64 protein-coding genes, 1 tRNA gene and 1 pseudogene are annotated in these 52,551 nt (G+C 65.2%); 17 read left to right on the top strand and 49 right to left on the bottom strand.

All coding sequences use genetic code 11. The annotated features are described in order from the left end of the window. Nucleotides 1–190: 190 nt before the first annotated feature. Nucleotides 191–1,240, bottom strand: a complete 1,050-nt coding sequence (locus tag ACK4SV_RS12545; RefSeq protein ID WP_409918177.1) for a patatin-like phospholipase family protein — start codon at nucleotides 1,238–1,240, stop codon at nucleotides 191–193. A gap of 47 nt (nucleotides 1,241–1,287) precedes the next feature. Here ACK4SV_RS12545 and ACK4SV_RS12540 point away from each other — a divergent pair, with 47 nt between their 5' ends. Both ACK4SV_RS12540 and ACK4SV_RS12535 read left to right on the top strand, forming a co-directional pair. After that, nucleotides 1,288–2,580, top strand: a complete 1,293-nt coding sequence (locus ACK4SV_RS12540; protein WP_409918176.1) for a class I SAM-dependent RNA methyltransferase — start codon at nucleotides 1,288–1,290, stop codon at nucleotides 2,578–2,580. After that, a complete protein-coding gene (locus ACK4SV_RS12535; RefSeq protein ID WP_409918175.1) occupies nucleotides 2,577–3,056 on the top strand; it encodes an NUDIX hydrolase in 480 nt (159 codons plus the stop codon). Before ACK4SV_RS12540 ends, ACK4SV_RS12535 begins: the two co-directional genes overlap by 4 nt. Nucleotides 3,057–3,169: 113 nt before the next feature. Here the strand turns inward: ACK4SV_RS12535 and gor are convergent, their stop codons facing one another. From gor to glmU, 3 genes are read right to left on the bottom strand one after another with little or no spacing between them, the layout of a single operon-like run. Continuing rightward, nucleotides 3,170–4,555 (bottom strand): glutathione-disulfide reductase, encoded by a 1,386-nt coding sequence (gor, locus tag ACK4SV_RS12530; protein WP_409918174.1) that lies wholly within the window; start codon nucleotides 4,553–4,555, stop codon nucleotides 3,170–3,172. 50 nt (nucleotides 4,556–4,605) lie between these two features. Continuing rightward, nucleotides 4,606–5,307, bottom strand: a complete 702-nt coding sequence (gene rpiA, locus ACK4SV_RS12525) for a ribose-5-phosphate isomerase RpiA (RefSeq protein WP_409918173.1) — start codon at nucleotides 5,305–5,307, stop codon at nucleotides 4,606–4,608. Between the two features lie 8 nt (nucleotides 5,308–5,315). Further along, the gene (gene glmU, locus ACK4SV_RS12520) at nucleotides 5,316–6,692 is read right to left on the bottom strand and encodes a bifunctional UDP-N-acetylglucosamine diphosphorylase/glucosamine-1-phosphate N-acetyltransferase GlmU (RefSeq protein ID WP_409918172.1); all 1,377 of its coding nucleotides are present in this window, start codon (nucleotides 6,690–6,692) and stop codon (nucleotides 5,316–5,318) included. 74 nt (nucleotides 6,693–6,766) lie between these two features. Between glmU and gph the strand changes: the two genes are divergently transcribed. Continuing rightward, complete coding sequence (gph, locus tag ACK4SV_RS12515; RefSeq protein WP_409918171.1) at nucleotides 6,767–7,492, top strand: phosphoglycolate phosphatase; 726 nt, start codon at nucleotides 6,767–6,769, stop codon at nucleotides 7,490–7,492. Here the strand turns inward: gph and ACK4SV_RS12510 are convergent. Further along, nucleotides 7,459–7,704 carry a hypothetical protein gene (locus tag ACK4SV_RS12510; RefSeq protein WP_409918170.1) on the bottom strand — a complete coding sequence of 82 codons (246 nt, stop codon included), beginning with the start codon at nucleotides 7,702–7,704 and terminating at the stop codon, nucleotides 7,459–7,461. The genes gph and ACK4SV_RS12510 overlap by 34 nt on opposite strands. 501 nt (nucleotides 7,705–8,205) lie before the next feature. Between ACK4SV_RS12510 and ACK4SV_RS12505 the strand changes: the two genes are divergently transcribed. From ACK4SV_RS12505 to ACK4SV_RS12485, 5 genes are all read left to right on the top strand, one after another. Next, nucleotides 8,206–8,280: transfer RNA gene (locus ACK4SV_RS12505), tRNA-Val, on the top strand. A 53-nt stretch (nucleotides 8,281–8,333) separates the two neighbouring features. Next, the gene (locus ACK4SV_RS12500) at nucleotides 8,334–9,068 is read left to right on the top strand and encodes a lysophospholipid acyltransferase family protein (RefSeq protein ID WP_409918169.1); all 735 of its coding nucleotides are present in this window, start codon (nucleotides 8,334–8,336) and stop codon (nucleotides 9,066–9,068) included. Nucleotides 9,069–9,077: 9 nt separating this feature from the next. Further along, entirely contained in the window at nucleotides 9,078–10,385 is a 1,308-nt protein-coding gene (locus tag ACK4SV_RS12495; protein ID WP_409918168.1) for a 3-deoxy-D-manno-octulosonic acid transferase, read from the top strand. Then, entirely contained in the window at nucleotides 10,382–11,380 is a 999-nt protein-coding gene (gene lpxK, locus ACK4SV_RS12490) for a tetraacyldisaccharide 4'-kinase (protein WP_409918167.1), read from the top strand. Before ACK4SV_RS12495 ends, lpxK begins: the two co-directional genes overlap by 4 nt. Further along, complete coding sequence (locus ACK4SV_RS12485; RefSeq protein WP_409918166.1) at nucleotides 11,377–12,339, top strand: lysophospholipid acyltransferase family protein; 963 nt, start codon at nucleotides 11,377–11,379, stop codon at nucleotides 12,337–12,339. The genes lpxK and ACK4SV_RS12485 overlap by 4 nt, the downstream gene beginning before the upstream one ends. 17 nt (nucleotides 12,340–12,356) lie before the next feature. Here ACK4SV_RS12485 and ACK4SV_RS12480 read toward each other — a convergent pair whose 3' ends face one another. Beyond that, complete coding sequence (locus ACK4SV_RS12480) at nucleotides 12,357–13,007, bottom strand: squalene/phytoene synthase family protein (RefSeq protein ID WP_409918165.1); 651 nt, start codon at nucleotides 13,005–13,007, stop codon at nucleotides 12,357–12,359. A gap of 69 nt (nucleotides 13,008–13,076) precedes the next feature. Here ACK4SV_RS12480 and ACK4SV_RS12475 point away from each other — a divergent pair, with 69 nt between their 5' ends. The 3 genes from ACK4SV_RS12475 to ACK4SV_RS12465 all read left to right on the top strand — a co-directional run bounded on the left by ACK4SV_RS12475 (nucleotide 13,077) and on the right by ACK4SV_RS12465 (nucleotide 16,318). Further along, nucleotides 13,077–13,685 (top strand): superoxide dismutase, encoded by a 609-nt coding sequence (locus tag ACK4SV_RS12475; protein ID WP_409918164.1) that lies wholly within the window; start codon nucleotides 13,077–13,079, stop codon nucleotides 13,683–13,685. Between the two features lie 198 nt (nucleotides 13,686–13,883). Further along, nucleotides 13,884–15,491 (top strand): DEAD/DEAH box helicase, encoded by a 1,608-nt coding sequence (locus ACK4SV_RS12470; RefSeq protein WP_409918163.1) that lies wholly within the window; start codon nucleotides 13,884–13,886, stop codon nucleotides 15,489–15,491. Nucleotides 15,492–15,529: 38 nt separating this feature from the next. After that, nucleotides 15,530–16,318, top strand: coding sequence for a sterol desaturase family protein (locus ACK4SV_RS12465; protein ID WP_409918162.1), 789 nt, complete (start codon nucleotides 15,530–15,532; stop codon nucleotides 16,316–16,318). Between the two features lie 50 nt (nucleotides 16,319–16,368). Here ACK4SV_RS12465 and ACK4SV_RS12460 read toward each other — a convergent pair whose 3' ends face one another. Beyond that, nucleotides 16,369–17,805: a coniferyl aldehyde dehydrogenase gene (locus tag ACK4SV_RS12460; protein ID WP_409918161.1), complete on the bottom strand. Its 1,437-nt coding sequence runs from the start codon at nucleotides 17,803–17,805 to the stop codon at nucleotides 16,369–16,371. A 168-nt stretch (nucleotides 17,806–17,973) separates the two neighbouring features. On the opposite strand from ACK4SV_RS12460, the gene ACK4SV_RS12455 reads away from it, so the two are divergent. Both ACK4SV_RS12455 and ACK4SV_RS12450 read left to right on the top strand, forming a co-directional pair. Next, entirely contained in the window at nucleotides 17,974–18,774 is an 801-nt protein-coding gene (locus ACK4SV_RS12455) for an enoyl-CoA hydratase/isomerase (RefSeq protein ID WP_409918160.1), read from the top strand. 99 nt (nucleotides 18,775–18,873) lie between these two features. Then, complete coding sequence (locus tag ACK4SV_RS12450; protein WP_409918159.1) at nucleotides 18,874–19,362, top strand: DUF3291 domain-containing protein; 489 nt, start codon at nucleotides 18,874–18,876, stop codon at nucleotides 19,360–19,362. A 6-nt stretch (nucleotides 19,363–19,368) separates the two neighbouring features. Here the strand turns inward: ACK4SV_RS12450 and ACK4SV_RS12445 are convergent, their stop codons facing one another. The 5 genes from ACK4SV_RS12445 to ACK4SV_RS12425 are packed head-to-tail and all read right to left on the bottom strand — an operon-like array spanning nucleotide 19,369 to nucleotide 22,869. Further along, entirely contained in the window at nucleotides 19,369–19,746 is a 378-nt protein-coding gene (locus tag ACK4SV_RS12445) for a TfoX/Sxy family protein (protein ID WP_409918158.1), read from the bottom strand. Beyond that, nucleotides 19,730–20,197, bottom strand: a complete 468-nt coding sequence (locus tag ACK4SV_RS12440; protein ID WP_409918157.1) for an NUDIX domain-containing protein — start codon at nucleotides 20,195–20,197, stop codon at nucleotides 19,730–19,732. Before ACK4SV_RS12440 ends, ACK4SV_RS12445 begins: the two co-directional genes overlap by 17 nt. After that, nucleotides 20,187–20,477: a DUF3253 domain-containing protein gene (locus tag ACK4SV_RS12435; protein WP_409918156.1), complete on the bottom strand. Its 291-nt coding sequence runs from the start codon at nucleotides 20,475–20,477 to the stop codon at nucleotides 20,187–20,189. Before ACK4SV_RS12435 ends, ACK4SV_RS12440 begins: the two co-directional genes overlap by 11 nt. Beyond that, on the bottom strand, nucleotides 20,474–21,709 hold the full coding sequence (locus ACK4SV_RS12430; RefSeq protein ID WP_409918155.1) for a serine hydrolase domain-containing protein: 1,236 nt from the start codon (nucleotides 21,707–21,709) through the stop codon (nucleotides 20,474–20,476). Before ACK4SV_RS12430 ends, ACK4SV_RS12435 begins: the two co-directional genes overlap by 4 nt. Then, the gene (locus tag ACK4SV_RS12425; RefSeq protein ID WP_409918154.1) at nucleotides 21,709–22,869 is read right to left on the bottom strand and encodes an acyl-CoA dehydrogenase family protein; all 1,161 of its coding nucleotides are present in this window, start codon (nucleotides 22,867–22,869) and stop codon (nucleotides 21,709–21,711) included. The genes ACK4SV_RS12430 and ACK4SV_RS12425 overlap by 1 nt, the downstream gene beginning before the upstream one ends. A 119-nt stretch (nucleotides 22,870–22,988) precedes the next feature. Between ACK4SV_RS12425 and ACK4SV_RS12420 the strand changes: the two genes are divergently transcribed. Both ACK4SV_RS12420 and ACK4SV_RS12415 read left to right on the top strand, forming a co-directional pair. Further along, nucleotides 22,989–23,420, top strand: coding sequence for a PaaI family thioesterase (locus ACK4SV_RS12420; RefSeq protein ID WP_409918153.1), 432 nt, complete (start codon nucleotides 22,989–22,991; stop codon nucleotides 23,418–23,420). Beyond that, nucleotides 23,417–24,205 carry an SDR family NAD(P)-dependent oxidoreductase gene (locus ACK4SV_RS12415; protein ID WP_409918152.1) on the top strand — a complete coding sequence of 263 codons (789 nt, stop codon included), beginning with the start codon at nucleotides 23,417–23,419 and terminating at the stop codon, nucleotides 24,203–24,205. Before ACK4SV_RS12420 ends, ACK4SV_RS12415 begins: the two co-directional genes overlap by 4 nt. Here ACK4SV_RS12415 and ACK4SV_RS12410 read toward each other — a convergent pair whose 3' ends face one another. The 4 genes from ACK4SV_RS12410 to ACK4SV_RS12395 form a co-directional block, all read right to left on the bottom strand. Continuing rightward, complete coding sequence (locus tag ACK4SV_RS12410; RefSeq protein WP_409918151.1) at nucleotides 24,206–26,857, bottom strand: M1 family metallopeptidase; 2,652 nt, start codon at nucleotides 26,855–26,857, stop codon at nucleotides 24,206–24,208. 74 nt (nucleotides 26,858–26,931) lie between these two features. Further along, nucleotides 26,932–27,546: a glutathione S-transferase family protein gene (locus ACK4SV_RS12405; RefSeq protein WP_409918150.1), complete on the bottom strand. Its 615-nt coding sequence runs from the start codon at nucleotides 27,544–27,546 to the stop codon at nucleotides 26,932–26,934. Between the two features lie 10 nt (nucleotides 27,547–27,556). Then, on the bottom strand, nucleotides 27,557–29,683 hold the full coding sequence (locus tag ACK4SV_RS12400) for a TonB-dependent receptor (RefSeq protein WP_409918149.1): 2,127 nt from the start codon (nucleotides 29,681–29,683) through the stop codon (nucleotides 27,557–27,559). A gap of 79 nt (nucleotides 29,684–29,762) precedes the next feature. Next, nucleotides 29,763–31,055 carry a NupC/NupG family nucleoside CNT transporter gene (locus ACK4SV_RS12395; RefSeq protein ID WP_409918148.1) on the bottom strand — a complete coding sequence of 431 codons (1,293 nt, stop codon included), beginning with the start codon at nucleotides 31,053–31,055 and terminating at the stop codon, nucleotides 29,763–29,765. A 223-nt stretch (nucleotides 31,056–31,278) separates the two neighbouring features. Between ACK4SV_RS12395 and ACK4SV_RS12390 the strand changes: the two genes are divergently transcribed. Beyond that, complete coding sequence (locus ACK4SV_RS12390; RefSeq protein ID WP_409918147.1) at nucleotides 31,279–32,442, top strand: hypothetical protein; 1,164 nt, start codon at nucleotides 31,279–31,281, stop codon at nucleotides 32,440–32,442. 15 nt (nucleotides 32,443–32,457) lie between these two features. Here ACK4SV_RS12390 and ACK4SV_RS12385 read toward each other — a convergent pair whose 3' ends face one another. Next, nucleotides 32,458–32,826 carry a VOC family protein gene (locus tag ACK4SV_RS12385; protein ID WP_409918146.1) on the bottom strand — a complete coding sequence of 123 codons (369 nt, stop codon included), beginning with the start codon at nucleotides 32,824–32,826 and terminating at the stop codon, nucleotides 32,458–32,460. Nucleotides 32,827–33,021: 195 nt separating this feature from the next. Here ACK4SV_RS12385 and ACK4SV_RS12380 point away from each other — a divergent pair, with 195 nt between their 5' ends. Further along, entirely contained in the window at nucleotides 33,022–33,945 is a 924-nt protein-coding gene (locus tag ACK4SV_RS12380) for an SDR family NAD(P)-dependent oxidoreductase (protein WP_409918145.1), read from the top strand. 28 nt (nucleotides 33,946–33,973) lie between these two features. On the opposite strand, the gene ACK4SV_RS12375 is transcribed toward ACK4SV_RS12380, so the two are convergent. The 32 genes and pseudogenes from ACK4SV_RS12375 to tuf all read right to left on the bottom strand — a co-directional run. Continuing rightward, on the bottom strand, nucleotides 33,974–34,222 hold the full coding sequence (locus tag ACK4SV_RS12375; RefSeq protein ID WP_409918144.1) for a hypothetical protein: 249 nt from the start codon (nucleotides 34,220–34,222) through the stop codon (nucleotides 33,974–33,976). Nucleotides 34,223–34,237: 15 nt separating this feature from the next. Beyond that, complete coding sequence (locus ACK4SV_RS12370) at nucleotides 34,238–34,834, bottom strand: HD domain-containing protein (protein WP_409918143.1); 597 nt, start codon at nucleotides 34,832–34,834, stop codon at nucleotides 34,238–34,240. 95 nt (nucleotides 34,835–34,929) lie between these two features. Then, nucleotides 34,930–35,994 (bottom strand): hypothetical protein, encoded by a 1,065-nt coding sequence (locus ACK4SV_RS12365; protein ID WP_409918142.1) that lies wholly within the window; start codon nucleotides 35,992–35,994, stop codon nucleotides 34,930–34,932. Between the two features lie 295 nt (nucleotides 35,995–36,289). After that, the gene (locus ACK4SV_RS12360) at nucleotides 36,290–37,501 is read right to left on the bottom strand and encodes an RtcB family protein (RefSeq protein WP_409918141.1); all 1,212 of its coding nucleotides are present in this window, start codon (nucleotides 37,499–37,501) and stop codon (nucleotides 36,290–36,292) included. A 424-nt stretch (nucleotides 37,502–37,925) separates the two neighbouring features. After that, entirely contained in the window at nucleotides 37,926–38,345 is a 420-nt protein-coding gene (gene rplQ, locus ACK4SV_RS12355) for a 50S ribosomal protein L17 (protein ID WP_409918140.1), read from the bottom strand. Between the two features lie 47 nt (nucleotides 38,346–38,392). Next, nucleotides 38,393–39,421 (bottom strand): DNA-directed RNA polymerase subunit alpha, encoded by a 1,029-nt coding sequence (locus ACK4SV_RS12350; RefSeq protein ID WP_409918139.1) that lies wholly within the window; start codon nucleotides 39,419–39,421, stop codon nucleotides 38,393–38,395. Between the two features lie 63 nt (nucleotides 39,422–39,484). Beyond that, a complete protein-coding gene (gene rpsK / locus ACK4SV_RS12345) occupies nucleotides 39,485–39,874 on the bottom strand; it encodes a 30S ribosomal protein S11 (RefSeq protein ID WP_409918138.1) in 390 nt (129 codons plus the stop codon). Nucleotides 39,875–39,887: 13 nt separating this feature from the next. After that, nucleotides 39,888–40,256: a 30S ribosomal protein S13 gene (gene rpsM / locus ACK4SV_RS12340; RefSeq protein ID WP_409918137.1), complete on the bottom strand. Its 369-nt coding sequence runs from the start codon at nucleotides 40,254–40,256 to the stop codon at nucleotides 39,888–39,890. 150 nt (nucleotides 40,257–40,406) lie between these two features. Continuing rightward, the gene (locus ACK4SV_RS12335; RefSeq protein WP_409918136.1) at nucleotides 40,407–40,976 is read right to left on the bottom strand and encodes an adenylate kinase; all 570 of its coding nucleotides are present in this window, start codon (nucleotides 40,974–40,976) and stop codon (nucleotides 40,407–40,409) included. Beyond that, nucleotides 40,973–42,331 carry a preprotein translocase subunit SecY gene (gene secY, locus ACK4SV_RS12330; protein ID WP_409918135.1) on the bottom strand — a complete coding sequence of 453 codons (1,359 nt, stop codon included), beginning with the start codon at nucleotides 42,329–42,331 and terminating at the stop codon, nucleotides 40,973–40,975. The genes ACK4SV_RS12335 and secY overlap by 4 nt, the downstream gene beginning before the upstream one ends. 89 nt (nucleotides 42,332–42,420) lie before the next feature. Beyond that, nucleotides 42,421–42,900, bottom strand: a complete 480-nt coding sequence (gene rplO, locus ACK4SV_RS12325) for a 50S ribosomal protein L15 (RefSeq protein WP_409918134.1) — start codon at nucleotides 42,898–42,900, stop codon at nucleotides 42,421–42,423. 52 nt (nucleotides 42,901–42,952) lie between these two features. Next, nucleotides 42,953–43,138, bottom strand: coding sequence for a 50S ribosomal protein L30 (gene rpmD / locus ACK4SV_RS12320; RefSeq protein WP_409918133.1), 186 nt, complete (start codon nucleotides 43,136–43,138; stop codon nucleotides 42,953–42,955). A gap of 13 nt (nucleotides 43,139–43,151) precedes the next feature. Continuing rightward, nucleotides 43,152–43,754 (bottom strand): 30S ribosomal protein S5, encoded by a 603-nt coding sequence (gene rpsE / locus ACK4SV_RS12315; protein ID WP_409918132.1) that lies wholly within the window; start codon nucleotides 43,752–43,754, stop codon nucleotides 43,152–43,154. 13 nt (nucleotides 43,755–43,767) lie between these two features. After that, nucleotides 43,768–44,130: a 50S ribosomal protein L18 gene (rplR, locus tag ACK4SV_RS12310; RefSeq protein WP_409918131.1), complete on the bottom strand. Its 363-nt coding sequence runs from the start codon at nucleotides 44,128–44,130 to the stop codon at nucleotides 43,768–43,770. Between the two features lie 4 nt (nucleotides 44,131–44,134). Beyond that, complete coding sequence (gene rplF, locus ACK4SV_RS12305) at nucleotides 44,135–44,746, bottom strand: 50S ribosomal protein L6 (protein ID WP_409918130.1); 612 nt, start codon at nucleotides 44,744–44,746, stop codon at nucleotides 44,135–44,137. A gap of 12 nt (nucleotides 44,747–44,758) precedes the next feature. Next, nucleotides 44,759–45,154 carry a 30S ribosomal protein S8 gene (gene rpsH / locus ACK4SV_RS12300; protein WP_409918129.1) on the bottom strand — a complete coding sequence of 132 codons (396 nt, stop codon included), beginning with the start codon at nucleotides 45,152–45,154 and terminating at the stop codon, nucleotides 44,759–44,761. Between the two features lie 16 nt (nucleotides 45,155–45,170). Beyond that, nucleotides 45,171–45,476, bottom strand: a complete 306-nt coding sequence (rpsN, locus tag ACK4SV_RS12295) for a 30S ribosomal protein S14 (protein WP_409918128.1) — start codon at nucleotides 45,474–45,476, stop codon at nucleotides 45,171–45,173. Between the two features lie 20 nt (nucleotides 45,477–45,496). After that, the gene (gene rplE / locus ACK4SV_RS12290; protein WP_409918127.1) at nucleotides 45,497–46,051 is read right to left on the bottom strand and encodes a 50S ribosomal protein L5; all 555 of its coding nucleotides are present in this window, start codon (nucleotides 46,049–46,051) and stop codon (nucleotides 45,497–45,499) included. Next, nucleotides 46,044–46,361: a 50S ribosomal protein L24 gene (rplX, locus tag ACK4SV_RS12285; RefSeq protein ID WP_409918126.1), complete on the bottom strand. Its 318-nt coding sequence runs from the start codon at nucleotides 46,359–46,361 to the stop codon at nucleotides 46,044–46,046. The genes rplE and rplX overlap by 8 nt, the downstream gene beginning before the upstream one ends. Nucleotides 46,362–46,363: 2 nt before the next feature. Then, nucleotides 46,364–46,732, bottom strand: a complete 369-nt coding sequence (rplN, locus tag ACK4SV_RS12280; RefSeq protein ID WP_409918125.1) for a 50S ribosomal protein L14 — start codon at nucleotides 46,730–46,732, stop codon at nucleotides 46,364–46,366. Next, the gene (gene rpsQ / locus ACK4SV_RS12275; protein ID WP_409918124.1) at nucleotides 46,729–46,974 is read right to left on the bottom strand and encodes a 30S ribosomal protein S17; all 246 of its coding nucleotides are present in this window, start codon (nucleotides 46,972–46,974) and stop codon (nucleotides 46,729–46,731) included. Before rpsQ ends, rplN begins: the two co-directional genes overlap by 4 nt. A gap of 11 nt (nucleotides 46,975–46,985) precedes the next feature. Beyond that, nucleotides 46,986–47,186, bottom strand: a complete 201-nt coding sequence (gene rpmC, locus ACK4SV_RS12270) for a 50S ribosomal protein L29 (RefSeq protein WP_409918123.1) — start codon at nucleotides 47,184–47,186, stop codon at nucleotides 46,986–46,988. Between the two features lie 2 nt (nucleotides 47,187–47,188). Continuing rightward, a complete protein-coding gene (rplP, locus tag ACK4SV_RS12265) occupies nucleotides 47,189–47,605 on the bottom strand; it encodes a 50S ribosomal protein L16 (protein ID WP_409918122.1) in 417 nt (138 codons plus the stop codon). 6 nt (nucleotides 47,606–47,611) lie between these two features. Continuing rightward, entirely contained in the window at nucleotides 47,612–48,349 is a 738-nt protein-coding gene (rpsC, locus tag ACK4SV_RS12260; RefSeq protein WP_409918121.1) for a 30S ribosomal protein S3, read from the bottom strand. After that, a complete protein-coding gene (gene rplV / locus ACK4SV_RS12255) occupies nucleotides 48,349–48,738 on the bottom strand; it encodes a 50S ribosomal protein L22 (protein WP_291068642.1) in 390 nt (129 codons plus the stop codon). The genes rpsC and rplV overlap by 1 nt, the downstream gene beginning before the upstream one ends. A 2-nt stretch (nucleotides 48,739–48,740) precedes the next feature. Further along, nucleotides 48,741–49,019 carry a 30S ribosomal protein S19 gene (gene rpsS / locus ACK4SV_RS12250; RefSeq protein ID WP_409918120.1) on the bottom strand — a complete coding sequence of 93 codons (279 nt, stop codon included), beginning with the start codon at nucleotides 49,017–49,019 and terminating at the stop codon, nucleotides 48,741–48,743. 15 nt (nucleotides 49,020–49,034) lie between these two features. Then, nucleotides 49,035–49,865, bottom strand: coding sequence for a 50S ribosomal protein L2 (rplB, locus tag ACK4SV_RS12245; RefSeq protein WP_409918119.1), 831 nt, complete (start codon nucleotides 49,863–49,865; stop codon nucleotides 49,035–49,037). 18 nt (nucleotides 49,866–49,883) lie between these two features. Then, a complete protein-coding gene (locus ACK4SV_RS12240; protein ID WP_409918118.1) occupies nucleotides 49,884–50,183 on the bottom strand; it encodes a 50S ribosomal protein L23 in 300 nt (99 codons plus the stop codon). Continuing rightward, on the bottom strand, nucleotides 50,183–50,827 hold the full coding sequence (rplD, locus tag ACK4SV_RS12235; RefSeq protein WP_409918117.1) for a 50S ribosomal protein L4: 645 nt from the start codon (nucleotides 50,825–50,827) through the stop codon (nucleotides 50,183–50,185). Before rplD ends, ACK4SV_RS12240 begins: the two co-directional genes overlap by 1 nt. Then, a complete protein-coding gene (rplC, locus tag ACK4SV_RS12230) occupies nucleotides 50,827–51,585 on the bottom strand; it encodes a 50S ribosomal protein L3 (protein ID WP_409918116.1) in 759 nt (252 codons plus the stop codon). The genes rplD and rplC overlap by 1 nt, the downstream gene beginning before the upstream one ends. Continuing rightward, nucleotides 51,585–51,905, bottom strand: a complete 321-nt coding sequence (gene rpsJ, locus ACK4SV_RS12225) for a 30S ribosomal protein S10 (RefSeq protein WP_409918115.1) — start codon at nucleotides 51,903–51,905, stop codon at nucleotides 51,585–51,587. Before rpsJ ends, rplC begins: the two co-directional genes overlap by 1 nt. Nucleotides 51,906–52,378: 473 nt before the next feature. Beyond that, a pseudogene (tuf, locus tag ACK4SV_RS12220) lies at nucleotides 52,379–52,551 on the bottom strand (elongation factor Tu); the annotation flags it as partial.

Here is a 52,551-nt window from a genome sequence, read left to right as displayed (position 1 = left end):
TTTTTTTCTTTGGGGGTGCAGGAAGGCCCTGTTTCCTGTCTTCCTGGCGAATGCCGGGATCCAGATCTTACGGGGTGCGTTACCGCTTCTGGGTTCCGGCGTTCGCCGGAAAAACAGGGGGCGGGCCTGGGGGGCGACGCGGCGTAGCGGACTGGATTTCGGGCACGAGATGGGTGCCCGGCCGCGCGCTTCAGCTCTCCAGGAACTCCGCGCGGATGTCGAAGCTGGAGGTCTTGCCGCCGACATGCGAGGCGCAGGTGTCGAGCCATCGGTCTGCCGCGGCGCGGCCAAGGTCGCGCAGCTCTGTCAGGAACCGCCAGCGCGTGTCGTATTTGGTGGAGAGGCCATAGCCGAGCAGGTCCTGCCCGCCCTTGATGGCGTGGATATTGAGGCGGCGGTACTTCTTCAGCATCGCCTCTTTCAGCATGCCGTCATCAATCAGGCGCTGGACGAAGGCGATGGCGCGCAGCTCTCCGATCAGCGAGGCGTTGAAGCTGATCTCGTTGAGGCGTTCCTGGATCTCGCTGGCGCGCCGGGGCACGCCTTCACGGGCGAGCGGGTTCAGCATCACGAGCAGCACATCGCGCGGGGCGCCGGAATAGATCAGCGGGAACAGGCTAGGATTGCCCATGAAGCCGCCATCCCAATAGGGCACCCCGTCGATCTCGACCGCCTGGAAGGTCTGCGGCAGGCAGGCGGAGGCGAGCACGGCGTCCAGCGTGATTTCCTCGCGCGCGAAGACGCGGACCTTGCCGGATTCGACATTGGTGGCGGAGACAAAGAGCTGGATGCCGGCCTCGTGCACACGGGCGAAATCAATCTCGCGCTCCACAATGCGGCGCAGGGGATTGAGATTGAAGGGGTTGAAATCATAGGGGCTGGCAACCGACTGGACCGCCGCCGCGAAGGCAAGGCCCGCCGCCCCGAAGACGCCGAGCCCCGCGCCGGCATCGGCAACGGATTTCCAGAGCGATTCCAGCGCGGCGCGGGCGCCTTCGGGGCCATTCTGGGCAAGGCCGGCGGCATAGGCGGCGGCGTTCACCGCGCCCGCCGAAGTGGCCGAGATCGCCGCGATGGAGAGGGAGGCCTCCTCGCTCAGCCGGTCGAGCACGCCCCATGTGTAGGCGCCGTGGGCGCCGCCGCCCTGCAGGGCGAGGCTGATCGGGCGGGGCTTGCCATTGCGGCGCGCGCCATTGCGCGGAGAATTTGGGGCGCTGGAGGTTTCAGGCGTGTCGGACATCGGATGGCTCCTTCCGGCGGCTTCCCGCCCCTGCTAACGAAGGACCGATGCCTGCGCCACCCCCCGATCCGCCGCATGAGACGCACGTCCCCCGGAAGCCGGGCGCGGCGCGCCGGCTGGTGATCGACCATCTGGGCGCGCAGGGCGACGGGCGGGCGCGGGAAGATGGCGGCTGGCTGTCGGTGGCCTATACGCTGCCGGGGGAGGTTGTGGAGGCGGTGGGCGCGGGCGAGCGGGCGGCGCTGGTGCGCATTCTCGAGCCCTCGCCGGAGCGGGCGGAACCTCTGTGCCGGCATTTTTGGCGCTGTGGAGGCTGCCAGCTGCAGCACCTTTCGCCAACGCCGTATGCGGCGTTCAAGCGGGAGCTGGTCGTCTGGGCGCTGGCGGCGCGGGGGCTCGCAGCGGAGGTAGCGGAGACCTGGGTGACGCCGGCCGGATCGCGGCGGCGGGCGGCGTTGGCGGCGAGGCGGGTGGGGCGCGAGGTGCGCCTTGGCTTTCATGCGGCGCGCAGTCATGAGCTGGTCGCGCTGGAAGAATGCCCCGTGATGCGGCCCGCGATGGCCGCCGCCCTGCCCCGGCTGAAAGCGATTGCGGCAGGGCTGATTACTGGCCCCGAGACAATCAGCCTGCTGATGACCGAGACCGATTCGGGGCTCGACCTGTCTGTCAGCGGGCTGTCTAAAACGCTGAAGCCGCTGGCGCGGGCGGAAGGGGTGGCCGCGGCGCTGCAGGCCGGGTTTGCCCGGGTCTCCATTGAGGGCGGGGACATGCTGACAGCCCGGCGGCCGCAGATACGCCTCGGCAAGGCGGCGCTGTTGCCGCCGCCGGGCGGCTTCCTGCAGGCGAGCGCGGAGGCAGAGGCGGAGATGGCGCGACTTGTAGGCGGGCACCTCGCCGGGGCGGGCGAAGTGGCGGACCTGTTTGCGGGGGCAGGAACATTTGCGCTCCGGCTGGCGGAGGTTTCGTCCGTACACGCCTATGAGGGGGATGCAGGCGCGGTGGAGGCGCTGAAGGAGGCGGCGCGGGGCGCGGGCGGACTGAAGCCTGTGTCGGCGGCGCGGCGCGACCTGTTCCGCAATCCGCTGGCAGCCTTGGAGCTCTCGCGTATTGACGGCGTCGTTCTTGACCCGCCGCGCGCGGGGGCGGCTGCGCAGGCGGCGGAGCTTGCGCGGTCGCGCGTGCCGAAGGCGGCGTATGTGTCCTGCGATCCGGCGACGCTGGCGCGGGATTTGCGCACGCTGGTGGATGGCGGTTACAGGATCGCCTCTATACACCCCATTGACCAGTTCCTCTGGTCGCAGCATGTCGAGGCGGTAGCGCTTCTGGAGAAAGACCGATGACGGAGGAAGTGACCCCTGCCCTGCCGCCCTTGCCAGACCGGCCTGTGCCGGCAGTCGGCGTGATCTGCTTCCGGGGCGAGGATGTGCTGATGATCCGCAGGGGGACGAAACCTCTGGCGGGCGACTGGTCGATTCCCGGCGGGCGGATCGAGTTTGGCGAGACGGCTGAAACCGCCGCGCTGCGCGAACTGGCCGAGGAGACCGGCGTGACCGCGCGTCTTGTCGGGCTTGCCGATGTGGTCGATGCGATCTTTACCTCGCGCCGGAATGGCCGCGTGACGCGGCATTATCTTCTGGTGGATTATGCGGCGGTGTGGGTGTCTGGCGGGGCGCGCGCGGGCGATGACGCCGACCATGCCGAATGGATCTCGCCGGACGCGCTGGCAGGGTTGCCGCTGTGGGACGAAACGCGGCGGGTGATCGAGCGGGCCCGGGGTATGGTGGTGGCGGCCGGGGATACAGCGCCCGCCAGATAGTCCGTACTCATCCTCAATCCGTACTCATCCTGAGCGAAGTCGAAGGATGGGCCTTCGACTTCGCTCAGGGTGGGCCTGCTGTTGCGTTCGGGTTCGGCCTTCGGAGCGGAGCGCTAAATCGCCTCCGGCTGCCATTTCGTCCGCATCGTGACGAGTTCTTCGGCGGAGGATGGGTGGAGCGCGCAGGTCTGGTCGAAGTCCTGTTTGGTGGCGCCCATCTTGACCGCAATGGCGGCGGTCTGGATCATTTCGGCGGCGTCCTCGCCCACGACATGCACGCCGAGCATGCGCTGGTCGGACGCGCGCACGACGAGTTTCATGAAGGTGCGCGATGTGTCACCATTCAGCGCATTCTTCATGGGACGGAAGTTTGTCTTGTAGATGTCGATCTCGCCATGCTGGCGGCGGGCTTCGGCTTCGGAGAGGCCAACCGTGCCAACTTCGGGGCGGGAGAAGACGGCGGTGGGGACGTAGGAATGGTCCATCTTCCAGGGCTTGCCGCCGAATTCGGTGTCGGCGAAGGCATGGCCCTCGCGGATGGCGACGGGGGTTAGGCCCATGCGGCCTGTGACATCGCCGACGGCCCAGATGTTCTCGATATTGGTGCGCGAGAAATCATCGACGATGACATTGCCGTTTTCATTCAGGGCGACGCCGGCCTTTTCGCAGCCGAGACCCTCGGTGTTGGCCTGGCGGCCGACGGCCATGAGGATGGTGTCGGTCTCGATTTCATGGCCGCTGCTGAGCGTGATCGTCAGGCCGCCTTCGCCCTTCTCGATCCGCTCGAAGGTGCATGTCGTGACGACACGCACGCCCGCTTCCTTGAGGCCTTCATGCACGGCGAGGCGGACATCATCGTCGAAGCCGCGCAGGACCGTCTCGCCGCGATAGACGAGCGTGACCTCGGCCCCGAGGCCAGCGAAGACGTGGGCGAATTCGACCGCGATATAGCCTCCGCCGGCGACGACGAGGCGCTTCGGCACGGCTTCCATTTCAAAAACTTCGTTGGAGGTGATGACGTGTTGCACGCCCGGCAATTCCTCCGGGGACGGAAGCCAGGGGCGCCCGCCGGTGGCAATCAGGATCTTTTCTGCGGTGACGGTCCTGCCGGAGGTTTTCAGGCGCAGCGTGTGGGCGTCCACGAATTCGGCGCGCTCGCTGATGATCTCGACACCGGCATTGCGCAGGTTTCGGTCATAGATCGCCGAGAGACGGTCGATTTCGGCATGCATCCTGGTCATGAACTTCCCGTGATCATAGGATGCACCGTCCACGGACCATCCATAGCCTTCGGACTTGGCGATATGCTTGCCATAGTCGGAGGCGTAGACCATGAATTTCTTCGGCACGCAGCCGCGGATGACGCAGGTGCCGCCCATGCGGTATTCCTCGGCGAGGGCGACCTTAGCCCCCGTCAGCGCCGCGATGCGGCCGGCGCGCACGCCGCCCGATCCGCCGCCGATCACGAAGAGGTCATAGTCATAGGCGCGCGCGCTCATATCGGGATCCTTGGTGCAGTGTCAGTTGGGAGGAGATGAGGCGGCAGGGATCAGTATTCAATGATCCGTACGCTGCCGGCTTCGCCGATGATGACGGTGCGGGCGAGGCCGATGAACAGGCCATGCTCCACGACGCCCGGCACGCCGGAGAGGAAGGCGGCGGCCTTTGCAGGGTTCGGGATGCGCCCGCAATGGCAGTCGAGGATATGGTTGCCGCCATCGGTGACAAGCAGGTCGAGGCTCTGGGGCGCCTTGCGCAGCTCGATGCGTGGCCGCTCGACACCGGCTTCCAAAAGGGCGTCGTGCACTTTCTTGGCCGTGATCGTATAGCCGAAGGGCGTGACTTCAACCGGCAGCGGGAAGGCGCCGAGCATCTCGACCTCTTTCGTATCGTCGGCGATCACCACCATGTGATCGGAGGCATTGGCGATGATCTTCTCGCGCAGCAGCGCGGCGCCGCCGCCCTTGATGAGCACGCCGCCGGGGCCGATCTCGTCGGCGCCGTCGACGGTGAGGTGGATGCGGTCAACCTGCTGGAAGGGCACGAGCGGCACGCCGAGGCTGAGCGCGAGGGCGCGCGTTTGCTCGCTCGTCTCGATACAGCGCACGATAAGGCCGTCGGCGATCTCGTCGGCCAGCATCTCGACAAAGAATTTCGCCGTCGAGCCTGTGCCGAGACCGATGGTCATGCCGTCCTCGACATAATCCATGGCGGCGGCGGCGGCGTTCTGTTTCCCGGTATCATTGGCCATGGCGGGGGTCAGGTGTCCTTCTTTTCGCTGGCGGCTTTTGCGGCGGCTTGTCTGGCGCGGTAGTCTTTTGCCCAGCCCGCCTTGCCGGTCTGGCGGGCGCGGCCGAGGGCGAGGGCGTCTTCAGGCACGTCCTCAGTAATAACGCTGCCGGAGCCGACATAAGCTCCTGCCCCGATATTGACCGGGGCGACGAGGGCGGAGTTCGACCCGACGAAGGCGCCGGGGCCGACATCGGTGATGTTCTTGGACACACCATCATAATTGCAGAAGATTGTGCCTGCGCCGATATTTGCGCCCGCGCCGATGCGGCCATCGCCGAGATAGGCGAGGTGGTTGGCTTTCGCGCCCTCGCCCATGACTGTGTTCTTGGTCTCGACGAAATTGCCGATATGGACGTTCGGGCCGAGCACCGTGCCTGGGCGCAGGCGGGCATAGGGGCCGATGATGCAGCCCGCGCCGACCTCTGCGCCTTCCAGATGGCTGAAGGCACGGACCTGCACACCGCCGGCCACGCGCACGCCGGGGCCGAAGACGACATGCGGCTCGATGACGGCGTCTGGGCCAATCTCAGTGTCATGGGCGAAGAAGACGGTTTCAGGCGCGACGAGCGTGACACCGGCCTCCATCAGCTCGCGGCGGCGATGGGCCTGGAAGATCGCTTCGGCGCGGGCGAGGCCGGCCTTTGAATCACAGCCGATGAGATCGTCTTCCGGCGCGGTCGCCACGGCGCAGCGGCCTCCGTCTGAGCGGGCGAGGCCGACAAGGTCTGTCAGGTAATATTCGCCCTTGGCGTTGTTGTTGGTGACGCGGGACAGGAGCCGGAACATGAGCCCCGCATCGCCTGCCATAACGCCGGAATTACAAAGCCTTATGGCGAGTATCTCAGGCGATGCCTCACGTGCTTCGACGATCCGGTCGAGGCTGCCATCGAGGGCGGTGACAAGGCGGCCATAGAGGGCGGGGTCGGCCGCCTCGAATCCGAGGACACCGAGGGCGGCGCCGTCTTCGAGCGCAGTGAACAGGGCCTCGATGGCAGAAACAGGCACGAGCGGGCTGTCGCCATAGAGAACGGCGAGCGGGCCGCTGAACCCGGCGAGGGCAGCTTCGGCGCAGCGAACGGCATGGCCGGTGCCTTCGGGCGGGTCCTGATAGGCAATGGCGATATCGGGATGGGATTTCGCAAGGTGGGCGATCAGCACATCCTGCGAGGGGTGGACGACGGCAACGATGCGAGAGGCGCCGGCCTTGCGGGCGAGCGCGATGGACCAGTCCACCATCGGCCGGCCGCCGACAGCGTGCATCACCTTGGGCAGGGGCGACTTCATCCGCGTGCCCTTGCCGGCGGCGAGGATGACAGCGGCGCGCGGCTGGCGGGCGTCAGTCAAATGCGGGCTCCCTCTCGCTTTCCCCTGCCCCATCGCCTAGACGAAAGCCTGCGGTTTGGCGAGGGCGATCAGGGATGGATGTGGCGATCCGAAGCGGCAGTTTCGAGGGCTGGACGGTGGTGTTCGATCTCGACGGGACGCTGGTGGACACCGCGCCGGACCTGCTCAGCGCGCTGAACCATGTGCTGGAGGATGCGGGACTTGCGCCTGTGGACCTGCCAGTGGTGGCGACACTGATCGGGAACGGCGCGCGGGCAATGATGGAGCGCGGCTTCGGGGTGCGGGGCATGAGCCTCTCGCCAGAGGCGATGGAGGCGGCGTTCGAGCGGTTCATTGCCTATTATGTGGAGAATATTGCGGTAAGCTCGCAGCCCTTTCCGGGCGCGGTGGCGGCGATGGATGCGCTGAACGCGGCCGGGGCGAAGCTGGCCGTGTGCACGAACAAGCGCCAGGACCTCAGCGAGCGGCTGCTCGGCGAGCTTGGCCTGATGGAGCGGTTCGATGCGGTGCTGGGCGCGGACCGGGCGAGCCAGCGCAAGCCGAGCGGGGCGCATGTGTTTGAAACAGTGGCCGCTGCCGGCGGGGCGCCGGAGCGGGCCCTGTTTGTGGGCGACAGCCGCACAGACGAAAAGGCAGCCCGGAATGCCGGGCTGCCCTTCATATTCGTGACCTTCGGCTATGAGGCCGAGACAGCCGAGTCCATGGCGGCCGATGCCTGCATCAGCCATTATGACCAGCTTGTCGGGGCCCTGTCAGCGCTCAGGGATCAGGCGGTAGCGGCCTCACCGCGGGGGCGGTAAGTCGGGCGGGACGAGCCCACCTCGCCTGCCGCACGGCGGCGCGGCATACCGTTCACCATGTTGGACCGCACATCGGTGCGTGCACTCCGCATGGCAGGGACAAACCCGGCGTCAACGAGGTCGACATCGACTTCGTAGCCGCGCTCGGCCCAATAGGAATTGATCTTTTCACGCAGGCGCTTCGCGCCTTCTTCGTCACACCAGTCTTTCACTCTGCTCTCTCCAGGCGGATTTTTTGTTTTACGATTTAGGCCGTCAGAGACGACCTGTGCCTGTCCTTCTTAAGGTACATCACGCAGGCCTCGAATGGCCCGTCTCGTGTATGTCGGGGAAATGACAATGTTTTCGGCCTTTCTCAAGGCCTAATGGAGATAACTTTATCTTAATAATACGAAGATGAACAACTGTTCATTCTGAACAGATGTTCATGTATGTTGGCGCTCCCGCGAGGCATATCCCGGCCTGTGGGAAATCGTGAACTGTTTCAGCCGGGCGCACGATGTCACCGGTGGCATTTTTTGTCACATCTTTTGTGACTATATGACAGAGTTTCGGATGCACCCCATGCATTTCCGCATATTAGCCTCTCGCAGCCATGCACATCAAAGCGGCAAAACTAGCCCCCGGCAAGCCTTCGGCAACAGCCGGTACTGCCAATTGCGATATCCGCTTGACCTGATCAAAGCCGGAGATTACCCAGCCCGCTCGCGGCCGGGCGATTAGCTCAGTGGTAGAGCACTGCCTTCACACGGCAGGGGTCGCAAGTTCGAACCTTGCATCGCCCACCATCCCGCTGCCGCATCAGATGGCGCTTGCCGCGAAGCGCAGTATAAGCCGCGAAATGAAAGCTTTTTTCCGTTCTGCGCCTGTCGTGACCGTGCTGGGATGGCTGATCTGGGCCTGGATGGCGCTGGTCGGGCGTACCGTGCGCTGGACCGTGGAGGGCGAGCGGGAAACGCGCTCAGAACTGGCGGAGCGCTATGCGCCGGGGGTCGTGGCGACGTCCTGGCATGAGACCATCATGCTTCTGCCTTCCGGCTGGCGGCATTATGCGCGCCACTGGCCGGAGCGCCGGGGCCGGGTGGCGATGATGATTTCGCTGTCGGCGGATGGCGAGCCGGTGGCGCGGGCGATCAGGCATCTGGATCTGGACGCGATCCGCGGCTCTGCCGGAAACCGCAAGAAGGCCGACAAGGACAAAGGCGGCCTGCGGGCGATTGCCGAGGCCGCCGGGCGGCTGCGCGAGGGCGGGTATGTGTGCATGACGCCGGACGGGCCGCGCGGGCCGCGCCGCATCGCGAGCGCAGGCGCCGTGACACTGGCCCAGCGCAGCGGGGCGGTACTGGTGCCCTATGCGATCACCTCCCGCCCGGCGATCCGGCTGAACAGTTGGGACCGGTTCATGATTCCCATGCCCTTCGGACGGGGCGCCATCGTGTTCGGCGGTGTCATTGACGCGCCGCGCGAGACCGACCCCAAGGCATTGCAAGCGGCGCTGCAAAGGGGCATGGAGTCGGCCATGGGGCGGGCCGAGGCGCTGATCGGGCTGGCGCCTGCGCCCCGCCCGCCGGAGTAAGCTGCGCCCATGACGCCTGCCCTCTTCGCTTACAGGGTGCTGACACGCCTGGCTGCGCCCTTCCTGGGGCTGGTGATGAGCCGCCGCGCGAAGGCCGGGAAGGAAGACTTCCTGCGGCTGCATGAGCGCCAGGCAAAGCGCCTTGCACCCCGCCAGACCGGGCCGCTGGTCTGGCTGCATGGGGCAAGCGTGGGCGAGAGCGCGCTGCTGCTGGAACTCGGCCGGCGCATCCTGGCCGAGCGCCCGCACACGCAGCTCCTGTTCACCAGCCAGACGCTGACATCTGCAAAGCTCGTCGGGCGCGACCTGCCGGACCGGGCGATCCATGCGATGGCGCCGATGGATACCCCGGCGATCGCGCGGCGCTTCATCCAGCACTGGAAACCGGACCTGTGCATCTTTGCCGAGGGCGAGATCTGGCCGAACCTGATCTGGGAAGCCCGCCGCCGGGGCGCGCGCACGGCGCTGGTGAATGCGCGCATGACGCAGAAATCTGCCGAAGGCTGGGCGCGGGTGCGCGGCCTGTTCCGCCAGCTGGTCGGCCGGTTCGATATCGTGCTGGCGGCAGACCTGGACACCGGCCAGCGGCTGGAAATGCTCCTGGGGCGGCCTGTGCGGGCGGCTGGGAACCTCAAATCCGCCCTGCCGCCGCCGGTAGCGAGCGAGGTGGAGGTGGCACGCATCCGCGAGGGTTTCGTGGCCGGGCGGCGGTGCCTTGTGGCGGCGTCCACCCATGCGAGCGAGGAAGCGCTGTTCCTCGATGCAGCGGCGAGCCTTGAAGGCGCCGCGCTGATCATTGCGCCGCGCCACCCCGACCGGGGCGCGGAGATCGAGGAGATGCTGAAAGCGCGCGGGCTTCGCTATGCGCGCCGTTCCAAAGGCACGGTGCCGGACAAGCGCGACCGGGTGCTGCTGGCTGATACGATGGGCGAGATGGGCGTGTGGCTGCGCCTCGCCGATGCGGTCTATCTCGGCGGCGGGCATATGCCGGGCGTCGGCGGGCACAACCCGCTGGAGCCGGTGCGCCTGGAACGTCCTGTCGCCACCGGGCCGGATGTATTCAACTTTGCCGGCATGATGGCGAGCCTTGAGGCGCAGGGGCTGGTGCATACGGTGGCCGATGCCGCAGCGCTCAGCGCTTTCCTGGCAAGCCCGCCGCCGGTGCCGGAGGCGGCGGTTGCGGCGCTGACCGAGGAAGCCGAGCAGCCGATGCAGGTGACGCTGGGTGCGATCCTGCCGCTTCTGCCCAAGCCGCTCCTGGAGAACGAGGCGCCGCAGGCATGGGACCTGCACCGCCTGGACACGCGGCGGCTGTGAGACCGCCGCATTTCTGGTCTGCCGGGCTGGATCCGCGATCGCGGGAGGCCGCGCCGCTGACGCGGGCGCTGCTGACGCCGCTGGCGGCGCTGTACCTGTGGGGGCTGGAGCGCAAGCTGGCGAAGGCGGAGCCCGTTGCAGCGCCTGTGCCCGTCATCTGTATCGGCAACCTTACAGCCGGCGGGGCGGGCAAGACGCCCGTGACCGAGGCTGTGCGCGCGCGCCTTGCCGCTGCGGGCCTGCGCGCAGCCAGCCTGTCACGCGGGCATGGCGGGACGGAGCCAGGGCCGCTGAGGGTGGACACAGCGCAGCACGGCTTCCGGCAGGTTGGCGATGAGCCGCTGCTGCTCGCCGCGAGCGGCGAAGCCTGGATCGGGCGGGACCGGGTTGCGGCGGCGCAGGCGATGGCGGCGGACGGGGTGGACGTGATCGTGATGGATGACGGGCACCAGAACCCGTCGCTGAAGAAGGATGTCTCGCTGGTGGTGATTGATGCCGGGGCGCCGTTTGGCAATGGGCATGTGCTGCCCAAGGGGCCGCTGCGGGAGACTGTCAGGGGCGGGCTCGCACGCGCCGATGCGGTGGTGCTGGTGGGTGCCGGGCCGGTGCCGGCAGAGGTGAGCGCGAGCGGCAAGCCGGCGATCCGCGCAGCGCTGGTGGCCGAGGCGCCGCCGCCGCCGGGCAGGCTGGTCGCATTTGCCGGGATCGGCCGGCCGGAGAAATTCTTCGACAGCCTGACGGCCGCTGGCGCCGACCTTGCCGATGCCATCCCCTTCCCCGACCATCATGCCTATTCGGGCGGCGACCTGACCTTCCTGACGCGGCAGGCCGAAGACCTTGGCGCGGCGCTGGTGACGACCACCAAGGATCATGTGCGCCTTCCGGCGGAGACGCGCGCGAAAGTGAGCGCCTGGCCCGTGCAGCTGCGGTTTGAGGAGATGGCAGCGCTTGACGCAGCGCTCGCCCCGATCTTGAACAGGACATCCCCGCGATGAACGATCAGAGCCCCACCGCCTATGTCCGCCCGAAGGACATCGACACCCGCGCGAGCCTCTCGCAGCGGATCGCCTGGCGGCTGGAGACGATTGCCTGGGATGTGATCTACTGGGCGCCGATGAAGGCGCTGGGGCCGGACCGGGCGTCTGATGTCTGCGGCTGGCTGCTGCGCCGGATCGGGCCGCTGTTTTCCCAGCACAAGACGATGACGCGCAATCTGCGCCTCGCCTTCCCGGACTGGAGTGCGGAGGAGGTGGCGCGCACCGCGCTGGACGCCTGGGAGAGCGCCGGGCGCACGGCGGGCGAACTACCCCACCTGCCGAAGATCGACACTGGCCCCAGCGGGCGGGTGGAGGTGGTCGGCGCTGAAGTGCTCGACCGCATCCGCGAGAGCGGCAAGGGCGCGGTGTTCTTCTCCGGCCACTTTGCCAACTGGGAGATCATGCCGGCGGTGATCACCCAGCGGATGCCGGAAGCGGTGATGACCTACCGTGCGCTGAATAATCCGCACATCGACCGGCGGGTCAGCGATGTGCGCCATGCCTATGGCACGCAGGTCAACGCGCCCAAGGGCATCGGCACGCGCGAGCTGATGCGGGCCTTGTCGCGCGGGGCACCGGTGGCGCTGATGAATGACCAGAAATTCAACAGCGGGATTCCCGCGAAATTCTTCGGCCATGATGCGATGACAGCGCCGGGGCCGACGCGGCTGGCGCTGAAATATGGCGTGCCGCTGGTGCCGGTCTCGACCGAGCGGACAGGGCCGGCGCGTTTCCGGGTCGTGTTCCATGAGCCCTTCATTCCGGAGGATACAGGTGATCCGGAGGCGGATGTTCAGCGCACGGTAGACCGCATCAATGCCTTCCTGGAGGCGCATGTGCGCGCTGTGCCGGGGCAATGGTTCTGGCAGCACCGCCGGTGGCCGAAGGAAGCCTGGCGCGAGGCCGGCGTGATGTGAGGGGCGGACCGGGCCCGCTAGACTTCGCCGGAATTGATGGCCTTCATCACCGAGAAGCGTTTCGAGACCGGGTTGGGGTCCCGGCCCGTGATGTAGAGCTTGCGCAGGCGGAAATGGGCGATGGCCGGGCGCAGCGGCTTTGGGGCGGGCGTCACGATGGGGCCGAACGCCTTTGAGGCATGGCGGCGCGCGGCGGCATAGGCGGCGGCGACCTCCTGAAGCTCGCCCGCCCAGTTATGGACCGGGATGAGGATATTGGCGGCGGTAAGCGCGAGCCAGCCTTCGGGCTCCTTCTCGCGGTCGCCCTCCACGAAGGCGGCCTGGTAGCCATCAACGAGTTTCTGCAGCGCGCCGGTCTTCAATCGGCCGGCAGCGACCTCCTCGGCAAGGGCAAGGCAGACATCATGGCCGCGCGGGGGCTTGCCGGCCTCGATCTCGGCGACCGCGTCGCGCCACCACTGGAAGCGGATGAGGCCGAGGGTTTCCTCCGACACCGCCTCGCGCACGCGGACAAGTTCATAGGCGAGGGCATAAAGCGCAATCAGGGCGCGGCGCTCCGCCGGGGCGGCAAAGCGGCTCGAGATCCAGCGATCCTCGTCGACGCGGCGCACACGCCGGTCAATCTCTTCCCAGGGTGTTTCGGTGAGAGGTCTGGTCTCGTTTGACATGGACCCCATATGTGCGAAACCGCTGCCCAGCGAAAGACACCAAAACCTGCAAGAAAGGACCTACCCGCCATGGCCTTCACCCTGCCCGAGCTGCCCTATGCCCGTTCGGCCCTCGCCCCGCACATCTCCGAGGAGACGCTGAACTTCCACTACGGCAAGCACCATCAGGCCTATGTCACGAACCTCAACGGCCTCGTGGACGGCACCGACCTTGCCGGCAAATCGCTGGAAGAGGTCATCAAGATTTCTGCCGCCGACAAATCCAAGGCCGGCATCTTCAACAATTCCGCGCAGGTGTGGAACCACACCTTCTACTGGCACTCGATGAAGCCCGGCGGCGGCGGCAAGCCCCACGGCAAGGTGGCCGAGCTGATCGAGCGCGATTTTGGCGGCTATGACAATTTCGTCAAAGAGTTCAAACAGGCCGGCGCGACGCAGTTCGGCTCGGGCTGGGCGTGGCTGTCCTGGAAGGGCGGCAAGCTGGTGATCTCCAAGACGCCGAACGCCGAAACCCCGCTGACCGAAGATGGCACCACGCCCCTGATGACGATGGATGTGTGGGAACACGCCTACTACATCGACTATCAGAACCGCCGCCCGGATTATATCGACACCTTCCTCGGTAGCCTCGTGAACTGGGACTTCGTGAACCAGAACCTGGCGGATGCCGGGGCCTAGGCCGCAAGAAAAACTCATATAAATTGAGCGCCTGCCCTTCACGGGCAGGCGTTTTTGCATTATGTGCGGTGCACAAACGCTCCGGGCATGGGATTCGCCCGGCTGCGGCTCGCGGGTCATCTGGACTTGCAGGCGCAGGACGAGAGCCGCCAATCCGGGCGGCCGGGCCAATCAACCAGACATCCCGGAGACTATTTCTTGACCGACACCCAGACTGTAAGTTTCGCTGATCTTGGCCTTGCCGAGAACATCCTCAAAGCCGTGCTCGAAGCCGGCTATTCGACCCCCACCCCCATCCAGCGCGAAGCCATTCCGCACATCGCCATGGGCGGCGATGTGACCGGCATTGCCCAGACAGGCACCGGCAAGACCGCCGCCTTCGTGCTGCCAATGATCCAGCGCCTGTCGACCGGCCGGGCGCGGGCGCGGATGCCGCGCTGCCTCATCCTCTGCCCGACGCGGGAACTCGCCGCCCAGGTGGCCGAGAATTTCGAGAAGTATGGCAAATACCTCAAGCTCACCATGGCGCTGCTGATCGGCGGCGTCAGCTTCAAGGAGCAGGAAATCCTGCTCCAGCGCGGCGTGGACGTGCTGATCGCGACGCCGGGCCGCCTGATGGACCAGTTCGACCGCGGCAAGCTGCTGCTGATGGGCGTCGAGACGCTGATCATCGACGAGGCGGACAGGATGCTCGACATGGGCTTCATTCCGGACATCGAGAAGATCTGCACCAAGCTGCCGGCAAACCGCCAGACGCTGCTGTTTTCCGCAACTTTCCCGGCCGATATCCAGCGTCTTGCGAAAACCTTCCAGCGCGACCCGAAGAAGATAGAGGTGGCCCGGCCCGCCCAGACGGCCGAGACGATCACGCAATATGTGGTCAAGCTGCCGACGAATGACGGCAAGGCCCGCCGAACAGCGCTGCGCCGCGTGATCGAGACCTGCGGCGAGGTGAAGAACGGCATCGTGTTCTGCAACCGCAAGGTCGAGGTGGACATCGTTGCCGCTTCGCTCAGCAAGCATGGCCATGACGCTGCACCGATCCATGGCGACCTGCCGCAATCGGTCCGTATGGAAACCTTGCAGCGCTTCCGCGATGGCAAGCTGAAACTGCTCGTCGCGTCGGATGTGGCGGCGCGCGGGCTGGATATTCCGGATGTCGGCCACGTCTTCAATTTCGGCCCGCCGCCGAAGGATGAGGATTATGTGCACCGCATCGGCCGCACGGGCCGGGCCGGGCGCACGGGCGAGAGCTATACGCTCGTCTCGCCGGCGGACGACAAATCCTGGGGTTTCGTACTCAAGATGATCAAGAAGGATGTCGCCGAGTTCATGCCCGAAGGCCTGCTCGACGAACTGAAAGACCTGCCGCCGGAAGAAAAACGCGACCGCGATGGCCGCCGGGGCGGACGTGACCGCGACCGGGGTGCTCGCGGCGCACGGGGCCGGAGTGATCGCAGCGAACGCGGCGAGCGCAGCCCGCGCCGGCAGGAAGAAGCCGCCGAAGGGGCTGACACTTCTGCCGATGTGGCCGTGCTTGAGAAGCCGGTGGAAGCCGAAGCGGCGCCTGCGCCCGTTGCCGCAGACAAGCCGAAGCGCGAACGCGCCCCGCGCGGCGAAAAGCGCCGTGAACGGAGCGATGATCCACGCATCGAGCGTACCGCGCGCACCGACCGCGACCGCAGCGAAAAGCGCGACCGCCCGCAGCGCGACTTTAAGCGCAAGGATGACGATCTCATCCTCGAGCCCGCGCCCGACCGCGTGAAGGGTTTTGGCGACAATGTGCCGGCCTTCTTCAAACGCTGAGGCTGCCCGCCTGAGCTTCGGCTGAGGGATTTCCGGGGATGGATGCGGATACGCTCCTGCGCACCGGTATATTCCTCGGCGTGCTTGCCGGGCTGATTGGGCTTGAAAGCCTGTTCCCGCGCAAGGCGAGTGTGATGCCGCGCCTGCACCGCTGGCTGACAAACCTGTCCCTGGGCGGATTATCTGCCGTCGCCGTGCGGCTGATGGGGCCGCTGACGGTGGCCGGGGCGGCGCTGGCGGCAGAGGCCGCTGGTTTTGGACTATTCCGACTTGTTGATTTGCCGGACTGGGCCGCAGCGGCGCTGATCCTGGTCCTCCTGGACCTTGCCATGTGGGCGCAGCACGCAGCGATGCACAAGGTGCCGCTGCTGTGGCGGATGCACCGTGTGCACCATACCGACCGGGACCTCGATGTGACGAGCGGGCTGCGCTTTCATCCACTGGAGGCGGCGGTCTCGATGCTGTGGAAGGCGCTGGTCGTCTTCGCGCTCGGCGCGCCGGTGGCGGTGGCGCTGGCCTATGAGATTGCGCTGAGCACGATGGCGCTGTTCACCCATGCGAACCTGCGCCTGCCGCTCTGGCTCGACCGGGCGCTGCGCCTTGCCATCGTGACGCCGGACATGCACCGTATCCACCATTCGATGATCCGTACAGAGACGGATTCGAATTATGGCAATATCCTCTCCCTCTGGGACAGGATGTTCCGTACCTACACCGCCGAACCCGAAGGCGGACAGGACGGCTTCACCCTCGGCCTCGAAGACTGGCAGGACGAACGCCCCGCCCGGCTGAGCGCCGCCGCCGGCATGCCGTTCCTCAGGAAATGAGAGGGCCGCCCGCGCGGACGCAGGCGGCCTCATTCAATCCGGTTCCGGAATTACTTCTTCACGCGGCCCTGCACCTGGGCGCGGAACTTGTCGCCATAGGGCGGGCGCATCATGGCGAGGATTTCGCTTTTCGCCTGGGTGTAGACCGCTTTCTTGTGGCTGAACTCGTAGAAGCCCTCGCGGCCATGATAGGCGCCCATGCCGGACGGGCCGACGCCGCCGAAGGGCAGGTCTTCCTGCGCGACATGGAAGATCACATCATTCACGGTGACGCCGCCGGAGGTCGTGTTATTCAGCACGAAGCTCTTTTCCGCCTGGTCCTCACCGAAATAATAGAGGCCGAGCGGGCGCGGATGGGCGTTGATATAAGCGACCGCATCCTTGGCATCACCATAGGATTTGACCGGCAGGATCGGCCCGAAGATTTCGTCCTGCATCACTTTCATATCATCGGTGGGGTCGATGATCAGGGTCGGCGGGATCTTGTGGTGCGGCTGCTGGGCGAAATTCTCGCCCTTGGGATTGATCTCGATGATTTCGGCGCCCTTGGCGCGCGCATCCTCCACATAGCCGGTAATGCGGTCATAGTGGCGCTGGTTGATGACGGAGGTATAGTCGTCATTGTCCTTGAGGCCGGAGGCGTACATCGTCTCCACCGCGCGGGTGGCGGCGGCGACGAATTCGCCGGTCTTGTCCTTCGGCACAAAGGCATAGTCCGGGGCAAGGCAGATCTGGCCGGCGTTCAGCGTCTTGCCGGCCATGATGCGATTGGCGGCTTTCTGCAGGTCGGCCGAGCGGCCGAGGATGACGGGGCTCTTGCCGCCAAGCTCCAGTGTCAGGGGCACGAGATTGTCGGCGGCCGCGCGCATGACATGATAGGCAATCGAGGTCGCGCCGGTGAACAGAATATGGTCGAAGGGCAGCTTGGTGAACTCGGCCCCGATATCCGGGCCGCCGGTGACGACGACGCATTCTTCCGGCGAATAGTATTTCGCGATCAGCTCCTTCATCAGCTCCGACGTTGCCTCGGTGAATTCCGACGGCTTGATCATGCAGCGATTGCCGGCGGCAAAGACACCGGCGAGCGGGGTGAAAGTGAGGTTCACCGGGAAATTCCAGGGGCTGATGACGCCGATGACGCCCTTCGGCTGGAATTGCAGCTCGGCCTTCGCGCCGAGCAGGCCGAGGGGGAATTCGACCTTGCGCTTTTCCGGCTTCATCCATTTGGCGAGGTTTGCCTTGGCGAACTTCAGCGCGCCGATGGAGCCGGCAATGTCGGTGAGGTTCGACTGGTCCTTGGAGCGATGGCCGAAATCGGCGCACATCGCGTCGTTCAGCGCACTCCCATGGGTGACGAGCAGGTCGATCGCCTTGTCGAGCCATTCCGTGCGCCGGGCGGCGGAGGGGATGCCATCGCGCAGGTGCGCAGCCTTCTGCCTGGCGAGCAGGCCGCTCATGCCGGAGCCCGGCGTACCGTCGAGTGCCATCTTGTCTGCCTCCCAATCCTGTTGTGATATGAACAGTGTAGCGCCTGTTCAGTGTTTTCCCAAGAGGCAAGCCGGACCGCTTACCCGGCGTGAGGCGTTCACGGCCCCCTTCAATGCTCCTACAACCGCCGCCAGACAGCCCGGATTTGCACGAGGAGGCGCGGTAACATGACGGCGTATCAGAAGATTTCCTACGAACTGAAAGACAATGTCGCCATTATCGCCTTCGATGACGACAAGACGCTGAATGCCTGCGGCGTCGATACCGCGATCGAACTGCTGCACGCCTTTGAAGTGGCCGCGAAGGAAGCGCGCTGCACCATCCTGACCGGCAAGGGCCGGGGCTTCTGCTCGGGCGCCAATCTTGGCGGCATGGGGGCGGGCCCGGAGATCGCCCATCCCGGCTCCCAGCCGGATGCCGGCAAGGCGCTGGACGCGTTCTATAACCCGCTCGTCACAGCGATCCGCGAGCATCCCCATCCGGTGATCACCGCCGTGAACGGCGCTGCGGCCGGGGTCGGCTGCGCCATCGGGCTGATGGGCGACCTGGTTGTGTGCGCGAAGAGCGCATATTTCCTTCAGGCTTTCCGCCGCATCGGGCTTGTGCCGGATGGCGGCTCCACCTGGCTGCTGGCGCGCACCATTGGCCGCGTGCGGGCGATGGAGATGGCGCTGCTCGGCGAAAAGGTGCCGGCAGAGACGGCGATGAGCTGGGGCCTCGTCAACCGCGTGGTCGAGGACGACGCGCTGATGGCGACGGCGCTGGAGCTCGCCGGCAAGCTGGCAGCCGGGCCGACGGTGGCTCTCGCCCTCACCCGCAAGCTGATGTGGGAAGCGAGCGAAGCCGATTTCGGCGCGGCCCTGCACGGTGAGCGCGTCGCCCAGCGCACGGCCGGCCGTACCGAGGACTTCCGCGAAGGGGTCACCGCCTTCCTGCAGAAGCGCCCCGCAGAGTTCAAGGGCAAGTAATTTCCGGTTGTACGAAAAGTTTCTAACCGGCTTAAACGTCAGGAAACCTTGTCTCCCTAAGGTGGCGGAAAATAACACCGCCTCCCGGACACAAGACAGATGGACTACCGCCTGATCCACTTCAACAGTGCGCGCCCGCTGGGTGCGTTCACGTCGGCCAATCCTTTTGTGATGACGTTCCTGTCGATCCTGCCGCGCATCTTTGCGGAGGCAGACGACTTTCCGGGACTGATCAGCCATCAGCACGGCCTGCGCTGCCCGGATGGCAGCTGGCGCAGCTATATCGACGCTTTTCCGTACCCGGAGGACTGGCGCGCACCGGATGTCTCGACGCTCGGCGTGTGGCGGTCGATGGAGGACCTCAGGGCCTTCTCTCACAGTGGCCGGACGCATCCGCCCGGCATGCGGCGCCTGGCCGCCGAGATTGACCGCAGCGACGGACCGGGCTTTGTGATGTGGTGGGCGCCGCGCGGCGTGCGCTTCACGCTGGAGGATGGCTGGCAGCGGCTGGAACGCCTGCGCCGCGAAGGGTCCAGCCCGGAAGCGTTCTCGCTCGACCAGCCAGCGGCCTGTCCGGCTGCAGCCTGAAACTCTTCAGCTTACGGACTTCTTCCGGCGCGGCGGCGGCTTCGCGGCCTTGGCGGCACGGGCGATATCCAGCGCGCGGCGGGCCCAGCGGCTCGCCTCTTCCGGATCGTCAAGCGCATCTGTTGGCAGGCTGACATAGCCGAGATCGAAGCTGCGCCCATCGCTGGGCCGGGTCCAGAGGAAGGGTTCGCAGCCCACCTCCGCCAGCTCCTTGCGGAAGGCGGCATCCGCCTTGAGGTAGATCATGTCATCCGCCAGCAGAGCGAACATGACGCCGCCGGCATAAACGCCGGCCCCGCCGAACATGCGGCGTACACTGACGGCGCCGAGCGGCGCGAAGAGTTCGATGACAAATTCATGGAACGGATCAGGCGCCTTCGCCACCGGTGCCTCCAGACATCACCTGCTCGGCAAGATCGGCGAAATTGGCCGGGAAAACCGGATCGGTCAGCTTGCGGATTTCTGCCGGTGTGAGCCAGGCGGCCTCTTCGATCATCTCGCGCTCGATGGCTTCCCAACCGTCCGTGGACAGCTGATCGCCGGAGACATGCACCGCAAAGTAGCGCTCATCGGCATAGATCCAGCCGCCCTCAGGGCCGCGATAGGTGGTCTGGCGCCGGTGGAATTCGCGGCCGATTCCGGCGCGGATGCCGGTTTCTTCGGCGAGTTCGCGCCGAGCGGCGGCGGCATAATCCTCACCTGCAGCCAGCGCGCCGCCGGGCGTTGCCCAGAAGACGCGCTCCGGAAAGCGGAACCGGAAGAGCAGCGCGCGCCCATCCTGCGTCACGATCACGAGGCGGGCGGAGGGGCGCGGGGTGACCGGCTCAGCCGTCATCGCCCTCAACGCTCCCGGCGCCCTTGCCCGGCAGGCCGAGGCGGTAGACGCCTTTGAACGTGTCCGGATCATCGACCGGCTTGCCTTTCCGGTAGATCGCGATGGCTCCCGCCTTGTGCAGGCGCACGGCTTCGGCGCGCACATCGGGGAGCAGTTTCTGCCAGCGCGCCTCGCTGACGGCCTTTGCCGCCTCGGTCGGACAGATCGTCTTGCCGGGGCCGCGCAGGGCCGTCAGCTCAAGGATGGCTTCGCGGACGGGATGGGTGCCGGGCTCGCTCACCAGTCGATCGCCGCATAGACGAGCTGCTGCAGTTGCAGCCGCATCGGATAGGTGGAAGATGGCATCAGCTGGGTGGCCTGGATGGCGATCAGCTCTTCCTCGGGATCGATCCAGAAGAAGGTCGAAGCGAGGCCGCCCCAGCTGAAGCTGCCATCGCTGCCAGGCTGGCGTGTCTGGACGATGTCCGTGACGACCGAGCCGCCAAGGCCGAAGCCGACGCCTTCGGCCATGACTTCCGTAAACGCCGAGCGGCCCATGCCGCGCATGGTCTGCCCGCCCGGAAGATGGTTCTGGCGCATGAATTCCCATGTCTTGGGACTGATGATCCGCGCGCCGTCCAGCGTGCCGCCGCGCAGCAGCATCAGCGCAAAGCGGTGATAATCGCGCACGGTGGAGGCGAGCCCGCCGCCGCCATTCAGCTGGACAGGGCGTTTGGCATAGAGCTTCGAGGCTGCGCCCGCCGGATCGGCCAGTGTGGTGGCGCCTGTCTTGGCGTCTTTCTGATAGCAGGCCATCAGGCGGTGGATCTTGTCCTCTGGCACCCAGAAATCCGTGTCGTCCATGCCGAGGGGTCCGAAGATCCGCTCCCGGAAGAATTCATCCAGCGGCTGGCCGGTGATGATCTCGACAATCGCGCCGAGTGTATCGATGGAGTGGCTGTAGCGCCATTCCGTACCCGGAGAGAAAGCAAGCGGCAGGCCGGCCATCTGGCGGGCCATTTCCTGCAGGGTCTGCGTATGGTGGCCGACTTTCTCGCGGCGATAGATCTCGTCGGTCTCGTCCTGCATCAGGAAGCCATAGGTGAGGCCCGACGTGTGCGTGATGAGATCGAGGATCGTCATTTCGCGGTCAGGGTCTTTCAGCTTCGGCGCGGCCGCCATGCCACCAGCCCAGACCTTCACATCCTTGTATTCGGGAATGTAGCGGCTGACCGGATGGTCGAGGCGCAGCTTGCATTCCTCGAACAGCATCATGATGGCGAGCGTCGTTACAGGCTTCGTCATCGAATAGATGCGGAAGATCGTTTCCGGACCAATCGGCTGGCTGCCGCCCATTTCGGTCGCGCCAGTATAGCTTTCATGGGCGACTTCGCCGCCGCGCGAGACGAGCAGGGCCATGCAGGGCAGCTTGCCGGTGTCGATATAGTGGGTCTTGAAGAAGTCCGGGATCGCGGCAAGGCGGTCTGCGTTGAGGCCGACTTCATGTGGGTCTGTGGGATCGTGGTCGAACATCAGAGGTTTCCTGCCTTGGCTGCGCGCGCGAGTTCGCGCGCGATGATGATCTGCTGGATCTGGCTGGTGCCTTCATAGAGGCGGAAGATGCGCACATCGCGGTAGAACCGCTCGATCCCATAATCGGTGACATAGCCGGCCCCGCCGAATATCTGCACGGCGCGGTCGGCAACGCGGCCGCAGGCCTCGGTCGCGAACAGCTTGGCGGAGGAGGCGAGCATCGTCACATCCTCGCCCGCATCGCGCCGGCGCGCGGCGTCGAGGATCATGCATTCGGCGGCATAGGTCTCCGCCTGGCTGTCGGCGATCATGCCTTGCAACAACTGGTGCTCGAAGATCGGCTTGCCGAACTGTTTGCGCTCCAGCGCATAGGTGACCATCTCGCGGATCAGGCGCTTCGACACGCCGGTCGCCACAGCGGAGATATGCAGGCGGCCTTTATCAAGCACGCTCATGGCGACCTTGAAGCCCTCCCCTTCCTTCGCAATTATGTTCTCTGCCGGCACGCGGGCATTCTCGAAGATCACGTCGCAGATATGCGCGCCCTGCTGACCCATCTTCTTCTCGGGTTTGCCCACAGATAGGCCGGGCGTGTCGCGCTCGACGACGAAGGCCGAGACGCCGCGCGCGCCGGGCTCATCGGGGTTGGTGCGGGCCATGACGGTGAAGAGGTCTGCCTTGTTGGCATTGGTGATGTAGCGCTTGGTGCCGTTCAGGATGTAGTGGTCCCCGTCGCGCACGGCGCGCGTCTTGAGGCCGGCGGCGTCGGAGCCGGCTTCGGGTTCGGTCAGCGCAAAGCTCGCGATCAGGTCGCCGGAGGCAACGCCCGGCAGCCATTTCTGTTTCTGCGCCTCGGTGCCGAAGAGGACGAGCGCCTGCGACCCGATGCCGATATTGGTGCCGGCCACAGAGCGGAAAGCCGGCGAGGTCTGGCCAAGCTCCATCGCCACCAGGCATTCGGTTTCCATGTCGAGGTCGAGCCCGCCATATTCCTCCGGCACGGCGAGGCCGAACAGGCCGAGTTCCTTCATCGCATCGACCACATGCTGGGGCACAGCGTCCTCATCGCCCACCTGCGCCTCCACCGGCACGCAGGTCTCGGTCACAAAGCGGCGCACCTGTTCGATCAGGGCCGCGCGGGTTTCGGCGTCAAAGGCCATGGGGGTTCCTCTCCCGGTCTGTCATATCTGGCGCCAGTTTATGCCCCAACGGCACGCTTGTCGAAGGGGCCCGCCGGGGTAAGGTGCCGCAGCAACAGAAAAAAGTGGGGAGGCGCTCAATGGCGGCAGTCACGGTGACCGAGGGCGAATTTGCCGGCTGGACGACCTGGCCGGACGAGCCGTTCGAGTACGAGACCGCCGGTCCCTTCTATTTCCGGGTGGATGACAAGGGCCCCGTGGCGGCCTTCCGGGCCGTGCGCAAGCATATGAATGCCGGCGGGGTGGTGCATGGCGGCTGCCTGATGACGTTTGCCGACCTCGCTTTGTTCGCGATCGCGCATGACTCGATGGACGGCGCCTACGGGCTCACCGTCGCGTTCACGTCCGAATTTCTGGACGGCGCGCGCGAGGGCGAGCTGGTGGAAGCGCGCGGCGAAGTGCTGCGCGCGGGCGGATCGCTGGTGTTCGTGCGCGGCATTGTCACGTCCGATGGCCGCCCCTGCCTCAACTTCTCGGGCACAATCAAGAAAGTACGGAGGAAAGAGACATGAGCCAGCCGCCCTATCAGGAACTCTCCCGGTCGATCAAAGGCAAGACCGCCCTCATCACCGGCGCCGCCAGCGGCATGGGCCGGGCGACCGCGCACCTGTTCGCCCGCGAAGGCGCGAATGTGGCGGTGACGGACCTGAAGCAGGAGAACGTCGACAAGGTGGTCGATGAGATCAAGGCCGCCGGCATCGCCCATGTGAAGGGCTGGGCGCTGGATGTCGGCGACGCTGCGGCCATCAAGCGCGTGGTCGATGAGGCGGCGGCGCATTTCGGCGGCATGGACATCCTGGTCAACAATGCCGGCTTTGCCATTCCGGCGCAGGTCGGCGAGGAAAGCTATGAGGACAGCTGGGGCCCCTCAATCAATGTGATGCTGACCTCGCACCAGCGCGCCATCCGCGCCGCCCTGCCCTATATGCGCAGGAATGGCTGGGGGCGGATCGTCAACATCGCCTCGACCGAAGGCCTCGGTGCGACGCCCGGCAACTCGCCCTATGTGGCGGCCAAGCATGGCGTCATCGGCCTGACGCGCGGGCTGGCGGTGGACCTCGGCCGCGAGGGCATCACCGTCAACTGCATCTGCCCCGGCCCGATCATCACCGGCATCACGGCCGGCATTTCCGACGAGCACAAGGAAATCTACGCCAAGCGCCGCGTGCCGCTGCGCCGCTACGGAATTCCGGAGGAAGTCGCGCACATGGCGCTGTCGCTGGTGCTGCCGGCGGCGAGCTTCCTGAACGGCGTGCACATCCCCGTCGATGGCGGTTTGACGATCAAGAACGCCTGATCAAAGCACTCCCTCCAGCGCGGCGCGGATATGCGCGCGCTGGGCGGCGCAGAGGGTGAGATTTTCCTTTGTCTCGGCGAGCGCGCGTTCATGGCCGGCGAGGGTGCGCGTGCCGGCGGCGAACAGGGCCTCCAGGTCCGGGATCACGGACGTATCACAGAAGCCGCGCGCAAGGCGGGGCGTGTTGCGGCGGGTCTGTGAGGGAACAACTTCGACGAAGCGGGGAAAATCCGATTTCAGCAGCCGGTCCCAGATTGCCGGGCGGTGGCGCGGGCTGTCCATCAGGCTCTGCATGGCCGACAGGCTGACCTGCTGGCTGATGCCGCCGGAGAGGATCAGGTCGAACACGTGCATGGCATCTTCCGTTTCGGCAACGGAGCCGATCGAACTCGCCACCGCCTGGCGGAATACCGCATCATCAAGGCGCTGGTCGGCGGCAAGCACCTTGTCCAGCATGGGCCGCCCGCCATCGGCCAGCGCCGCGCGCAGCGCCGGGCCATAAAGATCGCTCGACAACGTGCCGCGCCCGTCAAGGAAGGCGTCCAGGTCGCGGGTCAGAAGCAGGCGCGAGTCCGCATCGCGCAGGACATTTGCATCGAAGGAGAGGATCACATCGGCCACTTCCGGCGCAGAGGGCAGGCCGATCTCATCCAGAACGTCCGAGACACGTGCGCGGGCAGCGTCTGCCATCTCCCCATCGAGCTCCGCGATCACGGCTTCCCAGGCCCGCAGCGCCGCCATCATGACATTGGCAGAGCGATGGGCGAGGCCGGCATCCAGCAGCGCGGCAAGTTCCGCACCGCCCAGCGTGCCGGCCCGGAAGGCAGCCATCCCGCTATCGAGCGCGACGAGGCCTTCCGCCGCCGAGAGCTCACCGAGGCCTCCGGACAAGGCAAGCCAGCCCTCCGGGTCCAGTGTGAAGCGGTAATAGCCCGCGCCGCCGGCATTCGGCAGCACAAGGTCCGGGCAGAGTGCATTCCGGATCTCCAGCGTCCGGCGCGGCTCGCGCAGCAGGGTGCAGATGCGGCCCGTATTGGCCCCGTCACGCCAGCTGGCACAGACCGGCACGCTCCAGCTCGTCCCTTCCGGGATGATGGAGCCGATGGGCCGGTAGCGCGTCTGGGTGAGAGTGAGCTTCGGCGTGCCCTGCCCGCAGGAGAGGCTCGCTCCGATCACCGGCACGCCGGGCTGGGTGACGAAACTGCGGAAGACCTCGCCGATCTCCGGCTCGCCGCTGGCCCGGCTGATCGCCTCATAGAAGGCGGGGCTGGCGGCCGTACGGTCGGCATAGCGCGCGATATAGCGGCCCAGCGCCGGGCGCAGCACGTCCGGACCATAATAGCTGTCGATCATCCGGATGATCGACTGGCCTTTGGAATAGGTGATCGCGTCATAGGCGTTGCGGATATCCTCATTGCGGTCAATCGGCTCAGCGACGGCGCGCACGGAGGAGAGGCTGTCGAGTGCCATCGCCGAAAGGCCGGAGGCGATGGCTGCCAGATCGTGATTCTGGTCCGGCTCCATGATCGCCAGCACAGCGGACTCGCTCCAGGTGGCGAAGGATTCCTTCAGCCAGAGATCATCCCACCAGGGCGGGGTGACGAGATTGCCGAACCACATATGCGCGATTTCATGCGCATGGATCTGCTTCAATGCGCGGATCTGGGCAGGCCCGGCATTCGGGCCTTTCAGGATGCGGCCCTCGCGATAGGTGATGGCGCCGGCGAGCTCCGTCGCGCCGGACGGCCATTGCGGGGCGGCGATGATGTCCAGCTTGTCATAGGGATAGGGCTGGCCCAGCATCTCCTCGAAGACGCGCATCATCTCCGGCGTCAGGTCCAGCGCGAAGGCGAGTTCATCGCCCTTGCCGTGGCGGGTATAGCCGGCGAACGGCACTTCCTGGCGGCGCACCCGGTTCGGCGGCAGCGGCGCGCGCTCGACCCGGTCAAACTCACCGACGGCGGCCGAGAGAAGGAAAGTGGACAGAGGCCGCGTCGGCGCAAAGCGGATCGTCTCGAAGCCCGGCCCGGCAGGCTCGCGTGAGATTTCTGCGGTATTGGCGATGGCGTGCATCCCTTCGGGCACGGTGTAGGCCATCTCGAAGACCGCCTTCATACCCGGCTCGTCGAAGCCCGGCATGAAGCGGCGCGCCTGGATGCTCTCGGACTTCGCCAGCGCATACCAGCGGCCCTGCGATTCGACGCGGAACAGGCCCGCGAGGCTCGTGTCGAAGGGCGCCGTATAGTCGATGGCGAGGGTCACGCGCCTTGCCGTCAGCCGTTTCGGGAAGCCCGCCCAGACGACGCCGGTGTCCAGCACTTCGGTCCAGCTTACCTCATGGGTTTCGCCCCCGGCGGTGGCGGTGATGCGCGTCACATCGAGGTCATCCCCGTGCAGCCAGAGACCGGTGACGGCGGAGGAAAGCTCAATGTCTATCTCGACATAGCCGGTGAAATGCGTCTCACGCGGGTCAAGCTCGAGGGAAACGCGGTAGGTGACGGGCCGGGCCGTCGCCGGCAGGCGCCCGGCCGGGGCAATGGGGATGAGCTCCGCCGCCGTGACGGCTTCAACCGGCAGCGTCCAGGCATGACGCGAGCCGCAGGCCGGCAGCCATGCCAGCGCGCCAAGGATCAAAAGCGCCAGTATCCGCATACCCGTTCCCCTGACCAGTTCCTCTCAACCCCCTGCATAGCGCATGGGGCGGATGAGGAAAGGGTTAGCGGCGGTCAGCCCGCAAAGCCCCGCTCCTTCATCGCGCCGTACCAGCGGCCAAGATGCGGCAGTTCCCTGTGCGGGGCCCATTGCATCACGCGGCAGAAGCCGCAGCTGATATAGAGGGTGATATCCGCAATCGAGAACCGGTCCGCAGCGACGAATTCATGGGTGGCGAGGTGCTCGTTGAAGCGCTCGGCCATGCGTCTCGCCGCCTTCTCGCTCTTGGCGGCGGCTTCCGGGCTCTGGGGCACTTCGAGCGGCGCCATCATCGGATGGGCATTGCGGAACCAGCCGGCGAACTGGATGAAGAACATCAGCTCCACGCGCCGGTCCCACATCTCGATCAGGGCTTTCTCCTTCGGGTCGGCGCCCATCAGGTTCGGCTCCGGGAAGATGCCCTCGAAATAGGTGCAGATGGCGCGGCTCTCGGTCAGCTTGGTGCCATCATCCAGCACGAGCGCCGGCACCTGCGCGAAGGGGGAAACCTCCCGGTACTGATCGGTCTTGTGTTCCTGCTGCATGATCGAGACTTCGACAATCTCGACCGCGTCCAGCTTGCCCTTGGCGCGCAGGAAATGAACGACGCGGTCCGGATTGGGCGCCATCGGGCTGTGATAGAGTTTCATTCTTTCCTCCCTAGAATGTCCTTGTGATCCCGAAGGTCGCGTTCAGCGGCTCTCCGGGGAAGTAGCGTTCATTGCCGAAGGCGACATCGGCGCGGTCGGCATAGGCCTCATCCGTCAGGTTACGGATGATGAGATAGGCTTCGGTTCCATCCGCAAACCGCCAGCCAGCGCGCGCATTGAACACTGTGTGGCCGGGATAGCGCACGGTGTTGGCGGGGTCGGTGAAGTATTCGCCCACATGATCGGCAGAGAGCGACAGGCGCAGATGATCCGCCGGCTGCCAGTCGAGCCGCAGGCCGGCGAGCCATTCAGGCGCGGTGTCGATCCGATTGCCGCGCCGGATGCGCTCCTGCGCGGCAACAACCGGGCGGTCGAACGTATAGGTCTGCTCGCTCCAGGCGGCATCGCCGGAAAGTGACAGCGTGCCCGTCAACGCGAAAGCGGCGGACGCCTCCACACCGAAATGCCGGGTTGATCCGTCCACGACATTGAGGCCATCGGAATCGCGGAAGAAGAAGTTTTCCTTCTCCATCCAGTAGGCCGCGACATCGAACTCCAGACGGCCGCTGAGCGAAGCACTGCGTACCCCGGCCTCGAAACTGTCCAGCGTTTCGGCCTCGATCTCGCCGGGCACCTGCCGGTTCTGCAGCCGATAAAGATCCGATACCTGCGGCGCGCGCGCCCCGCGCGCATAGTTGGCATAAAGATCACCCCAGTCGCGCTCCCAGACAAGGCCGAGTTTCGGCGTCAGGAAGGTGAACTCGTCGCTGCGGTCGGCCGGCACATTGAAGCGGCCATTGATGCCCGCAGGCGCGCGGGTGGTATAGTCATAATTGTGCGTCTCGCCGCGCAGGCCCGCGAGCAGGCGGAGATCGTCCGTAATCTGCCAATCGGCCTCGCCCCAGAGGGCGAGCGTACGCGTATCGACCTTGTAATTGTAATGGATACCCTGCGGGAAGGCCGGGTTCGGGTTCGGCCGGGGCTGAATCTCCTTGAGATAGCCGGACGCAATATCCGTATCCGCACCAAACCGCCAGGATACGGGGCCATCGGAATACAGGTCATACCGCGTCATCAGGCCGCCGCCGGTATGGGCGTTCTTCTCGATGCCCCCATAGGGCAGGAAATGCTGGGAGAACACCATCGCCTGCGTCCGCAGGCTGGGCATCAGGGTCAGGCTGCCGGGGCCGACATTGTTCGACAGCCGCGCGCCAAGCCGCGCCGACCAGGCATCGCGGAAAGCCTCCGGGTTCGGATTGGTTTTCCGCATGGACCGGTCACGGTAGGCGCGCGGCCCCTGGATAAAACCGGCCGTTTCCTGATTGAGGCTGGAGGCAGACAGCCACACTGTGCCGTCCCAGTCGCCAAGCCGCGTATCCTGCACGAGGGACAGTTTCTGCTGCTGGCGTGGCGTGTTGTCGCGCCAGCCTTCATCTTCCATCAGCGAGAGATTGACGCGCAGCGAAGGCGTCACATTCACCGACGCATCCCCGCGCAGGCGCCCGAGCGTCGAATAGCTCGCGCGCAGCGATTGCGGGGCATAGGCATCCGGCAGGATCACATTGATCAGTCCGTGTACGGCGTTCGAGCCATACTTCGCGCTGCCCGGCCCGCGCACGACTTCTATCGCTGCGGCGGTTTCATGATGCGGCTCGATCAGGCTGTTGACATTGCCAAAGGCGGGCGAGCGAGTGGGCACACCGTTCTCGAGGATCAGGAAGCTGCCCTGCCCCGCCCCGCCCGTTAGCACGGGCGAGCGGACCGCGATCAGGTGTTCCTGGCCGGAATTCATCTGGATGTTGACGCCCGGCGCTCGGTTCAGGATCTCGGCGGGCCGGTCGGCCGCTATATCGGCGATCAGGGTTTCGTCGAGCAGCGAGCGCGCACCGGGCGCGGTCCGCGGCCGGTCTGCCCAGACTTCGACGCGGCCCAGATAGGTGGGCCCATGGACAAGCGTGATCCAGGTTTCCTTCTCGCCCGCTTCATTGATGCAAGACCCAGAAAGCGGCCACAGCGCCTGCATATCCGAACAGGCGGGCAGTGACGGGGATGCGCCCTCTTCGCCCCGCGCCTGGGCCAGCGCCGGAAGGGTCATGCCGAGGGCCGCAGCAGCCAGGAGGGTGGTCCGGCAGGTCAAGGTGATCTGTCTCCCGGGGCACTGATGCCTGAGCCGTGTTCTAGCGTGGCGCCCGCCGAAAGCGACCCCGGCCGCTGCGTCACGCGCCCGCAAACAGCGCATAGGGCAGCGCTGCGACGACCGCGCCGGACAGGCAGGTCGCCAGCGTGCCGGCCAAGAGCGTGCGCCAGGCGAGCGCCAGGAAATCATCCCGCCGCGCTGGCTCCACGATCGACAGGCCGCCGATCAGGATGGCCATGGAGCCGAAGTTCGCGAAGCCGCAGATGGCGTGCGCCGTGATCATCCGCGTGCGCGGGTCCATGCCATCGGCGGGCACTTCGGACAGCTGGATGAAGGCGACAAATTCGGTCAGCACCGTCTTCACACCCATTAGCGACCCGGCGAGCGAAGCCTCATTCGCGGGCACGCCGATCATGTACATCAGCGGCGAGAAGATCCAGCCGAGCACCCGCTCGATCGACAGGGGCGCGCCGTTGACATCCGGAAAGATGGCGAGCCCGGCATTGACCAGCCAGAGCAGCGCCAGCGCCGCGATCAGCATGGTGGCAATGTTGAACACGATCTTCAGGCCATCGGTGGCGCCAGTGGAGAAGGCGTCCATCGTGGAAGCGTATTTGAAGTCCGGCTCCTGCATCCGCTCGGTCGTGGGCGTCGTCTCCGGGATCATCGAGAGGGCCACGGCGACGGCTGCGGGCGCCGCAATGAAGGAGGCGGCGAGCAGCTGCGGCAGCGCGGCGTCGCCCATCGTCGGGCGCAGGAAGGTTGCGTAGACGACCAGCACGGAGCCCGCGATGGTGGCAAATCCGGCTGTCATCATGATCAGCAGCTCGGAGCGCGTCATGCCCTTCACGTAGGGCCGGATGAGTACCGGCGCCTCGGTCATGCCCATGAACACGTTGGCAGAGACAGCCAGCGAAGTTGCCCCGCCAAGGCCCATCGTGCGGCGGAAGACAAAGGCGAAGCCATTGGTGATCCAGCGCAGGATACGCCAGTGCCACAGCATCGCCGACAGCGCGGCGACCACGATGATGATCGGCAGGATCTGGAAGAAGAACAGCGGCGGCGCGGAAGAGCCGAGCAGCTGGCTCGCTGCCTGGTCATTGCCGACATAGCCGAAGACGAAATTGGTGCCATAGCGCGTGGCTTCCTGCAGCCCGTCCACGACCACGTTTGCCTGCAGGAACAGGTTGCGCAGGGGCTCCACACCAAACAGCAGCAGCGCGAAAACGAACTGCATCGCCGTGGCGCCGAGCACGATTTTCCACGGGAACAGCTTCTTCTTCTCGGACAGCAGCCAGCACAGGCCATAGATCAGCGCAATGCCGATCAGCGCGCGGGCATTGTCCCAGCCCCAGTCCATTCCCTCCGGCATGCCTGTCCAGCCCTCCTCGCAACGACCCCGCAAAGGTCTGGCTTAGCGGCGCAGCCCTGCCTTGGAAAGCAGGATTGGCAATTGCCGGTCCATGCCGCGCCGCACGTGGTGTCCGCAGAGGCAACTATCGCCGCAGGCGAACAGCATTGACGCGCGGCGCCGGCTGGCGCCCTGCTTTGCGGGGGCATGGGGAGGATTGAGCCAGATGCGGCGGATTGCGGGTATGTTTCTGGCGCTGGCCCTCGCGGCCTGCGATACCGGACGGCCAGCAGCGTCGCCCTATCTGATGGCATCGCGCGCCGAGTTCACACGCAGCGCAAGCTGGGACGAGGAATCCGACATCGCCGCCGCCGCGCGGGACTTCCTGTTCTCGCAGACGGAACTTTACCTTTCCGGCGCAAGCCCGGCCGCCGGCGGGCCGATGGCTGAGATCCTCGCCCTGATGGGCCGGGAAGACCTGATCACAGCGGCGCAGACCGGCGCCCCGCCGGCGCGCTGCAGCGTGCGCCCGCCGGAGCCCGTCTCTCATGTGCGGCGCGCGGCGCAGGACGCGGCTGCAATCATCCTGATCGAGGATGGCAGCCAGCCACGCCACCGGGCCTTTCTGGTACCCCTGCTCTCAGGCCTCGTCGAGGATGGTTTCACCGTCTATGCCGCTGACGCGCTGTCAGCCGGCGCAGGCCGTGCGGCTTTTCCCGGAATTCCCCTGATCACGGAAGGCGTGCTGGCGCGGGACCCGGTGTATGGCCGCGTGCTGCGGCAGGTGAAGGCACAGGGACTGATGATCGTGGAAGGCAGCAGCGGCTGGTCCCCGCCATCAGAGATAGCCCGCCTGACGCCGGAAGAACGTGCCGCCCGCCAGGTTGATATGCTGGGCGAGCGGCTTGCAACCGAGGCTTTTTCCGGCGCCGAGCCCGCCCGTGTTTTGCTGCATCTCAGCCGCCATCCGGGCGACAATGCGCTGGCGCGGCTGGAAGCGCGGCTGGAGGGGGCGAGCGGCCGGGCGCCGCTGACGGTCCAGATGAGCGACTGTGAGCCGCCCGGATCGCCGCGATCTGTCCTGCCGGCGGAAGACGCATCGGGCGAGGGCGCGCCTGACATTCGCATCGGCGAGCCCGTCGCGGGCTTCCGCAATGGCCGGCCTGACTGGCGCCGCCAGCTGGGCGACCGTGAAGTAACTCTGCCCGCTGCGTTCCGGGGCTTGGATGCACCGGTGATCGTGGAAGTGCGCCGCGAGGCGGAAACCGCCCTTGCCGTGCCGGAGGACCGGCTGCTGCTGCTGCCGGGCGAGAGCCTGCCGCTGATGCTGCCGCCGGGACGCTACCGGGCCGAAGCCTGGACGCGGGACGGACCCGTAGGCGAGCCCGTCCCCCTGACCGTGCGCTGAACCTGAAAGCCGGCCTCAGCCGAGCTTGCAGACGCAGATCTTGTTGCCATCCGGATCCCGGAAATAGGCGCCGTAGAAGGTCGGCATCCGGTTGCCCGGCGCGCCTTCATCCTTGCCGCCCAGTTCCATTGCCTTGGCGTAGACCTTGTCGACCATTTCCTTGCTCGCGCAGGCGAGCGCCGGCATGACGCCATTGCCGCAGGTCGCATCAGCGGCATCATAAGGCGATCCGATACCGATCATCGGCTGGCCGGGCGCCACGCCATAGAACTGCAGCCGGTCATTCGCAAAGAAGCGCTTGGCCCCCATCTCGCCGAGCACGGCATCATAAAAGGCGAGCGCGCGCTCCTTGTTGTTCGTGCCAAGGGTCACATAGGCCAGCATGGGTGTCTCCTCCGAGGGTGCTGTTTCGGAACGCAGTTAAACCACCGCATGTCCGGACGGCAAGCCTGCCCTAAGGAGAAGTCACGCGTGCCTGACGCCTGAAGGGCGACGTGACGCAGGGGATGTGCTTGACGCTTACGTGAACGTCTGGTGTGACACCGGCCAGAATGCACAACCGCTGCAAGGAGACTTCCGATGTCCGAGATCCGTTTTGACGGCCGTGTTGCCATTGTCACCGGCGCCGGCGGCGGCCTGGGCCGCGCCCACGCGCTCGAACTTGCCCGCCGCGGCGCGAAGGTCGTTGTGAACGACCTCGGCGGCGCCCGCGATGGCACGGGCGGCAATTCCGAAGCGGCCCTCGCCGTGGTGAAGGAAATCGAAGCGCTCGGCGGCGAAGCGATTGCGAACGGCTCGTCGGTCTCTGACGAGGCCGGCGTGCAGAAGATGATCGACGACACGATGGCCAAATGGGGCCGGATCGACATCATCATCGCCAATGCCGGCATCCTGCGCGACCGGTCCTTCTCGAAGATGAGCGTCGAGGATATCGACCTTGTCCTCGCCGTTCACCTGCGCGGCACCTTCCTGCCGGTGAAAGCCGCCTGGGACATCATGAAGGCCCAGAATTATGGCCGGATCGTCGTCACCACCTCGTCCACCGGCCTCTATGGCAATTTCGGCCAGGCCAATTACGGCGCGGCGAAGCTCGGCGTCGTCGGCATGATGAATACGCTGAAGATCGAAGGCGCGAAAAACGACATAAAAATCAACGCCGTCTGCCCGATCGCCGCTACGCGGATGACCGAGGACATCATGTCCGAGCAGATGCTGGCCGCGCTGAAGCCGGAATTCGTGACGCCGGGCGTGATCAACCTCGTGAAGGAAGATGCCCCAACCGGCATGGTCCTGTCGGCGGGCGCAGGCGCCTTCTCGATGGCGCGTATCGTCGAGACGGCTGGCGTATTCGTCGGTGCGGGCGATGCGCTGACGGCCGAAGCCGTCGCGGCAAAGTGGGACCAGATCACCGATGTGAACACCACGCGGCCGGCCTTCAAATCCGGCGGCGAGCATGGCCAGAACATCTTTGCCGCTGTGGCGGCAGCGACCGCGAAAGCCTGATCAGGCCTTATTGATCAGGACGGGCTGATCAGGGCCGGCCGGCGCCGGGCGGCCCTTCGCCCGGCCCGGCCCCTGCATCCTCGGGCGTCCGGTCCGGAGCCTTCGGGCCCGCGGGCGGCTTCTTGCCATCATCCGTTCCAATCCGGCCTGTGGGCTGGACGGGCCCCTTCGGGTCCTCGTCCCTGTCCCAGTCGCCCGGCGGACGGCGGCGGCTGATCAGCGAAAACGCGTAGAGGATGAACAGCACCAGCGCCGCGAACAGGAGGAATTTCAGCATGCCGGTGCGCGCGCCTCAGCCTTCCATGGCCTTGAGATAGATCGAGTTTTTCGGCCGCGCGAACACCCGCTCCACCATCGGCTCAAAAAACTCCAGCGGCTCGCTCTCATAGCCGGGGTCAAAGGCCGACTGGTCGTAGAGGTGGCAGAACTGCGCGGTATATTCGAAATAGGGATGGTCGCGGAACTGGTCGCGCATGTTCCGGTCCAGCCCCAGATGGTGGAAGAAGTAATAGCCCTGGAACATGCCGTGATTGGCGACCATCCAGTGATTCTTCTCCGAAACGAAAGGCTTCAGGATCGCGGCGGCCACATCGGGATGGTTATAACTGCCGAGCGTGTCGCCGATATCGTGCAGCAGCGCGCAGACGACATACTCTTCATCCCGCCCGTCGCGGTGGGCGCGCGTGGCGGTCTGCAGCGAATGGGTCAGCCGGTCGATCGGGAAGCCGCCGAAATCACCATCGAGCAGCCTCAGATGGCTGATCACACGCTGTGCGAGGCCCTTGTTGAAGTGGCGGGAATGCTCCGCGATGATGTCCCAGTCCTCCTTGGACCCTTCGAGCATCTCCTTGAATTTTGCCTGAGCGCCGGCGGCGTGACCGTCTGCCATACTGTCTCCTCCGTATAATTGGCTGCAGACTAACCCGGAAAGCCGGCCCTGAAAAGCAAGGCGCCCCCGGGTCAACTTGCCCGGGGACGTCCCTTTCAGTCCCAATAGTTTCCGAGGAAGAGCGCCCGGCGCCAGTCGGAGACTTCATCCGGCAGCGGAAGCGGCGCTGCTTCGCAGGCGCGGTCCTCGATCCGGCGATAGAGCCAGTTCCAGGATTCGCCGGTGCGCACACCCGCGCCTTCCACCGCCTTGATGATCGCCCGCAGCGGCGCATCGGCGAGGTCTGCATTGCCCACGCCCCGGGCCTCGGCGAGACGCCAGCCGCCCGGATCGCGCCGCAGCGCTACCGCGGCCGGCCCACCCTCGCCGCGCCAGACATGAACCGCCATCCGGCCGGACGCGATATCCGCCACGAATTCCCGCAGGCAGTTGCGGAACTCATGCGCGATCATCGACAACGCGTCGAGAGAGCGCACGGCCTCGAACGGTGCCAGAAGATCCGGGGACGGACATTCGGCGCAGAAAGCCTGCGGCTGCATTTCCTGACGCGCCATTTCGAACAGGGCGGCTGCGCTCGCCGCCCGCCCAAAGCGCTGGGCAATCGCCGGCGCCGCAGCCGCGCCGCGAATGCGCAGCGCCATCGCCCAGGCCGCGACGATGTCTGCCATGGCCGCTTCATCCGCACCCAGACAGCCGAGAATCGCCGGCTGGCGAAGCGGCGGCGGGAGCGCTTCGATGCGGGCCAGCGCCGCCGGATCCAGAACTTTCGTATGGCGGATCAAGAGGCAGGCTTCTTCCTCTGCGAAGAGGCGAAGGAAGCGGGCATAGTCCTCTGCGCGCCAGAGCACCTCGCCCATGCGCGAGACCGCCCGCATCAGGCCAGCCGGCGCTTCGCCGCCGAACACCGCCTCCGCAATCTCTGCCCTGCGGGCCCGCATAGCGAGCGCCGCTACCTCCGAGGACGGAATATCGCCCCGCGCCAGCAACATCGCGGCCGCATGGCGGCGCGGCGCCGGCAGCGCGAGGAAATCCTCATGCGGCGACGGCCAGATGCGGGCAATGGCAGCCGCATGATCGCCCGCCAGGAAGGCGAGCAGGGACGTGACCGGCGCGGCCTGCACCAGCGCCGCCACATCCGGCAGGGTCATGGGAGTGCCCATGATCCGGCTCCTTCAAATTTTCAGGACACGGACGGACAGACCGCACCGCGACGCTCGACAACGACAAGGGATCGTCAGGCGGCGCCCGGCAAACGCGCGGGAGCAGCGACGGCGCTCCCCGCTAGGATGGGGGAGCAGGTATGCAACTGGATACTCTGCTTCATCTTGTATTCCGTAAGCTGATGACCCGGCGATCCATCCCTGGACGGACCGCCGGGCAGCGGACGGGCCTCTTGCCGGATGTGCGACAAGTTGTCAAGCGCCGTTCTGGCGCCTGGCCTTGCACCGGCACGCCTCACCCTTTCACGCACACGACCTGTTTCAGCGTGTGGACGATCTCCACAAGATCGGACTGCGCCGCCATCACGGCGTCGATGTCCTTGTAGGCCATCGGCGTTTCGTCGATGACGCCTTCGTCCTTGCGGCATTCCACGCCCGCTGTTGCGGCGATGTGGTCGTCCAGCGTGAAGGTGCGCTTGGCTTCGGCGCGGCTCATCGTGCGCCCTGCCCCGTGCGAGCAGGAGCAGAAGGCGTCCGCATTGCCCTTCCCGCGCACGATGAAGGAACGCGCCCCCATCGAACCCGGAATGATGCCGAGCTCATCCTTGCGGGCGCTGACCGCGCCCTTGCGGGTGACCCAGACATCAGCTCCGAAATGATGCTCCCGCTCCACATAATTGTGGTGGCAGTTCACCGCCGCCTTTTCCAGCGTGAAGGCCGGCAGGCAGTCGCGCATGGCCATCAGTACACGGTCCATCATCACTTCGCGGTTGAGGCGCGCATAATCCTGCGCCCAGCCGACGGCTTCGGTATAGTCGTCGAACAGGGCTTCACCTTCCACGAAGAAAGCGAGGTCCTTGTCCGGGACGTGATAGCCGAGCACCCGCTTCTCCAGTGCCGCGCGGGCTTCCTGGATAAAGTAGGTGCCGAGGATGTTGCCTGTCCCACGAGAGCCCGAATGGAGCATCACCCAGACGCGGTCTGCCTCGTCGAGGCAGATCTCGACGAAGTGGTTGCCGCCGCCGAGCGTGCCGAGCTGGCGCGCAAACTGCGCGGGCCGGATGCGCCGGTGTTTCGCCAGCACCTTGTCCAGCCGCTCCGGCAGCCCCGAATTGCGCAGGGCGGTCGCCGCGCGCGCCGGAGCCTCCTTGTGGTTCCCGCCCGGGCCGTTGCCCACGGGCACCTTGCGCTCGATCTCGCTGCGCACAGAAGCGAGACTGTCCGGCAGGTCGCTCGCCTTCAGGCTCGTGCGCATCGCCATCATGCCGCAGCCGATATCGACGCCGACAGCCGCCGGGATGATCGCGCCTTTGGTGGGGATCACCGAGCCGACCGTTGCCCCGCGGCCGAAATGCACGTCCGGCATCACCGCGAGGTGGGAGTGCACGAAGGGCAGCCCGGCGACATTCGCCAGCTGCTCGCGCGCGGCATGTTCCACCGGCACGCCCTTCACCCAGGCCTTGATGCGCCCGCCTGCGAAAGTCTCGAAGGCCTCAAACTCTTCCATCGTCTTCCAGCTTCCTCCCGGAAGCTCCTCCTGTTCAAGCCCTCCGCGCGGCGCCGTCCTGTATTTTCGCGCCGTTTTTCCGAAAACCGGTTCCCACTTTTCGGAACGGCGCTTGCGGATTTCAGACACAAAAAAACCCTCCGGGCGAAACGCGCGGAGGGCGGACAAAAGACCCGTTCGGGCCCCGGGACGGATTGGCCGTCCCTATCCAGCTACCTCCATGCGGAAACGCACTGCGACCCGCGCGGGGACACAGTCTCTTCCTGGTTGATCTGGGTTCCGGCAGGTCATCTGCTTCGGCTCCGTTGCTGAATGGAGGCGCCGTATGGTGGAAGCGCCTGCCTGCGTCAACCGGAAAAAAGAAACGCCCCGGAGGGACACTCCGGGGCGCTTTGTTTTCCTTGCGGAAAAATCTTTAGGCGGATTACTCGCCGGCTTCGAGTTCAGCCTCGTGGCGGGCCTTGTCGGCGGCGCCCTTGGCAGACACGTCGCGGTCGACCAGCTCGAGTACGGCGATCGGTGCATTGTCGCCCGGGCGGAAGCCGGCCTTCAGCACGCGGGTGTAGCCGCCATTGCGGTCCTTGTAGCGCTCGCCCATCACGTCGAACAGCTTGCGGACAGCGTCCTCGTTCCGCACCTGGGCGATGGCCGCGCGGCGCGAGGCGAGGTCGCCCTTCTTGGCGAGCGTGACGAGCTTGTCCATGATCGGGGCCATTTCCTTCGCCTTCGGAAGGGTGGTCACGATCTGCTCGTGCTCGATCAGGCTCGCCGCCATGTTGGCGAACATCGCCTTGCGGTGCGAAGTCGTCTTGTTGAGCTTGCGGTGGGCAATCTGGTGGCGCATGGCGGTGTTCCTTCCGAGGTGGTCAGGCCCCGGTCAATGTTCCTGGGCTAGATGTGGTCGTCGTATTTCTTGGCGAGGCCTTCGATGTCCTCCGGCGGCCAGTCCGGCACTTCCATGCCGAGATGCAGGCCCATGCCGGCGAGGACTTCCTTGATCTCGTTCAGCGACTTGCGGCCGAAGTTCGGGGTACGGAGCATTTCCGCCTCGGACTTCTGGATGAGGTCGCCGATATAGACGATGTTGTCGTTCTTGAGGCAGTTCGCCGAGCGCACGGACAGTTCGAGCTCGTCGACCTTCTTGAGCAGCACCGGGTTGAAGCCGAGATCGGTTTCGTCAGCCGAACCGCCGGCATCGAGGGTGGGCTCCTCGAAGTTGATGAACAGCTGCAGCTGGTCCTGAAGGATGCGGGCCGCATAGGCGACGGCGTCTTCCGGCGAGAGCGAACCATCGGTTTCGACTTCAAGCGTGAGCTTGTCATAGTCGAGCACGGTGCCTTCGCGGGTGTCTTCGACCTGGTAGCCGACGCGGCGGACCGGCGAATAGATCGCGTCGATCGGAATGAAGCCGATGGGGGCGTCTTCCGGGCGGTGGGCTTCGGCGGGCACATAGCCCTTGCCGGTGGCAACGGTGAATTCCATGCGCACTTCTGCGCCGCCATCGAGCGTGCAGATGACATGATCCGGGTTCAGGATCTTGACGTCGCCGGGGGTTTCGATCTGGCCGGCTTTCACCTCGCCAGGGCCCTTGACGCGCAGCACCATCCGCTTCGGCGTGTCGGATTCCATGAAGATCGCGACCTGTTTCAGGTTCAGCACGATCGTGGTGACGTCCTCGCGCACGCCGGGAATCGCCGAGAATTCATGAACGACGCCGTCGATCTGGACGCCGATGATCGCTGCGCCCTGCAGCGAGGACAGGAGCACGCGGCGCAGCGCGTTGCCGAGCGTCGTGCCATAGCCGCGCTCGAGCGGCTCGACGACGAGTTTCGCCTTGCGCTTCGCGTCATATCCGGCCTGAACCACAGGGCGGTTCGGGCGGATCAGCACTTTCCAGTTACGGTCGTTGACGGTGGTCATCAGGATTCCTCAGACAGGGAAAAGCAGCGCGGCCCCGAAAAGGCCGCGCGCGGCAGGCAGGGACTAGACGCGGCGGCGCTTCGGCGGGCGGCACCCGTTATGCGGGATCGGCGTCGTGTCATTGATGGCCGTGACGGTCAGGCCAGCGGCCTGGAGGGCGCGCAGCGCGCTCTCACGGCCCGAGCCAGGCCCACGCACGCGGACTTCAACGGTCTGCAGGCCATGCTCTTTCGCCTTCTTGGCGGCGTCCTCGGCAGCCATCTGGGCGGCGTAGGGCGTCGACTTGCGCGAGCCTTTGAAGTCCATCACGCCGGCGGACGACCAGGAGATGGTGTTGCCCTGCGCGTCGGTGATGGTGACCATCGTGTTGTTGAAGCTCGAATTCACATGAACAATACCGGAGGTAATGTTCTTGCGTTCGCGGCGGCGGATACGGGTAGCTTCGCGGGCCATGGGGCTTCAGATCCTATTTCTTCTTGCCGGCGATCGGCTTGGCCGGGCCCTTGCGGGTGCGGGCGTTGGTGTGCGTACGCTGGCCGCGGACCGGCAGCTTCTTCCGGTGGCGCAGGCCCCGATAGCAGCCAAGGTCCATCAGGCGCTTGATATTCATCGACGTCTCGCGGCGCAGGTCACCCTCGACGAGGTAGCCGGCGTCAATCGTCTCGCGGATGCGGATGACTTCAGCGTCAGTGAGCTGGTTGACCCGGCGCGACGACTCCACGCCGACCTTCTCGCAGATTTCCTTTGCGAAGGCCGGGCCGATGCCATGAATGTAGCGCAGCGCGATTTCCACGCGCTTGTTGGTCGGAATGTTAACGCCTGCAATACGGGCCAAAGCCGTGTCTCCTCAAGCGGGTGTCAGAACATGAAATGCGCGCCACACGGGAATACCATGCCCGTTGCGCGCACCGGCGGTTAAGCCTGAAGCTAAGTTTCGAGGCTTATAGCCCCGGTTTTTTGCCCGTCAACTGCAGAACTGCGCCGCTCAGACTGATTGTTTCAGGGCCGCATCGATTTCTCCGGAAACAGCCTCGATCGAGCCCATCCCATCGATTTCGATCAACACACCGCGTTCCGCATAAAGCGGCACGAGGGGCGCCGTATCCTCATAATACCTCTCGAGGCGGCGTGCGAAGGTGGCCGGATTATCGTCCGCCCGCCCCTGCTCCTCGAAACGCTTTGTGATCCGCTCCAGCAGGCGCGCATCATCGACCCGCATCCGGATGACAAGGTTCACTTTCTCGCCGCGCGATTCCAGCAGCGCGTCCAGCGCCTCGGCCTGGCCGAGGGTGCGCGGGAAACCGTCGAAGATGAAGCCCGGAGCGCCGGCGCAGACGTCCAGCTGTTCGGCGATCAGATCGATCACGATGCTGTCGGAGACAAGCCCGCCCTCATCCATGATCTTCGCTACCCGCTTGCCGAGCTCCGAGCCCGACGCGCGCGCGGCACGCAACATGTCCCCGGTGGAAAGCTGGACAAAGCCGCGCTGCTCGACGAGCCGCTTCGACTGGGTGCCCTTGCCCGCTCCCGGCGGACCAAAAAGTATCAGGTTCACTTCCGCTTGCCCCCGAGTTTCGATTTCTTGATCATCCCCTCATACTGGTGGGCGATCAGGTGCGACTGGATCTGGGTCACCGTATCCATCGTAACCGAAACGACAATGAGCAGAGATGTACCCCCGATGTAAAACGGAATCTGGGGGAAATATCGCCGCAGAAGCTCTGGCAGGATACAGATGAAGACGAGGTAGAGGGCACCAATCGTCGTCAGCCGGGTCAGCACATAGTCGATATAGGCGGCAGTGTTCGAGCCGGGGCGGATGCCCGGGATGAAGCCACCATACTTGCGCAGATTGTCTGCCGTATCCTGCGGGTTGAACATGATCGAGGTGTAGAAGAAGGCGAAGAACGCCACCAGCACGCCATAAGAGATGATATAGGTCCACGAGCCCGGCGAGAAGTTGATCGCCAGCCAGCCGAGCACGCCGGTCACCCCCTCTTCCGCAGCGCCGCCTGCCGCACCGCCGCCCACGAAGCCGACCGCCGTCAGCGGCAGCATCAGGAGCGCGGTGGCGAAGATGGCGGGAATAACGCCGGAGGTGTTGATCTTCAGCGGCAGGAAGCTCTTCTGGCCCTGGGCAAAGCCCTGCGCCTGCTGGCGCTTGGGATAGTGTATGATCAGCCGCCGCTGCGAGCGCTCGACGAAGACGATGAACACGACCAGCGCGAGCACCATCACTGCGATGGCCAGCACGAAGCCGATGTCAACGGACGTCGTGCGCGCCTGCGCGACGAGGTTGTAGATCGCGCGGGGCATTTCCGCGATGATCCCCGCGAAAATGATCAGTGAGATACCGTTGCCGACGCCGCGCGCGGTGATCTGCTCGCCCATCCACATCAGCAGCATCGTGCCGCCGGTCAGCGTTACCACGCCGGTCAGGATGAAGAACCAGCTGTCGATGCCGTCGAGGCGGAAGGCCGACAGGCCCGAGGCAATGAAGAAGGACTGCACCAGCGCAAAGCCGAGCGTCAGGTAGCGGGTATACTGGTTCAGCTGCTTGCGGCCCGCCTCCCCTTCCTTCTTGAGCTTCTCAAGCGTGGGGGAGACCGCTGCCATCATCTGGATGATGATCGAGGCGGTGATGTAGGGCATCACGTTCAGCGCGAAGATGGCCATGCGCTCGACAGCGCCGCCCGCGAACATGTTCATCGAGCCGAGGATGCCGCCCGCCTGGCGTTCGAACACTTCGGCATATTGTGAGGGGTCAAGGCCGGGGATCGGGATGAAGGTGCCGAGCCGGTAAAGGACCAAGATACCAAGCGTGAACAGGATCCGCGCCTGAAGGTCCTTGGCTTTCGCAAAGGTCGCGAAATTGAGGTTTCGCGCCATTTGTTCTGCAGCATTCGCCATCGGCTGCCCGTGCCTCCCTGAAAAGCGTGCGCCGCCAAGATCGGCGGCGCAGGGGTATTTGTGAAGAGGGGTTCAGCAATCCCCCCGGATTATTCCTCAGCCGCAGCCGCAGCAGCGCCGGTGACGGTCACCGAACCGCCAGCTTTCTGGACCGCGTCCACAGCTGCTTTCGACGCGCCGGTCACGGTAATATTGAGGTTTTTCGGCGCATCGCCCTTGGCCAGCAGGCGCACACCGTCCCGAACGTTCCGCACGAGGCCGGCGGCCACGAGCGTCTCTTCGGTGACGTTCGACGCATCGAGCTTGCCGGCATCGACCGCTTTCGCGATCCGGCCGAGATTGACCCAGGCATGGGTTTTCGCGCCCGGCGCTTTGAAGCCACGCTTGGGAAGGCGCATGTAGATCGGCATCTGGCCGCCCTCGAAGCCGTTGACGGCCACGCCAGAGCGCGCGAGCTGGCCCTTGACGCCCCGGCCGCCCGTCTTGCCCTTGCCGGAACCGACGCCGCGGCCAATGCGCATACGCTTCTTGGTGGAACCATCGGCGGGAGAGAGTTCGTTGAGTTTCATGGCAGTCACTTTCGAGTAAACGGGGGAACCGGCCGGCGGGCCTTCAGGGGCCTTATTCGCCGACCACTTCAACCAGGTGCGAGACCGTGCGGATCATGCCGCGCACGGCGGGCGTGTCTTCCAGCTCGCGCGTGCGGCCCATCTTGTTGAGGCCGAGGCCGATCAGCGTCTGGCGCTGGTTAGGCTTGCGCGCGATCGGGCTGCCGACCTGGCGCACGGTGATCATTTTCTTGGACATGAGATCGCTCCTGTCAGTTCACCGAATCGGCCATGCCGGCTTCCGAAGCGCCATCCGTCCGGCGGCCAACGATGTCCTGCACCTTGAGGCCGCGCTTTGAGGCGACGGTGCGGGGGTTGGCCTGGCCTTTCAGCGCGTCAAAAGTGGCGCGGACCATGTTGTAGGGGTTCGACGAGCCGAGCGACTTGCCGACGACGTCCTGGACGCCAAGCACTTCCATGACGGCGCGCATCGGGCCACCGGCGATCACGCCGGTACCGGGAGGCGCCGCGCGGAGCACGACCTTGCCGGCGCCGTGGCGGCCATTGCCGTCATGGTGCAGGGTGCGGCCTTCGCGGAGCGGCACGCGGACCATGTTGCGCTTGGCTTCTTCGGTCGCCTTGCGGATGGCTTCAGGAACCTCGCGGGCCTTGCCTTTGCCGAAGCCGGCACGGCCCTTCTGGTCGCCGACGACGACGAGCGCGGCAAAACCGAAGTTCTTGCCGCCTTTCACCGTCTTGGCGACGCGGTTGATACCAACCAGCTTGTCGACGAGTTCGGAAGCCTCTTCCTCACGATCACGCGGTTGCTCGCGGTCGCGGCGGCGGCCTCTTTTCTCACCTCTTTCCTCAGCCATCAGGCAGACTCCTTCAGAATTTCAGGCCGCCCTCGCGGGCAGCATCTGCCAGGGCTTTCACCCGGCCGTGGAACATGTAGCCGCCGCGGTCGAACACGACATCCTCGACACCGGCCTGCTTCGCGCGCTCGGCAATCGCCTTGCCGACGCGAGCGGCGGCCTCGATGTTGCCACCGGTCTTGGCATCGCCGAGCACGTCTTTCTCTAGGGTCGAGGCCGAAGCGAGGGTGATCCCCCGCTCGTCATCAATGACCTGAACCGAGATGTTCTTGTGGCTGCGGGTGACAGACAGGCGCGGGCGGCCTTCGGCGACCCGGCGGAGCTTGGTGCGGACGCGCTGGGCGCGGCGCTGCATCTTTTCGCGTGACGTCTTCATGGCCTTACTTCTTCTTGCCTTCCTTGCGGCGGACATATTCGCCCTGCAGGCGGATACCCTTGCCCTTGTACGGCTCCGGCGGACGGAACTTCTTGATCTCGGCGGCAACCTGGCCAACGGCCTGCTTGTCTGCGCCGGAGATGATGATCTCGGTCGGCTTCGGGGCTTCCAGCTTGATGCCGGCCGGCGCCTTGTAGATCACGTCGTGCGAATAGCCGAGCGCCAGCTTCAGGTCCGTGCCCTGCATCTGGGCGCGGTAGCCGACGCCGACGAGTTCGAGCGTCTTGGAATAGCCCTTGGTGACGCCCTCAACCAGGTTGGCGGCGCGCGCGCGGGCCGTGCCCCACTGGGTGCGGGCGACCGGGTCCAGCGCTTCGGCGAGCGTCGGGGGACGCTTGCCTTTCGCCTTCGCCGATTCGATCACATCGTTCGCAGCCTTCATCAGGTCTTCGCGCGGCGTGACCGAGAGCGAGTTGTCTTCGAACTTCGGCGTGATGACGTCCGGAAGCACGAACTCAAGCTCGCCTTTCGGGCCTTTCGCCTTCACGGTCTGGCCGGCGACGGAAACCGTCGCGCCTGCCGGCACCGGGATCGCAAGTTTGCCAATACGGGACATGGGACCTGTCTCCTAGAACACGCGGCAGAGGACTTCGCCGCCGACATTCTTGGCGCGCGCGGCATTATCCGACATCACGCCCTGCGAAGTCGACAGGATCGAGATGCCGAGGCCGTTACGCACCAGCGGAATGTCCGAGACGGACGAGTAGACCCGGCGGCCAGGCTTCGAGACACGCTTGATCTCGGAGATGACCGGCTGGCCTTCATAATACTTCAGCTCGATTTCGAGGGTCTTGTGACCGTCTTTCTCGATTTCGGCATAGCCGCGGATATAGCCTTCTTCGGCGAGCACATCGAGCACGCGAACGCGCATTTTCGACGACGGCGTCAAGACTTTCGACATGCCGCGCATCTGGGCATTGCGGATACGGGTGAGCATGTCGCCGAGGGGATCGGAAATGTTCATCTGCCTACCTCCTCTCTTACCAGCTGGATTTCACAAGGCCGGGGACCTGACCGCGCGAGCCGAGCTCCCGCAGCGCGATACGCGACATTTTCAGTTTGCGATAATAGGCGCGCGGACGGCCCGTCACTTCGCAGCGGTTGCGCACACGGCCAGGGGCCGAATTGCGCGGCATCTGCGCCAGTTTCATGCGTGCCTTGAACCGCTCTTCCAGAGACAGGTTCTCGTCCATCGCTGCCGCCTTGAGGCGCGTACGCTTCGCGGCATAACGGGCGGCCAGGGCCTTCCGCTTGTTGTTCTTCTCGATTGCGCTCTTCTTTGCCATGTCAGCAGATCTCCTCAGCGCTAGTTCCGGAACGGGAAGCCGCACTCAGCGAGGAGTGCCTTGGCTTCTTCGTTCGTCTCGGCCGTGGTGCAGACAATGATGTCCATCCCGCGCACCTCGTCGACGTCGTCATAATTGATCTCCGGGAACACGATGTGTTCCTTGAGGCCCATGGCGTAGTTGCCCATGCCATCGAAGCTCTTGCCGTTCAGGCCGCGGAAGTCTTTCACGCGCGGCAGGGCAATCGTCGTCAGACGGTCCAGGAACTCATACATCTGGTCGCGGCGGAGGGTGACCTTCGCGCCGATCAGCATGCCTTCGCGCAGCTTGAAGCCGGCAATCGACTTGCGGGCCTTCGTCGCGACAGGCTTCTGGCCGGCGATCTTCTCGAGCTCGGCCAGGGCAGCCTTGATCTTCTTGGAGTCGCTGACGGCTTCGCCAACGCCCATATTGATCACGACCTTGTCGAGCTTCGGAACCTTCATCGGGTTCGAATAGTTGAACTGCTCCTGCAGCTTCGCGCGGATTTCCTCGCGATATTTCCGCTTGAGGCGGGGTTCATATGCCTCAGACATCGATCGATTCCCCTGAGCGTTTCGCAAAGCGCGTCTTGCGGCCATGCTGGTCAATCTTGAAACCGACGCGGACAGCCTTGCCGTCGCGCGGATCGGTGTGGGCCACGTTCGATACATGGATCGGCGACTCAAACGTCTTGATGCCGCCCGGGTCAGCCTGGCCCGGCTTCTGATGGCGCTTCACGACATTGACGCCGCGCACGACGACGCGGTTCTCATCAGGGAGCACTTTCAGGACTTCGCCCTTGGTGCCCTTGTCCTTGCCGGAAATCACGACGACGGTGTCGCCCTTCTTGATCTTTGCAGCCATGACTACAGGACCTCCGGCGCCATATTGGCGATCTTCACCTGGTTCTTGGCGCGCAGCTCGCGCGGAACCGGGCCAAAGACGCGCGTGCCGATCGGCTCGCCATTGTTGTTGATCAGGACGGCCGCGTTCGAGTCGAACCGGATGGTCGAGCCGTCAGCGCGGTTGATGTCCTTGGCGACGCGCACGACGACAGCCTTGCGGACATCGCCCTTCTTCACGCGGCCGGTCGGGATCGCTTCCTTGATGGAGACGACGATCACGTCGCCCACCGAGGCATAGCGCCGCCCTGCCCCGCCGAGCACCTTGATGCACATGACGCGGCGTGCGCCGGAATTATCGGCGACCCGCAGATGGGTTTGCATCTGGATCATGCGTCACTCCCTTCGCCGGTCACGAGTTCCCAGCGCTTCAGCTTCGACTTCGGCGCACACTCGCGGATGGTCACGGTCTGGCCCTCGACGGCGACGTTGCCTTCGTCATGGGCATGGTAACGGTTGGACTTCCGCACGATCTTCTTCAGCAGCGGGTGCGTGAAGGTACGCTCGACGCGGACGATGGCGGTCTTGTCCTGCTTGGCGGAGACCACGACGCCTTTCATGATACGTTTGGGCATAGGTGCTCTCCTTAGGCCTGACCTGCCTGGGCCTTCTCGCGCAGGATCGTCTTGATCCGCGCGATGTCGCGGCGGACTTCCGACACGCGGCCCGTTTTCTCAAGCTGGCCGGTGGCCGCCTGGAAACGCAGGTTGAACTGTTCTTTCTTGAGCTTCACGAGCTCGTCCTTGAGCTGATCGGCGCTCTTTGCACGGACATCTGCGACTTTCATGATCAGATCCCCTCGATACGCTTGACGACTTTGGTCTTGATCGGGAGCTTCGCAGCGCCCAGCGCAAGCGCCTGGCGGGCGGTCTCTTCCGGCACACCGTCGATCTCGAACAGGATACGGCCCGGAGCGACGCGCGCGACCCAGCGGTCGACGGAGCCCTTGCCCTTACCCATCCGGACTTCGATCGGCTTCGCGGTCACCGGCACATCCGGGAACACGCGGATCCAGACCTTGCCCTGGCGCTTCATCTCGCGGGTGATCGCCCGGCGGGTCGCCTCGATCTGGCGCGCGGTGACGCGCTCCGGCTCGAGGGCCTTGAGACCGAACTCGCCAAAGGACAGCGTGAAGCCGCCCTTGGCCTGCCCGTTGATCCGGCCTTTGAAGGCCTTACGGAATTTGGTTCGCTTCGGTTGACGCATGTCTGGTTACGCTCCGGCAGCTTGCGCGCCCGAGGCGGGGCCGCGCTGGTTGGCGTTGGCGCGTGCGCGCGACTGGCCGGATGTCTCAAGACGCTTGTCCTGGGCCATCGGGTCATGCTCGAGGATCTCCCCCTTGTAGACCCACACCTTCACACCGATGATGCCATAGGTGGTCTCGGCTTCGGCGGTGCCGTAGTCGATGTCGGCGCGCAGCGTGTGCAGCGGCACGGAGCCTTCTGCATACTTCTCGGTCCGGGCAATCTCTGCGCCGCCGAGACGGCCGGAGACGACAACCTTCACACCCTCGGCGCCAAGGCGCATCGCGGACTGGATCGAGCGCTTCATCGCGCGGCGGAACGAAGCCCGGCGCTCGAGCTGGCGGGCGATGTCGTCCGCGATCAGCGTCGCGTCGATTTCCGGCTTGCGGATCTCGACCAGGTTCACGCGGACCTCATCCGTGGTCATCTTGGCGAGTTCCTTGCGGAGCACCTCGATGTCCCCACCCTTCTTGCCGATGACGAGACCGGGACGGGCGGTGTGAATGGTGATCAGGCACTTCTTGTGCGGACGCTCGATGATGATCTTCGAGACACCGGCCTGCTTCAGCTTCTCGCGGATCGCCTTGCGGATCGCGAGGTCTTCATGCAGCAGGCGGCCGAAATCGGCGCTGTCAGCATACCAGCGGCTGTCGGCGGTCCGGTTGATGCCGAGGCGCAGGCCGATCGGATTGACTTTCTGACCCATTATGCGGCCTCCGCAGTCTGGCTGGTGTCACGCAGGACAATGGTGAGCTGGGCAAACGGTTTCTGGATCGGCGCAGCGCGGCCGCGGGCGCGGGCACGGATGCGCTTCATCACGAGGTTCTTGCCCACATGCGCTTCGGCAACGACCAGGCTGTCGATGTCGAGGCCGTGATTGTTCTCGGCGTTCGCGATGGCGCTCTGCAGCAGCTTGCGCACATCCTTGGCGGGGCGCTTGGGCGAGAACTGCAGCTCAGCCAGGGCGCGCTCGACCTTCAGGCCGCGGATCTGCTGAGCCAGGAGGTTCAGCTTCTGCGGGCTGGAGCGGTACATGCGCAGCACAGCGCGCGATTCATTCGCGGCCTGCTTCGGAGGATTCTTGGCCTTTGCCATGATTATTTCCTCTTCGCTTTCTTGTCGGCGCCGTGGCCATGATAGGTCCGCGTCGGCGCGAACTCGCCGAACTTGTGACCGACCATTTCCTCGGTGACCGAAACCGGGATGAACTTGTTGCCATTGTGGACCTGGAAGTTCAGGCCAACGAATTGCGGCAGGATCGTCGAACGGCGCGACCAGGTCTTGATCACGGCGCGCTTCTCCGAAGAACGGGCATCTTCAGCCTTCTTCAGCAGGTAGCCGTCAACGAACGGGCCTTTCCAGACAGAACGGGGCATGTCTCGCGGCCTCCCTTAGCGTTTCGCGTTACGGCGGCGGATGATCAGGCGATCCGTCGCTTTGTTGTTACGGGTCTTCGGACCGCGGGTCTTCTTGCCCCACGGGGTAACCGGGTGACGGCCGCCCGAGGACTTGCCCTCACCACCGCCGTGCGGGTGGTCGACCGGGTTCATGACGACACCGCGGACCGTCGGGCGCTTGCCCAGGTGGCGGTTACGGCCAGCCTTGGAGCTGACTTCGTTCATCTTGTCCGGGTTCGACACCGCGCCGATCGTGGCGAGGCAGTTGTCGAGCACCATGCGCAGTTCGCCGGAAGCCAGCTTGATCTGCGCATAGCCGGCATCGCGGCCGACGAGCTGGGCATAGGTGCCGGCGGAGCGGACCATCTGCGCGCCCTTCTGGGGCTTCAGCTCGATATTGTGGATGATCGTCCCGACCGGGATGCTCTTCAGCGGCAGCGTGTTGCCCGGCTTGATGTCGGCGGTGGCCGAGGTGATCACCGTGTCGCCCACTTCAAGGCGCTGCGGCGCGATGATGTAGGACTGCTCGCCATCCTGATACTTGATCAGGGCGATGAAAGCCGTGCGGTTGGGGTCATATTCCAGACGCTCGACGACAGCGGGGATATCCCAGCGCGAGCGCTTGAAATCGACCTTGCGGTACAGCCGCTTCACGCCGCCGCCCTGGTGGCGGACAGTGATGCGGCCCTGGTTGTTCCGGCCACCCTTGGATTTCAGGCCCTCGGTCAGCGCCTTGACGGGCTTGCCCTTGTGCAGGCCCGTGCGGTCCACCAGCACGAGCTGGCGGCGGCCGGGAGAGGTCGGATTGAATGTCTTCAGTGCCATGAGCTTCGTCCTTCTCCCTTACAGGCCCGTCGAAATATCGACAGACTGGCCTTCGGCGAGCGTGACGATGGCTTTCTTCACGTCAGAGCGACGGCCGAGGAAACCCCGGAAGCGTTTCGTCTTGCCCTTCTGGGTCAGGGTGTTGACCTTCGTGACGTTCACCTTGAACAGGGCCTCAACGGCCTCCTTGATCGCCTTCTTGTCGGCGCCGGGCGCGACTTCGAAGATGATCTTGTTGTGTTCGGCGACGAGCGTCGACTTCTCGGTGATCAGCGGGCGGCGGATCACGTCGTAGTGGTGCGGCTTGACCTCGGCCATTATTCAGCCTCCGCTTTGGCGCCGTCGAAACGGGCCTTGATGCCATCGGCGGCTTCCTTGGTGATGACCAGGGTGCGGCGGCGCAGGATGTCATAGACATTCAGGCCGGCGACAGGGAGCACGTCGATATTGGGAATGTTGCGCGCAGCGCGGGCGAAGTTCTCGTTCACGTCCGTGCCCGAGATGATCAGCGCGTTCTCGATGCCGAGGCCCTTGAACGCTGCGACCAGTTCCTTGGTCTTCGGCGCATCGAGTTCGGCCTTGTCGAGGACGAGGATCGAGCTTTCCTTGGCCTTGGAAGAGAGCGCATGAGCGAGCGCCATCTTGCGGATCTTCTTCGGCAGGTCATGCGCATGGCTGCGCACGCGCGGGCCATGGGCCACACCGCCGCCCACGAAGATCGGCGCATTGCGCGAGCCATGGCGTGCGCCGCCCGAGCCCTTCTGCTTGATCGACTTCTTGGTCGTGCGGTTCACTTCAGAGCGCGACTTGGCCTTGTGCGTGCCAGCCTGACGGCGGGCGAGCTGCCAGCGCACGGTGCGCTGCAGGATGTCGCCGCGGATCTCTTCGATCCCGAAGATCGCATCATCGAGATCGATCTTGCCGGCTGCTTCGCCGCCCAGGGTTTTGACTGCGAGTTCCATTAGCCTTCACCTCCGGCGGCAGCCTGCTCGGGCGCCTTGAAGGAGCCAGCGGCAGGAGCGTTCTCCGGCAGCTTCTTCTTCACGGCGTCGCGGATTTCCACGAATGCCCCGTCATGGCCCGGAACCGAGCCCTTCACGAGGATCAGGCCGCGCTCGACATCAATGCGGGCGACGACCAGGTTCTGGGTCGTGACGCGCTCATCACCGAGATGGCCGGCCATTTTCTTGTTCTTGAACACGCGGCCCGGATCCTGGCGCATACCGGTCGAACCATGCGAGCGGTGCGAGATCGAGACGCCGTGCGTTGCGCGGAGGCCGCCGAAGTTCCAGCGCTTCATGGCGCCGGCAAAGCCCTTACCGATGGTCATGGCGGACACGTCCACGCGCTGACCTTCAACAAAGTGGTCCGCCAGCACGACCGAGCCGACTTCCGGCAGGTCGCCGGAGACGCGGAACTCTTTGAGCTTCGCTTTCGGGGCAACACCGGCCTTGGCAAAGGCGCCGCGCTGCGGCTGGGTGGTGTTCTTGGCTTTCTTTTCGCCGGCGCCCATGATGACGGCCTTGTAGCCGTCGCTGCGGGTCACTTCCCCGCCCTTCTTGGTCTTCACGGTGCGCTCGTCTTCGGTGCGCACACCGACGACCTGACAGCCATCAAGCGACAGGACAGTGACGGGCACGTGGCGGCCGTCTTCAGCGAAAATCCGGGTCATGCCGACCTTGCGGGCGAGCACACCGGTACGGGCAGCGGGCTGGGCCATCAGCGGGCTCCCTCAAGTTTGATCTCGATGCCGACGCCGGAGGACAGGTCGAGCTTCATCAGCGCGTCCACGGTCTGCGGGGTCGGATCGACGATGTCGAGAATGCGGGTATGGGTGCGGATCTCGAACTGCTCACGCGACTTCTTGTCGATGTGGGGCGACCGGTTCACCGTGAAGCGCTCGATACGGGTGGGGAGCGGTACGGGACCACGGACTTCCGCGCCAGTGCGCTTCGCCGTGCTCACGATCTCCTTCGCCGACATGTCGAGCGCGCGGTGATCAAAGGCCTTGAGCCTGATCCGGATATTCTGTCGTTCCATCGTTTGGTCCGTCCGCGCAAAACACTTAAGCCCAAGGCGCGATGGCTCGTCAGCATCGAGCGCCCGGGCGGGGGTGTGGATTAATTGTCAGTTTCGAGGGAGCGTTCGCTGTCAAAAGCGCAGCCATCCCGGCGAAGTGGGGCGTATACGCGCGGGAATCGGCCCCGTCAACAGCGGTTAAGGGAGAATCTGCAGGCGATCTGGAACACCGCGCCTGCGGCCCCCGAAGGTCTGCTGCACCAACACGAATTGTGGTGTCCCGTTATCGTTCCAAGGCGTCCGGAAGCCGCCCTGCCTGCTATCCCATGTCATCCCGGCGAATGCCGCGAACCAGTTGGCTGGACGCACCACAGGAGCGCTGGATTCGCGCGCCGGCCGAAACAACAAGCGCTGCTCTGGCACCCCTCCCCTTCAAGCAAAAAGGCCGCCCTTTCGGGGCGGCCTTTTCGTTCAGGTCACCGTTGATCCGGTGATTACTTCTTGATCGCCGAGACGACGCCGGCGCCGACGGTGCGGCCGCCTTCACGGATGGCGAAGCGCAGGCCCTGGTCCATGGCGATCGGGCTGATCAGCTCGACATCCATTTTCACGTTATCGCCCGGCAGCACCATTTCCTTGTCGGCCGGCAGCTTCACGATGCCGGTGA

It is taken from the genome of Hyphomonas sp. (assembly GCF_046313735.1).
Classification (GTDB): Bacteria; Pseudomonadota; Alphaproteobacteria; order Caulobacterales; family Hyphomonadaceae; genus Hyphomonas.
Note: the sequence above shows the minus strand (reverse complement) of the source record. Positions and strands in the feature narration are given on the sequence as shown.

Coding starts and splice junctions, on each gene's coding strand:
- ACK4SV_RS12360 (WP_409918141.1), bottom strand. CDS start 37,501: ATGGAAGAGTTTGAGGCCTTCGAGACTTTCGCAGGCGGGCGCATCAAG.
- ACK4SV_RS12485 (WP_409918166.1), top strand. CDS start 11,377: ATGAACGATCAGAGCCCCACCGCCTATGTCCGCCCGAAGGACATCGAC.
- ACK4SV_RS12455 (WP_409918160.1), top strand. CDS start 17,974: ATGACGGCGTATCAGAAGATTTCCTACGAACTGAAAGACAATGTCGCC.
- rpsQ (WP_409918124.1), bottom strand. CDS start 46,974: ATGCCCAAACGTATCATGAAAGGCGTCGTGGTCTCCGCCAAGCAGGAC.
- ACK4SV_RS12385 (WP_409918146.1), bottom strand. CDS start 32,826: ATGCTGGCCTATGTGACCCTTGGCACGAACAACAAGGAGCGCGCGCTC.
- rpsS (WP_409918120.1), bottom strand. CDS start 49,019: ATGCCCCGTTCTGTCTGGAAAGGCCCGTTCGTTGACGGCTACCTGCTG.
- rpsC (WP_409918121.1), bottom strand. CDS start 48,349: ATGGGTCAGAAAGTCAATCCGATCGGCCTGCGCCTCGGCATCAACCGG.
- rpsK (WP_409918138.1), bottom strand. CDS start 39,874: ATGGCCCGCGAAGCTACCCGTATCCGCCGCCGCGAACGCAAGAACATT.
- ACK4SV_RS12390 (WP_409918147.1), top strand. CDS start 31,279: ATGTTTCTGGCGCTGGCCCTCGCGGCCTGCGATACCGGACGGCCAGCA.
- rplP (WP_409918122.1), bottom strand. CDS start 47,605: ATGCGTCAACCGAAGCGAACCAAATTCCGTAAGGCCTTCAAAGGCCGG.
- rplB (WP_409918119.1), bottom strand. CDS start 49,865: ATGGCACTGAAGACATTCAATCCGACCTCTCCCGGCCGCCGCCAGCTC.
- rpmD (WP_409918133.1), bottom strand. CDS start 43,138: ATGTCCAAGAAAATGATCACCGTGCGCCAGGTCGGCAGCCCGATCGCG.
- ACK4SV_RS12545 (WP_409918177.1), bottom strand. CDS start 1,240: ATGTCCGACACGCCTGAAACCTCCAGCGCCCCAAATTCTCCGCGCAAT.
- secY (WP_409918135.1), bottom strand. CDS start 42,331: ATGGCGAATGCTGCAGAACAAATGGCGCGAAACCTCAATTTCGCGACC.
- ACK4SV_RS12465 (WP_409918162.1), top strand. CDS start 15,530: ATGGATGCGGATACGCTCCTGCGCACCGGTATATTCCTCGGCGTGCTT.
- ACK4SV_RS12365 (WP_409918142.1), bottom strand. CDS start 35,994: ATGGGCACTCCCATGACCCTGCCGGATGTGGCGGCGCTGGTGCAGGCC.
- ACK4SV_RS12430 (WP_409918155.1), bottom strand. CDS start 21,709: ATGTTCGACCACGATCCCACAGACCCACATGAAGTCGGCCTCAACGCA.
- rpiA (WP_409918173.1), bottom strand. CDS start 5,307: ATGGCCAATGATACCGGGAAACAGAACGCCGCCGCCGCCGCCATGGAT.
- ACK4SV_RS12240 (WP_409918118.1), bottom strand. CDS start 50,183: ATGGCCGAGGTCAAGCCGCACCACTACGACGTGATCCGCCGCCCGCTG.
- gor (WP_409918174.1), bottom strand. CDS start 4,555: ATGAGCGCGCGCGCCTATGACTATGACCTCTTCGTGATCGGCGGCGGA.
- ACK4SV_RS12440 (WP_409918157.1), bottom strand. CDS start 20,197: ATGACGGCTGAGCCGGTCACCCCGCGCCCCTCCGCCCGCCTCGTGATC.
- ACK4SV_RS12475 (WP_409918164.1), top strand. CDS start 13,077: ATGGCCTTCACCCTGCCCGAGCTGCCCTATGCCCGTTCGGCCCTCGCC.
- ACK4SV_RS12410 (WP_409918151.1), bottom strand. CDS start 26,857: ATGCGGATACTGGCGCTTTTGATCCTTGGCGCGCTGGCATGGCTGCCG.
- rplF (WP_409918130.1), bottom strand. CDS start 44,746: ATGTCCCGTATTGGCAAACTTGCGATCCCGGTGCCGGCAGGCGCGACG.
- rplN (WP_409918125.1), bottom strand. CDS start 46,732: ATGATCCAGATGCAAACCCATCTGCGGGTCGCCGATAATTCCGGCGCA.
- ACK4SV_RS12375 (WP_409918144.1), bottom strand. CDS start 34,222: ATGCTGAAATTCCTCCTGTTCGCGGCGCTGGTGCTGTTCATCCTCTAC.
- ACK4SV_RS12540 (WP_409918176.1), top strand. CDS start 1,288: ATGCCTGCGCCACCCCCCGATCCGCCGCATGAGACGCACGTCCCCCGG.
- ACK4SV_RS12415 (WP_409918152.1), top strand. CDS start 23,417: ATGAGCCAGCCGCCCTATCAGGAACTCTCCCGGTCGATCAAAGGCAAG.
- ACK4SV_RS12450 (WP_409918159.1), top strand. CDS start 18,874: ATGGACTACCGCCTGATCCACTTCAACAGTGCGCGCCCGCTGGGTGCG.
- ACK4SV_RS12395 (WP_409918148.1), bottom strand. CDS start 31,055: ATGCCGGAGGGAATGGACTGGGGCTGGGACAATGCCCGCGCGCTGATC.
- ACK4SV_RS12480 (WP_409918165.1), bottom strand. CDS start 13,007: ATGTCAAACGAGACCAGACCTCTCACCGAAACACCCTGGGAAGAGATT.
- ACK4SV_RS12460 (WP_409918161.1), bottom strand. CDS start 17,805: ATGGCACTCGACGGTACGCCGGGCTCCGGCATGAGCGGCCTGCTCGCC.
- rpsN (WP_409918128.1), bottom strand. CDS start 45,476: ATGGCAAAGAAGAGCGCAATCGAGAAGAACAACAAGCGGAAGGCCCTG.
- ACK4SV_RS12495 (WP_409918168.1), top strand. CDS start 9,078: ATGACGCCTGCCCTCTTCGCTTACAGGGTGCTGACACGCCTGGCTGCG.
- rpsH (WP_409918129.1), bottom strand. CDS start 45,154: ATGAACATTTCCGATCCCCTCGGCGACATGCTCACCCGTATCCGCAAT.
- ACK4SV_RS12350 (WP_409918139.1), bottom strand. CDS start 39,421: ATGACCACCGTCAACGACCGTAACTGGAAAGTGCTGATCCGCCCGAAC.
- rpmC (WP_409918123.1), bottom strand. CDS start 47,186: ATGAAAGTCGCAGATGTCCGTGCAAAGAGCGCCGATCAGCTCAAGGAC.
- ACK4SV_RS12425 (WP_409918154.1), bottom strand. CDS start 22,869: ATGGCCTTTGACGCCGAAACCCGCGCGGCCCTGATCGAACAGGTGCGC.
- ACK4SV_RS12370 (WP_409918143.1), bottom strand. CDS start 34,834: ATGGCAGACGGTCACGCCGCCGGCGCTCAGGCAAAATTCAAGGAGATG.
- ACK4SV_RS12380 (WP_409918145.1), top strand. CDS start 33,022: ATGTCCGAGATCCGTTTTGACGGCCGTGTTGCCATTGTCACCGGCGCC.
- rpsJ (WP_409918115.1), bottom strand. CDS start 51,905: ATGGAACGACAGAATATCCGGATCAGGCTCAAGGCCTTTGATCACCGC.
- rplO (WP_409918134.1), bottom strand. CDS start 42,900: ATGAAACTCAACGAACTCTCTCCCGCCGATGGTTCCACCAAGAAGCGT.
- rplC (WP_409918116.1), bottom strand. CDS start 51,585: ATGGCCCAGCCCGCTGCCCGTACCGGTGTGCTCGCCCGCAAGGTCGGC.
- rplQ (WP_409918140.1), bottom strand. CDS start 38,345: ATGCGCCACCAGATTGCCCACCGCAAGCTCAACAAGACGACTTCGCAC.
- gph (WP_409918171.1), top strand. CDS start 6,767: ATGGATGTGGCGATCCGAAGCGGCAGTTTCGAGGGCTGGACGGTGGTG.
- ACK4SV_RS12405 (WP_409918150.1), bottom strand. CDS start 27,546: ATGAAACTCTATCACAGCCCGATGGCGCCCAATCCGGACCGCGTCGTT.
- rplX (WP_409918126.1), bottom strand. CDS start 46,361: ATGGCTGCAAAGATCAAGAAGGGCGACACCGTCGTCGTGATTTCCGGC.
- rpsE (WP_409918132.1), bottom strand. CDS start 43,754: ATGGCTGAGGAAAGAGGTGAGAAAAGAGGCCGCCGCCGCGACCGCGAG.
- rplV (WP_291068642.1), bottom strand. CDS start 48,738: ATGGCAAAGGCCAAGAATCCTCCGAAGCAGGCCGCGAATGAATCGCGC.
- rplE (WP_409918127.1), bottom strand. CDS start 46,051: ATGTCTGAGGCATATGAACCCCGCCTCAAGCGGAAATATCGCGAGGAA.
- ACK4SV_RS12535 (WP_409918175.1), top strand. CDS start 2,577: ATGACGGAGGAAGTGACCCCTGCCCTGCCGCCCTTGCCAGACCGGCCT.
- ACK4SV_RS12500 (WP_409918169.1), top strand. CDS start 8,334: ATGAAAGCTTTTTTCCGTTCTGCGCCTGTCGTGACCGTGCTGGGATGG.
- ACK4SV_RS12420 (WP_409918153.1), top strand. CDS start 22,989: ATGGCGGCAGTCACGGTGACCGAGGGCGAATTTGCCGGCTGGACGACC.
- rplR (WP_409918131.1), bottom strand. CDS start 44,130: ATGAAGACGTCACGCGAAAAGATGCAGCGCCGCGCCCAGCGCGTCCGC.
- rplD (WP_409918117.1), bottom strand. CDS start 50,827: ATGGAACTCGCAGTCAAAACCCTGGGCGGCGAAGCAGCCGGCAAGATC.